Here is a 42,871-nt window from a genome sequence, read left to right as displayed (position 1 = left end):
CTGGAGCGCTTTCAATACAGAATCTAAATCAAATTTTTGTGTAGTCATGGGTCATTTCTCTTTTTGTATCTTAACTTATCGAAATGACACAGAAAATTGAACACTACCAGATTGCGATGTGATAAAACTGAACTAAATCACGGTAAATCCCCCCAGTTATTAGTAATGCAATTCCTGAAGCGCCCCTACACACTAAAATGGCACCCACTCAAGATTCCCGCGCTCTGGGCGGGCTGTTTCAAACCAAAAACGCAGAAAAATCAATAACTACTCCAAATCAGTATTGTCCAATTTTTACGTAAATCCCTTAACTCGTGCATCAATTGCAAAGACAAAAATCATGCCTCTCACATAACAGTATGAAAAATAAAAATATCAAAGTGAGTTATATGTACAGCCACCTAACAGGAATTACATAGCCAACATTGTGTTGTGAATTTACACTTGGGTGTCTTTGAAAATGTCCTATCTTTGAAAATGTACTATAGAAGTGAGCGCCATCGTGGATGGTATAGAGAAAATTTATAGGTTTAAACAGTAAGTAAGTGGTGAGTATGAACTATGAATACGGAACAAGCATATAACACAATAGCGAACGTGTTATTCGCACACTTTGAGCCAAATGAACAGTTTGACAGGCTTGAGTTGAAGATGGAAATAGGTGATGGCGCAACTTCAAGGGAAGTTTGGAAATATTTCAATGGGGTGAGCTCTCAACCGATTGGAAAAAGCTTGCCATTGCAAGCTGGGGCTGATTTACGGCGAGCTGTCTTCTTTCTTCGCGATAATTTGCTAGAAACAGCCAATGAGCAGATCTGGGGATTGACTTTTATCCTCTACCCGGACAGCAGCTTTAATATAGAGTACACCTACGAAAAGTCTGACTGGCTAAAAGGCGGTGAGTAAGGCAATGCCCACTCAGTTAACGTTTAGGATAAAAGCGCCCGACTTTACGGGCGTTTTTTGTTCTTTGCCAATGGAAACGCTATTGTCAGCTTGCTTGTCGTTGCTGCCAGAATAAGGCGTCCTGCCAGCGCTGCTCTTGCTGATAAAAATACTCCCGCTGAGTGAGGTAATTAATAAACTCGTTGCCTATGTATTGTCGGTACTCCCCGAGCGTGTTTGGCTTGTTGTCCAGCCAGTCTGCGATGGCTTGCGCTGCTTTGAGCCCCGTTGCCAGCGCTTTGTAAACGCCCTGAGAGCTGATTGGGTCGTAGCACGAGGCCGCGTCGCCAACTGCCAGCCACCCATTGCCCGCTGGTGGGTTTAACAAACTGGAAGGCGTTTTCCAGTAGTGTAAGTGAGCAGGGGGCGCGAGTGTGTTTACGCGACCTGCAAGATGGGCGGTTTGATTTAACAGCGCGAACCAATTTTTGGGGTCTTTCAGAGCATATTCTTTGGCAATAGTTGCGTCGGTTGTCAGGCTTACCACCAGTTGGTTGTTGGGGATCGATGCGCAGTACCACCACCCGAGGTTGATGGCTTCGAGCAAGGTAAGCTTTAGCGCATTTAGGTCGGTATCTTTGCAATCAAAGTAAGCGGCAATGCTTAACATCGCATCCTGCATCTTGATTTGTGCCCCGAACTTGCGCGCGACAATGGCAGGCTGACCTGTGGCATCCACCACAAAGCGACATCGCACTGGGGGCTGGTTATCAAAAGACAGCTGAAATGGGTAGGTGGCGTTGTGAGCAACCGATACAGACGCAAAGCGTGTCTCACCGGCAAGAAGGCCACCACCTTGTGTAAATTGATCTGCCATAAATTTATCAAAACGGCGTCTGTCGAGGTGCCACCCTGCGCCTAAAGGGTTGAATAAATTGTCATTAAAGCCCAATTGCTCGCTGCCCCAGCAGGAGAAACTGCCCAGGCATGGCTCATGCCCTTGCAGTTCAAAGGCGTCAGCAATGTTCAGGCGCTGAAACAGTTTACGGGTATCGGGCGGAATACTCTCACCAATTTTAGGCTTACTGTAGGTACCAGCTTCGGCAACAAACACCTTGCCGACGCCGATATTCTGTAGCGCGATCCCGGTCGCTGCCCCTGCCGGGCCACCACCCACTATGACTACGTCAAATTCCCTGTTGTTATCAATCGCGCTCATATTGTTTCCTTATTTCTTCTTCGTTGCCGTGCCGTTGCCACCGATCATCGGCCAGGGAGTCGGATCGGCTAACTCAGGTTCATAGTTCGACAATCTGCTTTCGACCTCAAGGTATACTTCGTCAGGATACGGTTTGCCATCATCAATGACCGTGCCTTGTACTACCACGCCGATATCATCCCATTTGGTCAGCATTTCCCTGTACTCCCAGAAGCGCCCGGCATTTGCCAAGTCATGCTTATCCTGAGGGCTGTTTTCCTGTGGATATGTGCCGGGGCCCCGGACTGAGTATCGCGGCGCCGGCAGTTCATCGCTACTGATATCATAGTCTTCTGCCACATACACCGTGACCGGACGCTGCGCTGGCCACGACCAGTAGAGGGTTTCAGAGTTGAGCTCATTGGGAGAAGTCTGGTGGATGGCGCAGGAATTGTAATCCGCATGCCAGGGCAGGGCCATAAACTTGGTGGCGTCGCCAGGCTCTAAACCTAAATGCTCAACGTCTTCGTGCTGAGGGATCCAGCCCAGCCCCAAAAATGGCTTATCGGTATGCACATTAGTGTAGTTAAGCGGTTTATGCTTGATCCGGAAAGGTCCGGCACCGGTCAGCCAATCCTGATACATCGCAGGTTCCCGAATGATCCAGGTCATATCAATGCCCGGACTAAAGCGTCCTCCCAGGCAGTTTTGCAGGGTAGCCCGATCCAGGTACTCACCCTCACTGAGTTTTTGTGTGCTGCCATGCACATAATTATGATTCGACCAGCTATGCAGGAACTGATACTGCGTAATGGTGGGGGTCAAAAAGGGCTTGCCACCCGCTGCGCTTGAATCACCCAACGCCAGTGGCATGAGCGGGGCACCTTCGTCAATCGACTGCGAGCGCCAAGTGGCCTCAGTTCCCGGGTTTGGCTGACGAATATAGGCTAAACCAGCCAGGATGGTGCTGTCAGGGTCATCTTCGGCGGTGATAGCATCTACCGATTTGTGCGCTTGTATGGCAATTTCGGGTAAGTAGGCATTCCACAGCTGCTGCCCGGTGGCTTTAAATATGGGCCTTATGTGGTCGTCAAATGCTGGTTTGTAGTCCGGGTTAAACTTACCATCGTGGTATAATTCAGGCTGTAGGTTCAGCTTTCTGACAAAGGTATCGTAGGCTTCATCGAACAAAGACACCACATTCAGCGTCTGTGGTGCATAACTGGGGTCAGTTACAACCGCCCAGCCGCCAAATACTTCTTCAATACTGCCGTCGTCAAATTCAACCACTGCGGTAACCGGACCATCCGACGTATCATCAAACCACTGGTCATTGTTGACTGGCCCTTCAATTGGCACTGGCTTGTCTTTGCTGTCGAGTCTCCAGCCTACGGCTTTACCGTAGCCGCCCGCCACGATCAGGCGTCCTTTGTCGTCAGTATGCAGCTCTCCCAGGCTGGTGATACCGCAAGCAGTGCGAGGTTTGTGCATATCACTGCGCTCAACAACATCCTCGATTTTAAACTGTGCACTGTGCACTTGTTCATTTTTCTTTGGGATATCCAGATAGTCGAAATGCATATAAGGAAAGGATTTAGGGTAATCTGCCACTTCAACTTTGTTGCCATCTTTGAGGTAAGCCGCCACTTCACTATTATCAAACTCAGCTTGAGTATTTTCACGGTCTACCACCCGCGGGCCGGCATCGATCACTAAACGAGACAAACGGGTTTCGTTGTACGGGTCCAGGCCTTCGGACAGGTTACGTAAAACCGGAACATTACCATTTTCGTAGGCAACCACGCCATGGTCGTCGTCGTTTACAAACCAGGCCGATTTCTTATTCGCCAGATGTACACACCACTTGATGTTGATGACAGTTTTGCCCTCAAAGCAGGCACCGACAGTCAGCTCCTGACATTCACCTTGCTCCGGGTAACTCGGCTGCTCAACTCCGGTGTAAGCGAAAACACGAAAACGCGCCGCCTGACGTTTAAATGCGCCATGCTTATCTCGCAACTGAGAGCTGGTGATTACTTTGTCTGTTGCGGGGTCCAGCGGCAGGCCGCCGGTGGTTTTTTGCGGTTTGCCGGGCTGAGGTAGCGCCGCAATGCTCTCCGGCGCAAGGTAATATTCTTCACTGTTACCAACGCGTGCAATGCCAATAGCAGGGTGAATTTTAAATAGTGTTTTAGACATGATAACTTTCCTTATTCGTCATTTGGCATTGAAAACAAAGGCAACACGCCATTTTGCCAGCACGCCGAGATTGCAGCGCCATTTTTGTACATCACGACTGCAAAGTCGTCCGGCGTTTTACCTGTTTGGAAAGTGGTGTTCATGATCTCCAGAAAGTCGCTAAAGTGCTGTAACTGAATTTGTTGCAGGCTTTCTTGTCGCTCACTGTCCGATGAGGTGACAGGATAGGTGTCGGGCAATGGTTGTCTCAGTAAATAGGTGAATTTCTCATAGTGATCCCATGTTGGCTGAATATCATCGGCATTATTTTGATATTCCGGCGGGATATACTGCGCATCTTTTTGATAGCCTTCACCCTGATCTGTGATTAAATCAATCAGGTTAACAACCTGAGGCAGGCCGTCATTTTTGTCTTTTGTCACAGTTAGCTGGGTATCCGGGTAAAATCCGGCAAAGTGATTTACCTGATTAACATTGCCAGTCAGGTAATCAGTGCACTCCTCACACCCTTGCTTGATTGCGTTGTATAGCTCACCAATTGAACCATACTGATCTTTAGGTCGGGTATTATTATATCCCTTATCGCCAGGCCAGACCGGGTACTCGATGATACACATGGTATTCAGTCGTTCTATGTCAAAGGGGCCAATCTCTGTTGAGTAGGGCTGATAAATATCTTTAGGGTTAGGATCATCCAGGTCAAAATCCAGATGTGGGATTTCCCCGCCATACGGAGGCGCTGTGATCTCAACCTTTGTGCCAAACGCATTAGCGATATTTGCAGCAGATTGCAGGTGAAGCATCTCCTGGTTTACCACGGACTTTACAAGCCTGCCCGCTTCGGTGGACTGATCCTTGATGGAATACATGGCTGCCATATAAAACGGGATGGTATACATTTCAACATCCACAGCCCATTGCAAATGTGCGCGCAGTTCCTCTATGGTCCAGTGACCGGGTTGCACTTTGCATGGCGGTGTTAGCTTTTTAGCCACCAGACGCGGCGACGGGTTTTCGAGTTTAATCATGCTAGTTCCTTTATGGGTTAAGCTGCTTACGCATGAGTGCTTATTGCTTTAAGGAACTTACGTGCGACCCACACGAACTACCTATTCCCGAATGCTTTTAACCATGTATTGCAAGCAGACTTCGACGGTACATAGAGAAGAGACAAGGTTTGAAATTTCGAGGCGTGATAACGAACGGCATTATCACGCCCGGAAAATCCGGGCGATGCATTTGTCTAATCAAAAGCTAGTTCAAGTAAACGACAAATCAACCAAACCCGACATTACATTGGCATTACAGCCGTTGGTGTGCCCTCAATTAACTGGAAATGCGACACATTTTTTTAGGCAACACCGATTCAAAATCGGCTTTTTGTGGGCAGAGCGATTTCAAACCGGATATGCAGCAAAATCAATAACCGATGCAAACCAGAATTATCCAGTTTTTACGTAATTACCCTAACTTTCGCATTAATTGAATAGGCAAAAATCATGCTTCTCTGTCAGAAGCTTGGTAAGTAAAAATATTCAAAAAAATCAGGTTTATAAGCGTATTGCTTGACACTCCATCGCACTGCATATGTTTTTTCCTTTACTTCTAAAAGCAAGTTTTTGTTCATTTTTTGCTCTAAGAGGCTTGACCTCTTACCACCTTGAGCTAGCCTTTTGTTGCTAAATTGTAATTTTTGGAGCAAATAAATGAAAAAAATAACACTCACTGTTTTACTCAGTATTATGTCACTCTTTGCACAACTGGCGCACAGTAGTGATGAACTGGAATATCCTGTTGTGCTGGTTCATGGCCTGTTTGGCTTCGACAATCTGCTGGGCGTGGATTATTTCTATCGCGTGCCCTCGGTTATCCGTCAGGAGGGCGGCAACGTCTATGTGGCTGAGGTATCTTCTGCACATAACTCTGAGCTGCGTGGCGAGCAGCTGCTTGAGCAGGTTGCACTGATCCGAGCCCTCACTGGCAAAGACAAAGTGAATCTGATTGGTCATAGTCAGGGCGCGCAAACCATTCGTTATGTGGCGTCTGTTAAACCTCAATGGGTCGCCTCAGTGACCAGCATTGGGGGCGTTAACTGGGGTAGCCGTTTTGCTGATGTGGTGCGTGGTGGTGTCGATCAGGGGTCGTTCTCAGAGCAGTTTTTGGCGTCACTGGCCAACGGTTTAGCCGGGTTGATTGACCTGTTATCGGGCAAGCCCACAGCACCTAAAGATGCACTTGAAGCGCTGAGTGCACTGACCACAGAAGGCACTCTGGCGTTTAATCAAAAATACCCTGAAGGTGTACCACAACAGTATTGCGCTCAAGGTGATATGTTGGCCGACAACGGCGTTTACTACTTCTCGTGGAGCGGCAGCCGGGCGTGGACCAACCTGTTAGACCCAACAGATAATGCACTCTTGTTGTTCTCAGGTGTGTTTGACGAAGCCAATGATGGCCTGGTATCGGCTTGCTCCAGTAACCTGGGGTATGTGATTGGTAACGACTTCAAGATGAATCACCTGGACCAAGTTAACCAAACTATCGGGGTTCACCATTTGTTCGAGACCGATCCGCTCACAATTTACCGTCAGCATATTCGTCGTCTGAAAGGTCTGAATCTATGAGGCACTGGCGTCTGCTTTCACTCAGCTGTATCGGGTTGTGTGCCTGGCTTTGGTATTTGGCTGGACAGCCAGCCAGTACAGGCACGGCTCACGCCGTAGCATCCAGTGAGCGCCCGGTGACAGAGGCGCCAAACACGATTGCCCAACAATCTCATGTCGCGATGCCAGCACAGGCTGCGCATTGCGGCGCAATCGTCAAAGCCCATAAGCATCAGCTTGATGACTGGATCTTAGCTTTGCAAAGCGAGCAGCTGGAGCAAAACTGGGCTCACTATACGCACCGTTTACCACTGTGCCTGCAAGCGTTGGCCCATGACTACATGAACTATAAACAGGCGCTGACAGAAGTAGAAAACACGCTTACGGTTCACGAGCGTTTTGAGGCACTGCAAACGCTTCAGGGTCAGCACTTTTCAGATGAGGTGATCGCTGCCTGGTTTGCGGATGAGAACCGCTGGAATGCGCAGACACTGGAGCGCTGGCAAATTCTGTCTGATCAATCGCTCAGCGAACAGGCACGGCGCGAACTTATTGATGCACACATCAGTCAGCTCCCACAAGAAGAGCGAGAAACCATAGTGGCGACCCAAACCCTGATCACACTAAAACAAGGCTGGCAGACTATGGATTACAATCAACTCAGCGCCGAGTATGGCGATGAAGCGGCTGCACGCCTGATGCAAACCCGTAAAGAGCAGCAGCAATGGCGAGAGCGAGTCGCTCAATTTAAGCAGCGACGTGCAGAGATACAGGCTGGCCAGAGCGGGGGAGCGCAGCAATCGGCACTGGCTGCGCTGAGGGCGTCTATGTTCACAGACACAGAACAAAAAAGGCTGGCAGTGGTCTTAGCTAATTCACAGTGACTTGCCGGGCAAACTCCTAACTGGTTATTTGCATAACAAATTATAACGAACCTTTACAAAAAGCGCTGTGTGGTTTCAGGTACTGACTCAACCGCTCTGGTATAATGCGATGCGCAGTGACATTGAGGTAACGTGCTTGATTGTGCGTGCCAGAGATATGTTTTTTTGAAGTAAGGCATGGCGTTGAACGCGCGTTTTCTCTCCATGGCTAAGAAAGAGGTAAATAAATCGGAATGAGAAATTCTGTATTGGCTTTGTTGTTTATGGGGGTGCCAGGCCTGGCGATGTCATCAACCAACTACATCGTGACTGTAAGCGTAAAAGACGCGGTGTCAGACAGGCAGTTTCCGTCATTTGTGCTCCAGTCTCTCGATCAGGTTAACACTGTGCGCTCAGGTGACTGTAAATACACCGGTTTGCTGTCCAGGCAGAGTGAACAGGTGCTTGTGTTACATGGAAAAATGTCTTGCATCTATGAACAGGGATCCTCTCATATGGATATGCCCGAATTCTCTATCAGCGATGAGGGCGGCAGTGGCAGTATAGAGATGGGAGAGGAGGGTACTGACATGTGGAAATACAGTGTAGATGTTAAAGTACAGGACCTGTAAAACACATCAGACTCAAGCACAGTCAGCCTTAGGCAATAATAAACAGTATGACGCCCGAACTAACTGACTGCTCACGCCCAGGCTCCGGATTACTTTCGGCACACGCCGCTATCGCAACGAGACTTGCCAGTCAGCCAGTAAGAAATGCGATAGCGGTTTTTGGCAAACAGTAAATAAAACTTATCAGCGATGGGCTTAATGACAGGCCATCTGAGTGGCGCGTACAGCCAACCCATTCCCACTAATCGCCACGCCAGATGCGTAACATCCAGACCCAGCAACAGATTACCTTTGGCATCCAGCGCGTGCAAAACTGTGTTTGCCTTTTCCGGGTCAATGCCAGGGTAGCGGGCAAATTCGTCGCTTAAAATATCGACCGTTTTAATGCGTTGTGCTTTATCTCGTTTGGTCAGTGCAGTCATTTCCTTAACGCACAAAGGGCAGCTGCCGTCATAAAATATGGTGAGTTCGCTCATTAGCTTATCCGGTTGTTTTTAACGCAATACGCACTGGTAAAATAATAAGATCATTGCCGGCGTATGTCTGCATATTATTTCAGAGTGTTATCTTCTTCATAAGACCGTGCAACCGTCGAATTGTATGTCGGTAAAAAACGAACTCAGCAGACGCAAGAGCTAAGCTATTTACCTCTTAAAAGGGCTAATTGTAACTATGTCCAACCTTTGTGATCTAAGTGTGTAAAAGATGATCTTTTGGTTTTTTCTTTCTCTATATTTAGTGATGTTTCATCATCTAATCAATAACATAAAGCCAAGCCATTAATAATTATGGTGTTCAATCAGCGGCGGTCTTTAATTATAATATTTCGATTACTTAATGAGTCGTTGTGTAAAAAACATACCCGGGCTAATCCGTATTCAGGCGTTAGGCTCCGGCTTTATTGTGTACAAACATGCTGCATGGTTATGCCATTTTTACACATAAAATCGCTGGTATTTTGCACTCTTTTTTCAGGTTAAAAACAGCCGCCAGAGATATTTGGTTTTAGTATCTCTGGCGGTTTTTTATTCGTCTGAATTATTGTTAAATTAGGGAGCTTTACAAAGAGCATGGCAATAAAAGATTTATCCATTACCAAACAAATAAGTTTGAGCTTTTTTTCGGTATTTTTTGTTTTCTTTGCAGTGAGTCTGCTGACCTATAACGGACTGAGAGGGATCAGCGATGATCTTGATTCAATTGTACAAACCAGTATTCCTTCGGTAGAAATCGTTAAGGACTTAAAGATAGAGCTCACTACCATTCGTAAAGATGAGTTTGGTGCCACCATGAACCCGGACCACCCCGAAATGAGCGAGTGGCTGAGCATTCTGAGAGACTTACGCGCCGGGGTAAATCGTAAAATTGCGCTGTACAGCCAGCTTAATGTAAGCGTAAAGGAGCGCCGCCAGTTCGAGGCGTTTGAGTCTGCCTGGCGAAAATATGCGGCGGCTACGTCGGACTTTAACGCGCTGGTGCGCAGTGGTGAAGTGAACCGCGCTAATGAGACGGTGTTGAACAGCTATCCCGTCTTCGCCAAGGCCATGGACGAGCTAAGTGAGCTGGAGAAAATCAACAGTGACAATGTGGGACATGCTGAGTCATCAGCCATCGGTGCTGTCAAAACCGTGATCACGGCCATTATCATTTGTACTTTGGTGTGCGCTGTGATGATTGCGCTGATCTGTGTTGTGCTCAGCGGGGCCATTAGACGTCCTTTGGAAGAAGCCATGAACCTGGCCGGCAGCATTGCAAATGGCGATTTAAGTACCCGCATTGATATTGACTCGGCAGGCAGCAACGAACTGGGCTCTTTGCTGGTGTCACTGGAAAAAATGCGTCAGCAGTTAAATGGCCTTGTTGTGAAAATTAATGACAGCGCTATCTTGCTCTCTTCCGCGGTTGAAGAAGTGAATATGATTTCGGCACAAAACGCCCAAGGCATGGAAAACCAGCAAAACGAATTGCAGTCTGTGGCCTCTGCCATGACCCAGATGCAGGCCGCCGTATCTGAGGTGGCGCAAAGCACCGAAATGGGGGCGGAGTCTGCTAACCAGGCCCACATGAAATCGCGCGAGGGCAGTACGGCACTGACAAGCAGCATGTCGCATATTTCCGCGGTGGCAGAAACCGTAACGCATGCGGGCGAGCTGGCGGTTAACCTTGAAAAGAACGCGCAGAATATCAACGTGGTAGTCGACGTGATCCGTGAAATTGCTGAGCAAACGAATCTGCTGGCGCTGAATGCTGCCATTGAAGCCGCCCGTGCCGGTGCGCAGGGCCGTGGTTTTGCAGTCGTTGCCGACGAAGTACGCTCACTGGCACGCCGTACTCAGGAATCAACCACACAAATCGTTGAAATTGTCAGTGACTTGCAACAAAAGTCCAAAGAGACGGGGGAAGCCACACGCACCTGTCAGACCGGGATTGATGTGTGCGTGGAGCAAACCGAGACGGTTAGCCAAACCATCAGCCAGATTGAACAGGAGATCGACAGCATTGCAGCAATGAGCACGCAGATAGCGGCGGCTTGTAATGAGCAGTCTGTGGTTTCTGAGGAGCTCAACCGCAATATTGAGAACATTAATGTAGCCGGTGTTGAGATGACCGAGGGAGCCAATCAAATCTCCCATGCCTGTCATGATATCAGTGAGCTGGCCCACAGCCTCAAGTCCAGTGTCGAGCAGTTTAAATTGTAATAGCACCTCTTTGATGTCGGGGAGTTAAAAGCGTAAATTCCCCGGCAGTAAATTATACCCGCGAAGAAATCGCCGAATGCCTTGCGTTGGTGGCGCTTTCTTACCCCAAAAACAGGCTGGGCTCATCGCCTATCTGGGCAGCGCTGTCTTCATCATTTACCTTTTTAAGTCCTGCAAACCAGCCAGAGACAACTTGGCTATTCGGTTGGTGTAATACTGTGTCATTGATAATAAAGTAAAACGCCCTTCATAATGAAAGCGAACTAGGCTAAAAGCTGTAAAGGAATCGACAATGACAGATAATCATGAAAACGATAGAACATACATCTATGTTGGTACAATCGGCGCTAAAGGGCATGGTAAGACGACCTTAACCGCCGCGATAACGCATGTGTTAGCAAAAGAACACTTATCAGCACCGCAGAGCTTTGCCTCAATCGACGATGCGCCTGAGTACACCACAAATGCAGGTGTAACTTACCGTAGCTCAATGGTCGATTATGTCTCAAAATCATACGTTTACTTTCATTCAGACTGCCCCGATTATATGGACTATGTTAAAGGGCTGATCACAGGTCATTTGAGGATGGGCACCGCCATCCTTGTGGTTAGCATTGATGTCGGCTTTAATCGCGAAACGGATGAATATCTCAGGCTGCTGCGCTCGATGGGTATTGGTAATGTCATTGTTTATATTAATAAAGCCGACAAGATACACGACGAAGCGTTTATCAGTGAGATGGCGTCTCTCATCACAGAGCAGCTAGAGGAGGCGGGGTATGACAGAGCTTTGAGCCCGGTGATCGTGGGCTCGGCTAAAAAAGCGCTTGAAGGAGACCCCAAATGGGAAAAAAGCATCAAAGCGTTAGTCCAGGCAATGGAAGACTATGTTGTTCCGCCTGTGCCTCTGAAGGATCAGCCCTTTGTGATGCCTGTTGAAGATATCTTTATGGTAAGTTGGCGCGATACACTTGCGCGTAGCAGAATAACAAGTGGCACGCTTTATAAAAACGACGAGCTGGAACTTGTGGGTATTCGGGATACTCAGCACACACGGTGTTCCAGTATTGAGGTCGAGCGAAGGCTTAAAGACAGCGCACAAGCCACTGAATTGGCTGCTGTAGGCTTAAAAGGGATCGATAGAGAAGATATCGAAGAAGGTATGGTACTCGGTAAAAACGGGTCAATTAAGCCATATACACGTTTCGAAGCGCTGCTTTATTGTTTGACCGGCGATGAGGGCGGACGTAAAACGCCTCTGCACAATGGATTTGAAGGTGACTTTAGACTGCATTATCTGGACGTGGCAGGCACAGCAAGCTGGCCTCGGGACATTGAAATGATGGTGCCGGGCGATGAGCTTAACGTGACCGTCAGGCTAAGCAAATCCATGGCGATGAAAGCGGGTGTAAAATTCGAAGTCCGCCAGCATGATCAGGTTGTCGCTGTAGGGCGTGTAACTTGCCCTATTGACTGAGTTTTCTAGAAAAAGCGTCAGCGCCTGCTGTTGCAGGCGCTGACATTTTGGGTAGGATTACAACTGATGACGCAAATCAAAACGGTCCAGCTGCATCACTTTGTGCCAGGCCTTAACAAAGTCCTCTGCAAATTTTTGCTGGGCGTTGTCATAGGCATAGACTTCGGCCACGGCGCGCAGCTCTGAGTTTGAGCCAAAGATCAAATCCACACTGGTGGCCGTGAAGCGCTTTTTGCCCGTGCTGCGGTCTATGCTCTCGTACAAACCTGCCTGGCTGGTTTTTTGCCACTGATGAGACATGCTCAGCAGATTGACGAAAAAGTCGTTGCTGAGCGTGCCCACTTTATCGGTAAATACGCCGTGCTGAGAGTCCATGGCATTGACACCCAGTACACGTAAACCACCCAGCAGCACCGTCATTTCTGGCACAGTTAAATTGAGCTGATCGGCTTTATCAACCAACATTTCGGTTGGTGAGCGGTAGCTGGCATTCACGTCAAAGTAGTTTCTGAACGCATCCGCTTTTGGCTCAAGCAGCGCGAATGATTCCACATCGGTTTGTGCCTGAGTTGCGTCGGTGCGCCCTGGGGTAAAGGGCACAGACACCGTAATACCGGCGTTTTTGGCTGCCTGTTCAACTGCGGCTGCACCTGCCAGCACAATCACATCGGCCATAGAGACTTGCTTAGTGCCACCGGCTGCGCGGTTAAAGCGCGCCTGTACAGCTTGCAACTGATTTAAAACTGACGATAGCTCATCCGGGTTGTTAACTGGCCAGTCTTTTTGTGGTGCCAGCATAATGCGGGCACCGTTGGCACCACCGCGCATATCCGAGGCACGGAAGCTGGCAGCAGACGCCCAGGCAGTGCGAATAAGCGCCGGTACGCTGATCCCGGTTTGCAGAATATCCAGCTTAATGGCTTTGGCATCGGCTTCGTTTATCAATGCATGATCTACAGCCGGAACCGGATCTTGCCAGATCAACGCTTCATCAGGGGCGGTATTGCCCAGGTAGCGGGCACGCGGACCCATATCGCGGTGCGTAAGCTTGTACCAGGCTTTGGCAAAGGCCAGACGGTATTCTTCAGGGTTGGCCAAAAAGCGCTCGGCAATTTTGCGATACTCCGGGTCGTACTTGAGTGCCAGATCTGCGGTCGTCATCACTGGTGAATTAAACTTCCCTTTGACATGTGCATCGGGTACCGAGGTGTGCAGTGCCTCATCGGTTGGGATCCACTGAATGGCACCGCCCGGGCTGCGTGTTTGCTGCCATTCAAAGTTCAGCAGGTTTTGCAGGTAAAGCGTAGTCCAGCGGGTAGGTGCCTGAGTCCACGCGCCTTCCAGGCCACTGGTGACGGTATCTTCAGAGTGGCCTTTACCACATTTGTTTTTCCAGCCAAGGCCTTGCTCTTCAATGGCGGCTCCACCGGGTTCTTTACCCACACATTTACTGGCCTTATGCGCGCCGTGCATTTTACCAAAGGTGTGACCACCGGCGATAAGCGCCACGGTTTCCTCGTCATTCATGGCCATACGACCAAACGCCACGCGGATGTTTTTGGCCGAGCCTACCGGATCGGGCTTACCTTTAGGGCCTTCCGGATTGACGTAGATTAAGCCCATGTGTGTAGCACCCAGCGGGCGTTGTAATTTACCGTCTTTTTCTTCGCGATCACTGGCCAGCATTTCAACCTCAGGGCCCCAATAGACTAAGTCTGGTTCCCAATCGTCGGTGCGCCCACCGGCGAAGCCATAAGTTTTAAAGCCCATGTTTTCAAGGCCAACGGTACCGGCCAGGATCATCAAATCGCCCCAGGAAATTTGCGCACCGTACTTTTGCTTAAGCGGCCACAACAGGCGCTTGGCTTTGTCCAGGTTGCCATTGTCTGGCCAGCTGTTGAGCGGATCAAAGCGCATCTGACCGCCATCACCACCACCACGGCCATCTAACGTACGATAGGTACCTGAGCTGTGCCAGGCCAGGCGAATAAACAACGGTCCGTAGTTACCCCAGTCGGCTGGCCACCAGTCTTGTGATGTAGTGAGTAACTCGTTCATATCACGCTTTAGCGCCGCCATATCCAGCTTGTTGAATGCCATAGCATAGTCGAAGTCTTCGCCCAGTGGATTGGAGCGGCCGTCGTGGTCGCGCAAAGGAGATAAATCTAGCTGATCCGGCCACCAGAACTGATTGGATTTGGCCACGCCCATAGGCACATTGCCAGACCCGACAGCGCCTTTAGGCTTGCTGATCTCGCCATGTGACTGGCTGCCTTGTTGCAGGTCGTTGTTGCTGGCGCAGGCGCTGAGGCCTGTTACCGCTATACTTACCAGGGCGGCTAAGGCTGATTTTCTGAATACTTTTGTGGTCATAGTGGTTACCTTATTTTTGTGAAATGCCTGCCGACCAGCCAAATCCTACCCAGCCGCCAGTACATTTGCTTAATTCTCAGCGAGTATAGTTACAGGTTTGCAAAATTGTTAATAGAATTTATAGATGCCTGCATTCGTAAAAATCAATCATGGTCACTATTTCAGCAGTCTCGTCGTAAAGTGCTGGTTTTATCTGATGATGGCTCAGTTTTTATTTGCGTGTAATAACGTGTAATGGTTTTGCGTTGGGATTTGTCTGTACCATTTACAGCTTTGAATGAGAATTCAAGCGCAAACAAAATAGCCTTTCTTTGTTTCTTTAATGTGTATATATGTTGATTTTAGGTTTAAATATTAAACTCTTAATATATGATAAATAAGACAAAAAATGTTCTAATAGCTGTTTTTTGTGTATATAATCTAAATAATTAAATTTAGTTACAAAGTAAGATGTAAGACACCGGAAGCATTCAGTCTGTCTTCTGTCAGGCGAAAAAACCGCAGTTTTTCAGGTTGTAGGGTTAGGTAAAAAGTAGGTCATCCAATCGGATGGCTTTATGTTACCTGCGTATGGTGCAGGTGAGCGTTTAAAGTATTATTACCAGGCTCAGAAATAGGTTTGCATGTCTGTCGTGCTCAGACTGTATTGTTCAGTCCTTATTATTCAGAGCTATCAGCCATTTTGGCTACCCCTTCTTTGTTTTCGTGGGTTCCTGTGAACTGACTCACGATCTTTTACGTACCGTTTTGCTTGCGAATTGAGCCCAAAGGGGCTGGCAATTCAAGTGCGCTCGCGCAGTGCTTGCGCAATGTAACGTTCCATATTCAGGCTGTGTGGTGTTTACCCGTAGCCACGCAGCTTTCAGGCCAAAAAGGGATTTGGCCGGGCAACATATTTTAAAATTAAGTGTTAATAGGTAGTTTGATGTCTCTTAGTGATAAAAACATAAGTAAAAAAAGTAAATTAGCCCGGCATATCCAGGCCGCGCTATTGGGCGGGGTGGCGCTGAATGCAGGCGTAGCGAGTATGGAGGCACATGGCTTTGTTGACTGTGCGTTTGACCAAAGTAATCCAATGTGCGCTACACCCGTATCTATATCGATCCAGCCCGGTGATCGTAATATCGCTTATGCACTGGGGGATGACGGTGTTCAGATTGCACCTAATGTCTCAGTCAGTAACGCAAATGCAACCATTGAGGTAAGGCTCAGCGGAGCATTGGATGGTGATCAGGAAGGTCTATACATTCCTGGTAACTTCACTAACAGCACCCGCAGTCATAGATTGGAAGAGTATAGCTCTGTATCGCCCTCCCAGGCGATGGACTTCATCAAATCAATTAGATATGAAAATAAAGCCAGCGTGCCTACCAAGGGCCCTCGTAAAATCTCAATTACCCTGAATGATGCGAATACGAATGTTATTTCTGCATCTGTCACAATCAACGCCTTTGAGCCAAAATCGCTCTCTGGTTTATTGAATATTGCGACTGCCCCTGTGGTTGAGGGCAACAAAGTCGCCATTACCTCAGCGCTTTTCCAGCAAGCAACAGATGCACCAGATGTGATGAACGATTTAACGTTTTCCATTGGTACAAATGCGGCGCAATCTGGTGTGCTCTATCGCGATCTGAATGACGACAACATACTCACTGAAAACGAAAAGCTGGGTGCTGATGCACAACCGGTAGTTAAGTCGCTTGCTGAGTTTGATAGTGCCAATTACTACTTTGTGCATGATGGCTCAGAGTCACCGCTTGACTTGGCGATCACCCTAGATTTGACACTGCCCAAGTTAGTGTCTTACGAGCATGAATATGGCATGACAGGCACAGCAACCATTCCGGTCTCGGTCACCCCGGTTGATGATGCCCCCGAGTTAATATCTGTTAACGCCGACGGTTTTGCAGTGGAAACCACTCAGGTGCCGCTGACACCGGCAATGCAAAATGGCGACAAACTGGTTGTTAAGCAAGGTCCTGATGGCACAGTATATGCCGCGTATTACAACATAATGGGTGCCAAGTTTTACTTATTAAAGTTGACAGATGGAGTCTGGAGTGAAGTTTACAGTGGATGGGTGAGTGATGCGGCCAATGCACCGGCACAATTCCTGTTTGATGCAGATGGTACGGCACATGTGGCCTATCTTACGATGATTTCTCAATATGATAGCGGCGTTAAGATTGTCTCGCACAATCCGAACACTGGAGATAACCAGGAATTCAGAGTCAGCTATATGTCAACGGAGCATAATGGGGCCGGGTATCTGGTAGAAGGTGCGGTATTTGCCTTTGCTCGTGGCAAAAGCGGCACGCCTTACGTGATGCTGCAAAGTAGCGAAGCATCAAGAACATTTCAGCTATACAAACCAGCATCCGACGGCAAAACATGGGAATTGCTCCATCAATTTAATGACGAGCTACTAACGTACCTGGATCAGTATATCTATCCGAGCAAGAGAAAACCCGTTGCAGTTAAGGCTTTATCCCTGACTGTTGATGAGGAAAATGACACTTTTTACTATGTGGCGAGCAACCCGGAGCCGCCAGCAGAAGGCGTGAATGTTGGCAAACTGACTCTGACACCAACACCTGTAGAGGAGGTGAGGATACCTGACCTTGCCGGGAACGTGGTGAATGACTCAATTCCTAGAATGAAATTGAGCTATAACAACTGGCTTGCGTTGCACCCGGGAAGTGATGGTAACTCAGGTGGTGTTCATTCTGTTTTAGAAACGGAATCAACCAGCAGCTCTGCTGGTGACTATTTATACAATCAAAAATCCTACACTTATCGATATCTGAGTGCGGATGGCTCAGAGAAGTTTACGTCTCCCTCTCTTAAGTTAAATCGACATACAAGTAGCGTGGTTGTTGGATCAAATACCGCGTTTGCCGTTGAAGCGCAGACATTGCCTAGTGGTGGTTCAAAGCTTGTGATTCACAGCCTGGTCGATAAACAATGGCAGGTGTACCATGAGTTTGAAGTCCCGTTTTCAGTAACCACTGAACCTGAACTCAGCGTAGTGGGCAATGATGAGCTCATTGTCACCTTAGACGAACCAGGCGGTGAAAACAGACTTGCGACGAAAATCAAAAAGCAGAGTCAAACAGACTGGAGTACCACGCCCATTGACGCGTTAAATCCGGCTAAGTTATTTGCAGGTAAAACGCTGGTCGACCCGGACTCGGAGCAGGTATCTTTCACCATCAATACCGATGATACAGACACACCGGGCACCTTTAGTCTGCCAGATGATGCCGTGCTGGATGGCGTTAGTGCGCAACCGACCGAAGATGGCAAAGGGTTTGTGCTAAGCGGCCCGATTGAGGCCGTAAACCGTCTGCTTGCTCAACTGACCTTTACCCCGGATGCGGGTTATCAGGGCACCCCGAGCTATAACTATACCGTTCAGGGTCTGCCTGATGGTACCACAAGCAATGGTTCACTGAGTCTGAATATTACACCTGTCAGAGCGCTGTCAGATCTCTTTACCCTTGCCCCGCTGAGTGTAGATGAAGGCGGCAAAGTGAAGCTTACCGCAGCTCACTTCCAGATGAGCGACGCGGACAAGGCGATTGTCGAAACACTCAGGTTCTCAGTCGCCCCGGCTTCTGTCAGCTCGGGCGCGCTGTATTTTGATTTTAATGGCGATAATCAGCTGACTGAAAACGAAAAGTTCAGTGATGAGCGTTTAACTGTACCTGCATCATTCGCTGAAATGACCAGCGGCCGCTACTACTTTGTCCATGATGGCAGTGAATCTCCGTTAGATTTGGCACTGACGTTAAACATGGCCTTGCCGGAAGGCTCTGAGCACAGCAATGACTTTCTTGCTGAAGGCACTGCCACCGTTGATCTAACGGTTAACCCGGTTGATGATAGCCCAACTGTTACTTTTAGCCCTACCTTTGACGTGCCTTTGACCGCTGAAATGCGAGCGGCGGATGAATTGCTTGTAAAGACGGACCCAACAGGGCTGGCACATGCTGTTTTTTATGACAGGCAAACAAACCTCTTTGTTTGGAGCATTTATAAAGATGGCCAGTGGCAAGCGTTGTTCAGTCAGGATTCTGATAAGGGGCGTGGTGAGCTTAAAAAAGCGCAATTAAAGTTTGATAGCAATGGTATCGGGTATGTTGCTTTTGTGAGTGCCGATGCGCATTCAGAAAAGGTGCTCAACATGCTGCGCTATTCACCGGCAACGACTGAGGTGAAGCAGTACGTAGTGGAGAGTGATGCCGCCAACCTCGACCAGGGCTACCCAATTGCCACCAGTACGTTTGGCTTTACGCTCGATCAGCAGGGTAATCCCTATGTCATGGTTCATTCAGACTTGTTCGACAAGCACACTGTTTATAAGTTCTCTTCGCAAGAGGGGCAAGCAGCGAGCTGGCAGGAATTCTACAGGTTCAGTGACCCATTGCTTAGCGCGGGTATTACGAATGTTAGTGGCCTGGACTTAGCATTTGACCACACAACAGAAGTACTTTATTACGCGATACACAGCGATGAAACACGCTATGCCTATCGGACCGGCCAAGTTGCAATGGCAACAAGAGTTCATAGTACCCTGGATAGCCTGGGCGGATTGGTTTCTGAAGGCTCCGTCACCGATGCCAATCCAAACGTGCAATTGGGGTTAAATATCGGAGCCGATGGTACTATTTTTGCCGCGCACTCATTAGTACAGCATATTTCAGCAAGCCTGGAAGATGGTGCAAAGCGCACAGTACGCTATCACTATAATGTTATTCATGGTGCCAGTGACTTCGTTAGCGAGCCGATTGAACTGGTACGTGACAGAAGCAACGTGATCTTATCTAAGGCAGGTGCTCTGGCGGTTGAAGCACAGGAACTGGAAAATGGCACATCGAAAGTCGTTGTAAAATACCTGACTGATAATGAGAAAAAATGGCTGCTACTTGGTGACTATGCGGTACCGTTTAAAGTCACCTCAAAGCCTCAGTTAAACATTTCCGCGGATGGGCGTCTCTCAATCCGTGTTCGCGGTGACAACCCTGAACAGGATCTGTTAACTGTGATGGGTACGCAGTTTAAGCTTATTCATAACCTCATTACTCCAGTAGCCAATAAAGCCCTGCCATTTGATGGGATTAATATTGATGATCCTGACAGCAGCGAAGTGCAGCTTTATATTCAGCCAATGACATCAATCACGGACTCGGGTACTTTCGGTTTGCCTGAAGGTACTGACATCAGTGATGTTGATGTTCAATATAATGTTGATGACTACTTGGTACAAATTTCTGGTAGCCCCTTAGCTGTCAGTAAAGTAGCAGCACTACTTACTTATACTGCTAATGCCGAATTTACCGGTCAGCAGGCTTATGCTTGGACTGTAAAAGGCATGCCTGATGGTGAAGCTTACAGTGGGTATTTTGGTTTTGATATCAGACCAGTAAATAAGGCACCAGCGCTTGCCACCAATAAACCGGTTCAATATAACGCGCAAAGCGCTCAGCAGGGTGTGGCCATCACTGAGGCGCACCTGAATGCGACTGACTTGAACGATACCGCCGAGGGTATTTTGTACAAGGTAGTCACACTGCCTGACTCGCAAAACGGCACTTTGTACCTGAACGACAGCAATGACACCACCTTTGTACAGGACACGTCTAACGCGCTTTCCGTGGGCGATACCTTCACTCAGCAAGATGTGAATGACGGTAAAGTACAATTTATTCAGTGGGATAATTCCAACCTGCATGCCATCACATTGCAGCTGCTGGACGGCCTGGAAGATGGCGTACAGCCTTCCGAGCCATTCGTACTCAGAATTGCCGACACCCTGCCATCAACTACTCTGACTGTCACGGATGTTAACCTGTCGGCCACTTTGTATGGTAATACCTTTACCACCATCGAGGCTCAGGGGATGAACCCGGATACACTGACTATCTCACTGTTTAAAGTGGTAGATGGCCAGTGTACCACTGAGGCCTACGAAGGTATTACGGTTGAAGGTACTTTCCTGAAAGCAACCAGTGAGCTTGCCGAGGGCAGTTACTCACTGTGTGTTGTGGCCAATGATGGCTTCTGGAGTACAGAGCAAATTGTTGACTTTAACGTTATCAATAATTTGCCTTTACCTGCACCGTCAACGCCAGATCTGTTGGCAAGTTCAGATACGGGTATTAACTCAGAAGACAACATCACTAAACTCACCGACCTTGAGTTTACCGGCACCGCAGCGGCTGGCAGCACGGTCACTTTGTACAGTGACGTTAGCGGTGAGCTAGGCACAGTTACTGCCCAGCCAGATGGAAGCTGGCAGCGCCAGGTTACGCTCAATGCAGGCAGTCATAAAGTCACCGCGATTGCGACGAGCGGTCAAAGAGTAAGCCCTGTTTCGGCGCCTCTGACTGTGGTTATTGACGATACAACGCCGACAAGGCCAGCTGATTTCACGGCTAAGCTGTCACAGGACAGCAGTGGTGGTAACGCAGCGGTGAAGAGTCAGCCAACCTATGAAGGCACCGCGCCAGGGCTTGAGTACATTACTATTACCGTAACGCAGGGTGATTATGAATATAAGGCTGTTGTGAATGTCGCACAGGATGGGTCGTGGACTCATAACCTGTCTGAGGCTTTAGCAGATGGCCGTTACTCAATCTCCATTAAAGGCACTGATGCCGCTGGCAATGAAATTAGCCTGACGTCTGATTCACTGCTGGTGGATACAACGCCGATAGCGGTCCCTGTCATTGAGAGCTGGAGGGGTGAAGACGGAACTATCAGCAGTGCGGATCTGTTCAGGTATGAGATCAAAGGAACTGTTTCAGGTGATGTGAGTTATCAGGATCGGGTGAAAGTGGTTGTTGAAACAAACACCAAACGGTTTGAACAAGCAATCTCAATCAATCCGCAAACTGGTCAATGGGCCGCGTCATCTCTGGGTATTTATTCTAGTGAACTCGCGGGAGAGACTGAATTTAAGCTCACAGTGGTAGGTGTTGATGCCTATGGCAATACGTCAGACTCTGTGGTGAAAACGGCGGCACTGGACTTAACCAATCCGCGTGCGACCATAATCGCTCAGGATAGCTTGGTGGGCATAGGGCAGTCAGTTGTACTACAAGTTGTGTTCGATGAGCCTGTTGTCGATTTGACATTAGACACGTTCGAGGTGCAGGAAAACAAAGGTGAGCTCAGCAATCTGCAGAAGCAAACAGACACCAGTTATACTATGACCTTTACACCCTTTGATGACCAAACGGGTTTCGAGTATATCAATCTGCCAAACAATAGTTATCAGGACATTGCTGGAAATCCGGGGCAATCAACTCGGGCTTACTTTACCGTTGATACTCAAATAAACTCTGATCTTTTTGTAGAATTTGAGTACGATAAATATCTGGTTGAAAACGTAAGTTCGCCCAAGTTTTTTATCAGAAACTTGGAAGAGGGTTCAACGTTCACTTACAGTGTAAGCAGCAGTAATGGTGGTGTGGTAACTGGGAGTGGAGACAACAGAAACGCAGGCGATAAACTCGTCGGCTTCAATGACTCACAAAATCTGCAAGACGGGCAACTCACCGTATCTGTTTTTGTCAAAGACAAAGCGGGTAATGCTTATCCGGAAGTTACCGCAACGACAATCCTAGACAGAACTGCACCAAGCGTAGCGGGTTTTAGTGCCACCGATGACAGATTGTCAGTAGGTGAAACTGCGCTGATTAACATCACATTGAGTGAGGCAAGCAACGATTTCACGGTTGATGACTTGCAAGTAACGGGTGGTACTTTGGTGCAATTTGAAGCGCTTAGCGCAACCCAGTACCGGGTCAAGTTTGTGCCGACAGCAAACTCAAATACCCAAGGTTCTGTGCGCGTTAAAACCGGCAGCTTCAGCGATACGATGGGTAATATCAGTGGAATGTCATCTGTCGAGCAGCAGTTCACCATTGATACTCAGCTGCCAGATGCATTTGAGATCAGCTTGGATAACGCCGCATTCAATAGTGCCAATGTGCAGTCTGCTTCTGTGACTCTCAATAACGCCGAGCTAAATACTCAGTATATTTGGAGCGTGAGCGGCGATGGCGGGTCAGTGCAAGGTGAGGGCACAGTGACGAGCAGCAGCCAGCGCGTTGACTTGTCTGCGCTTAGTAACTTAAGTGAGGGTGAATATACGCTAACCTTGAAGGTAGTGGATGCGCTGGGCAACGCCTCTGAGTCGATTGAACGCACCATCATCATCGATAACCAAAAGCCGACCATTACAATGAGCTCATCAACAGAGCTGGTGAAAGCAGGCGAAACGGCAACGCTGACCTTTACCTTCAGCGAGCCAGTTATGGGCTTTACGCTGGATGATATCTTGCCTGTCAGCCTGGCTGATAACTTGTCGGCTTTCACTCAAATCTCTGAGACAGAGTATAGCGTGGTCTTTACACCTGATGAGTACAGTTCGAAGTCAGTCAAGCTAGTGGTTAATAAAGACACAGTTACAGATGAAGCGGGCAATGAGCTGAGCGAAGTGCTGTTTGAGCAGCAGGCTGTCAATACAACATACCCGAGTTATTTTGACATCAAAGAACAAGGTTCCAACAGGCTTGAAACATTTAATGCGAACCAACTGCAAGCCCTGAGCTTTACTCTGGAAGGGGCTGACGTCAAAGCAAATAACAGTTATCACTACACGCTGACGGATAGTCAGGGTAATACCATAAAAGGACGCGGCACGTTTGGCAGTTCAGTTGCAGGCAGTGCAGTCATCTCTGGGCTTGATGTGAGCTCCCTTGTTGATGGCCTTATCAGAGTCAATGTGACGTTAAGCAACGAAGTTGGCAATGTCAGTACTGAGACGAAAACCTGGCGGTTTGAAGCCGATCGTGTTGTACCCTGGGCTCAGTCAATTGATATCACAGATGGTTTTCAAAGCAGCCCGCTATCCAAGACCGTTACAGTTAACGTGAGCGAACCTATCGAGTCACCTGATCTTTCTTTTATTCATGTTACTAACGGCAGTGTGCACAATGTGAAGATGCTGAACGACTCACTCTTTACCTTTGAACTGCGTCCAAACGAAAATGTTCAGGGATCCTCAAGAGTGACGATTGAGGCTGGTGCGCTAACTGATAAAGCGGGCAACAAAAGCTCTCGGGTACAAACTGATAGTACGTACTTTGATACTCAGGCGCCTTCAGGGCATACGGTTGCGCTTAATCACACTGTGTATAACGTTCAAAACACTGAAACAATGAGCTTTGTACTCAATGGTGGTAGTGCTTTCAGCGATACTTATACCTACGTACTGAGCAGCAGTAATGGCGGTGCGATTGAGGGAAGTGGCCAGGTCATCAGTTCAAATATGACAGTGGCTGTGCCAAGCGCAGATCTTAGTAAGTTGAAAGACGGTGCGCTCACTCTGTCACTGGTATTGAGTGACCGTTTTGGCAATAAAGCAGAGCCTGTGATTAAAACGGCAACACTGGACCGCACAACGCCTTCAGTCAGTGCGATGACGGTATCAGACCAGCAGCTCAGCGCTGGTGAGTCAGGTGTTATCACCATCACCCTGAGTGAGGCAAGCAGCGACTTCAGCATGGCGTCGTTGGCGGTATCGGGTGGAGAGCTGTCTGGCTTTGCAGCCCTTAACGGCAGCACTAACCAGTACCAGGTTACCTTCACGCCAACAGCAGGCACTGAGGCGACGGGCAGCGTGACGGTTAAGGCCAACGCCTTCAACGACACAGCGGGTAACATCAATACGGATGCGAAATCGGTTGAGCTTAACATCGATACCCAGGCTCCGACCGGTTATGCGGTGACGCTGGATAAAGACGTGTATAACAGCTCTGCGAACACCATTCGCTTTGATTTGAGCGGCGGCGAAGCAGGTGCAACCTATGCGTATACGCTGAGCAGCGACGGCCACAGCGTAACTGGTACAGGCACCCTTGACAACGCGCAGCAGCAAGTGGTTATTACGGATATCGAAAACCTTAACGACGGACCGCTGAGCCTGTCGGTAACGCTGACCGATAAGGCTGGCAATGCCGGTGTGGCAGCAACCGACACGGCGATACTGGATACCACTGCACTGAGCGGCCACAGTGTTGCACTCAGCCAATCGGTGTATAACAGTGCCACGCAATCAGCGCTGGGCTTTAGCTTTAATGGCGTAGAGCAAGGTGCCACTTACACTTATACTCTGACGAGCAGTGGTGGTGGTTCAGTACAAGGCTCCGGCACCATTAATGATGTGAATGCATCTGTGTCTGTTTCAGATCTCACTGGACTGAAAGATGGCACGCTGAGCCTGACTGTAGTTGTCACCGATACTGCGGGTAACGTGGCATCTGCTGTTGTGGACAGCGCTAAACTGGACACCACTGCGCCACTTGTAACAGCCATTACAGCATCAAGCACTGCGTTAAAAGCCGACGAAACCAGTGTGATTACTATTACCCTGAGTGAAGCAAGCCGTGACTTCGGCTTGGCATCGCTGGCGGTATTGGGCGGCGAGCTGTCTGCCTTTGCCTCTATCAATGATAACGGCACTGATTACCAGGTGACCTTTACACCAACCGCTGGCACTGAGGCGACAGGCAGCGTGACGGTGAAGGCCAATACCTTTAACGATGAGGCGGGTAACGCCAACACGGATGCGAAATCGGTTGAGCTTAACATCGATACCCAGGCACCAACCGGTTATGCGGTGACGCTGGATAAAGACGTTTATAATAGCGCTGCGAGCACCATTCGCTTTGATTTGAGCGGCGGCGAAGCCGGTGCAACTTATGCTTATACACTGAGCAGCGACGGCCACAGCGTAACTGGTACAGGCAGCCTTGACAGCGCGCAGCAGCAAGTGGTTATTACGGATATCGAAAACCTTAACGACGGACCGCTTAGCCTGTCAGTGACGCTGACCGATAAGGCTGGCAATGCGGGTGTGGCGGCAACCGACACGGCCACGCTGGATACCGCAGCGCCGCGTGGTCACGATGTAACGCTGGATCAGCAAACCTACAATTTAGCCAATCGCGATGCGGCGAGCTTTAGCTTTAACGGCGCCGAAGTGGGCGCGACATATGCTTACACGCTGACCAGCACAGGTGGCGGTGAACTGACCGGCACCGAGACCATCACAGCGGCGAACCAGCAAGTTAATATTGCGAACCTAAGCCAGCTGAAAGACGGCACGCTGAGTTTGTCTGTGGTACTTACCGACAGCGCGGGCAATGCGGCCCAGGCGTTGGTTAAACAAGCCAAGCTGGATGCAACTGCACCGACCATTACCACTTTGAGTGCGTCACAGACCGCCCTTAAAGCGGGCGAGACCAGCGTGATCACCATTGGTCTGAGTGAAGCCGTTAGCGACTTTAATAAGGCATTACTGAACGTGGCGGGCGGCACTGTGTCTGAGCTGGAGCAGATCAGCGACACCAGTTATCGTACCGTGTTTACGCCGAGCGAGAATTCGCAAGTTGCCGGTACCATTGCGATTGCCGGTGGCAAGTTTAGCGATGCGGCGGGCAACCCGAATCTGGCATCCGACACCCTGACCCTGAGCATAGATACCCAGGCACCGGGCAATCATAGTGTGGCGTTTGGCGCACCTTATTACCATGGCACCAATGCCAATGCGGCCAGCATCACGCTGGGCGATGCCGAAGTGGGTAGCCGTTATCACTATGTGATCAGCAGCACGCAAGGCGGCCTGCCGGTGTCGGCACAAGGCGACGTCACTGAGTCGAGCCAGACTATCAGTGGTATCGACCTGAGCAATCTGAACGACGGTCAGCTGAATGTCACAGTGACCTTGACCGATCCTGCGGGGAATGTCTCGGAAGTGGCCTCAGCAACGACAATGCTCGATACCGCCGCACCACAAGTGGTGAGCCTGACATCTAACGACCCGGCACTGAAAGTCGGTGAGCAGGCGCTGATCACCATCGCACTGAGCGAGCCAAGTGAAGACTTTACACTGGAGGATATCAGTGCGAGCAGCGGCAGCCTGAGCGAGTTAAAAGCATTGAATGCGACCACTTATCAGGCGACCTTTACGCCAGATGAGAATGCACAAGGTGAAGTGACCATCAGCATTGCAGCGGGTGTCTTCAATGACCTTGCAGGCAATGCCAATACGGAAGCGCAGCCGCTGGTGCTGAGCCTGGATACGACAGCCCCAAGTGGCCAGTCGGTCAGTATCGACCAGACCTTGATCAACCGTGATAACGAAACTGCCATGAGCTTCACCCTAAATGGGCTTGAAGGCAAAGGCATGCTGACTTATCAGGTCAGTGATGGCACCACTTCAGTGGGCAGTCAGTCGCCTGTCAGCATCACCGCCGCCACGCAAAGTGTTACTGGGATTGATGTCTCTGCATTGGCAGAAGGACGTTTGATCCTGACCGTTGTGGTATACGATGATGCGAACAATGCGGGTGAGCCTGTAACGGCCTCGGTGACCAAGAAGTACAATGTGGCCCCTGTGCTGTCGGGCACACCACAAACCGCAGTGAACGAAGATGCCGAGTATGTGTTTGAGCCTGAGCTGACAGATCCGGACAGCGATGACACCCATACGTTTGTGATCAGCAACAAACCAGACTGGGCAAGCTTTGATGAGCAAACCGGCAAGCTGAGCGGTACGCCAGGCGATGAGCACGTTGGCAACTACGAGCAAATTGTTATCACCGTCAATGATGGTAAAGCAGAGCATGCACTGAGCGCATTCAACATTGAAGTGGTTAACACCAATGATTCGCCTGTGGCACAGGACTTCAGTTTTACACTGAGCGAAGCCGAGCAGCTGGTGATTGCACTGGAGCAGGGTCTGCTAAGTACTGCAACGGATGATGACTTAGACAGCGAAGATAGCCTGAGCGCCGTGGTGGTGGGTGAACCGCAGTTTGGTACTTTGCTACTAAACGCAGACGGCAGCTTCACTTATACCCATGATGGCAGCGAAAATCACAGCGACAGCTTCACCTATCAGGTAGAAGATGCTGCAGGTGAATTGTCTCAGACGCGTACCGTTGCGCTGACCATTAACCCGCAGGCAGATGCACCAGTGACACTGGATGACACCCTGGTTGTGACAGAAGACACGCCGAACACCATAGATCTGCTGGAGAACGACTTTGACGCAGAAAACGATATGGTGGCAGCCTCTGCAGCGGTAGTGACTGAGCCTCAGCTGGGTAGCTACACCATCACCAATGGTAAGCTGACCTATACGCCAAACGAGAACGCCACGGGTCAGGACACGTTGACCTACACGGTGAAAGATGCAGCAGGTAACACCTCTAAAGTTGCCACACTGACCATCAGTATTGTGGCGGTGAACGATCAGCCTGTTGCCAAAGGCGCGACGTTAACGGTAGAGGAAGACATGCCGAGCGACGAGCTGGATGTACGCAGCTTATCGAGCGATATCGAAGACACCCACCCACAAGGTGAGGTTGTACTGAGCGCATTGCCGAGCAAAGGCGTTGTTACTGTGAACCAGGAGTCAGGCAAGCTGGTGTACACGCCAAACGCCAATGCCACGGGCAGTGATGCATTCAGCTACACCATTGCGGACAGCGAAGGTCTGGTGTCTGAGCCGGTTGAAGTGATCGTCAACATTGGCGCGGTTAACGACCGTCCGGTGGCGGATGGCGACAGCGTTACGCTCAACGAAGACGAAGCCGGCACACTGAATATCCTGGACAATGACACCGATGTGGAAGATCAAGGCTTCAATGGTGCCAACGTGATGCTCGAAGACAAGGGCAATGGCGCAGGTGCCTATACGCTTGCCGACGTGACAGTGCTGGCAGATGGTCAGCTTGAGATCACACCAAAGGCGGATGTGAACGGCAGCTTCAGCTTTACTTATACCCTAATGGACAGCGAAGGGCTGAGCTCTGAGCCTGCGACCGTTAACGTTGACATCACGCCAGTGAATGATGCGCCGGTGGCAGTCGATAACACCGCCCAGCTCGAAGAAGAAGGCTCGTATGAAGTCAACGTCCTGGGTGATGACTACGATGTGGATGCTAACGACCAGTTAGACCCAGGCAGCGTGACTGTGGTCGCTCAGCCACAAAGTGGTCAAGTGACAGTGACCGAAAGCGGTGCGATTGTCTATGTGCCAAACGCCAACTTTAATGGCCTGGATACGTTCACCTACACGGTGAAAGACGCGGCAGGTGCTGTATCGAACGAAGCGCTTGTTACTATGACGGTCACGCCTGTGAACGATGCCCCAGTGGCAGACGCCCAGGTGCTGAGCGTGGACGAAGATGGCACTGTGTTGATCACATTAACGGCCAGCGATATCGATGCAGACGCGCTGAGCTATCAAATTGTACAAGGTGTTAACTCAGGCACGCTGACACAGCAAAGTGAAAACAGCTGGTTGTATACGCCAGACACTGACTTCAACGGTGAAGACAGTCTGCAATTTGTGGCCTTTGATGGTCAGGCAGAATCTGAGCCGGTGCAAGTCACGCTGAATGTGGTCGCCGTGAATGATGCACCAGTAATCACAGGTACACCGGCAACCAGTGTGGATCAGGATACGGCTTATCGCTTTACGCCAGATACCAGTGACTTAGATGGTGACTCACTCACTTTCAGTATTGAGAACCTGCCTGTCTGGGCGAGCTTCGATACGCAAAGTGGTACTTTGTCTGGTACTCCGGGTCGCGATGATGTGGGCAACTACGCAAACATAGTAATTAGCGTTGCGGATGGCGAATTATCGGCCTCACTGGCTGCATTTGCTATCGAAGTTGGCTATGTCAATGCCAAGCCTGTTGCGCAGACGATGCAGGTGTTTGTCGATGAAGATGCCTCGACCAGCTTCAGTGCGCCAGTTTCGGATGCAGATCAGGACAGCCTGAGCATCACGGTAACCCAGCAGCCTGCCAGCGGTACGCTAAGCGTGCAGGGTACCTTGTTCAGCTATATTCCGGGTGCCAACTTCAATGGCTCAGATAGCTTTAGCTATGTGGTTAATGACGGCGAAATGAACTCGGATGAGGCGCAAGTCAGCATTACGGTGAATGCCGTAAACGATACGCCGGTGGCACAAAACGACGCCTTTAGCTTCGGCGAAGTGGCAAGCAGCTACAGCCTGGATGTACTGGCGAACGACAGCGATGTGGATGCGAGTGATACCCTGACCCTGGTCGGTGCAAGCGCTTCCATCGGTAGCGTTGCCATCAGCGATGGTCAACTGATTTATCAACCGCAGGCAAGTGCGCAAGACACCGCTGTGATCACTTACATGCTAGTGGACAGTGCCGGTGCGCGTGCGCAGGCGACTGCCACGGTAGAGATCACAGCATCCGCTGCGGCCGACGCGCCAACGCTGAGCGTACCGGATAATATGAGTGTGGATGCAACCGGTCTGTTTACTAAAGTAGATTTAGGTACGGCTTCTGCCTTTGACAGCAATGGCAACCCGCTCGCGGTCTCCCTGGTGGATGGAGTGACAATTTTTGCACCGGGCCTGCATCAGGTGTACTGGAAAGCGACCGATGGTAATAACCAGTCGACAGTGAAAAAGCAGACCGTTGCCGTGAACCCGTTGGTGTCTTTGAGCAAAGACAGCCAGATTGCGGAAGAGCAAAGCCACACGGTGAAGGTCTTCCTAAATGGTCCGGCACCAAGTTATCCGATCACTGTACCTTACACGGTCAGTGGCTCAGCCGATGGTAACGATCATGACTTGCTGGACGGCGAAGTGGTGATTGAATCAGGCACTGAGGCCAGCATTACCTTTAACGTCTTTGCCGACGGCACAGTCGAAGGTAATGAAAGCATAGTGATCACCCTGGCAGAGACGCTAAACCGCGGTGCCAAGTCCAGCTCCACAGTAACCATAGTGGAAGACAACGTTGCGCCAGCGCTGGAGGTTGATACCACCCAAAGCGGCGAGTCGCGTACACTGGTACTGCAAAATGGTGAACCTGTCGTGGTGAGCGCGGTGGCAACCGATGCCAACCCACAAGACAGCATCACGCTGAGCTGGGAAGCGGCAGACGCACAAATGACGGATCTGAGCTTTGAGGCAGGTCGCTTTGAATTTGACCCAAGCGTACTGGCTGCGGGTATCTACAAACTCAGCGTAACAGCAACGGATGATGGCACACCTGCCTTGTCTTCCACTCAGGATATCTATCTGGAAGTTGTTGACAGCTTGCCACAGCTAAGCGGCGTGGACAGCGATGGCGACCTTATCCCGGATGATCAGGAAGGTTTTGCGGATTCCGATAACGATGGTATTCCGGATTACCTGGATGCCAGCAGCGACTGTAACGTGATCCCAGGCCAGGTGAAGGATGCGAACCAGTATCTGGTAGAAGGTGAGCCAGGCGTATGTCTGCGTAAAGGGGCAACCGTGGCGCAAAACACCACGGGCGGTGCACAATTGCTTGAAACTGAGCTGCCTGCGGATAGCGAAGCCACCAACATTGGTGGGGTGTTCGACTTTATCGCAACCGGACTGCCTAAGGCGGGCGACGTTTACGGCATCGTGATCCCGCAGCGTAAACCTATCCCGGTTAACGCGATTTATCGTAAGTTCCGTGACGGTGAATGGGTGAACTTTGTCACCACCGATGGCAATGCCATTCTGTCGGCGACCGGTGAGCCGGGTTACTGTCCACCTCCGGGTAGCAACGAGTGGCGCGATGGTTTGAACGAAGGCGACTGGTGTGTGCAACTGCAAATTGTGGATGGCGGTCCGAACGACGACGACGGCATTGCAAACCGCAGCGTCGTCGATCCGGGCGGTATTGCCGTTCTGATGAGCGACAACACACAACCCGTAGCACAGGCCGATACCCTGGCTGTGGGTGCGGGTCTGCCAGTCTTTATTAATGTACTGGAAAACGACAGCGATGCTGACGGAGATACGCTGACCATCACAGGCGCAAGCGCCGACTTTGGTGAGGTTGAAATCCTTGATAATCAGCTGCGTTATACACCGCCGGTGGATTATGTTGGTACGGCAACCATCACTTACAGCATTGCCGATGGCCAGGGTGGTACGTCCAGCGCCACAGTGACGGTTGAGCTGGTGGTCAATGCCGCGCCAGTCACTCAGCTTGATACTGCCAGCACCAATGATCAGGCCAGCGTTATCCTGGATGTTCTGGCCAACGACATGGATCCGGATGGCGACGCCTTAACGCTTATCAACGCAACGGCGACGCATGGCAAGGCAGTCGTTAACCTTGACGGAACTCTAAGCTATGAGCCAAAACTGGGCTTTAATGGAGAAGACACTGTGACTTACCAGGTCAAAGACGCAAAAGGTGCGACCAGCACCGGGATTGCGAAAATCAACGTAACAACCCATCAGGTTGCCACGGTAGAAAACAAGTCATCCGGTAGCCTGGGTGGTCTGTTATTGGTCATGGTATCGGCGCTGGTACTGCGTCGTCGCAAGTCGGCGCTCCCTGCTTACGCAGTTGTGACGGCCAGCTGCCTGGTCAGTGCACCTGCACTGGCAGATGCGTTGCGTGTTCAGGCAACGTTAGGTCAGGCTGAAGCCAACAGCCACTTCAGCGCCTTGCCTGCGGGGACTCAGGTCTCGAACGTCGACGACAGCAGCCAGTCATGGTCAGCCGGTGCTTTCTATCAGCTGATGCCTAAGTGGTATGCAGGTCTGCGCTATATCGACCTGGGCCAGGGGCGGGTGACGCTGAGCGGCAGTACGCTGACACCAGACAGCTGGCACGAAAGCATGGCGCGTGTCGCCCCGGTTCTGCCTGAAGGCTTTGCACTGCAAACGGGTCTGGAAGTGGCACGCTTTGATAAAGTGCATGGCGAGCTGTTTCTGGGCGCCTACAACTGGGACTATCAGATTGACAGTACCCTGAACGGTCGTCATTTTGTTCAGTACGAACAAAAAGGCACCAGCGCGTACTTTGGTGGCGCAGTAGGCTACCAGCTGAGCGACAGCACGGCGCTGACGCTCAGCTACAGCCACTACCGCCTAAGCGCCAACCGTATCGGTGAAGTCGCCGCCGGTATTGAAGTGCGTTTCTAACGAGCAATGACAAGCCCGGCCAGGGACGGCAGGGCTTTTTCTGTTCTCAAACAGCCTGGTTTGTGATGCGAGCTAGTCTGTTTGGTTTTAACGCTACTAGCCATGTACGTCTCCAGCTTGTCCTTATATTATAAGAACCATTTAAATCAGAGACTTACTGTGTGCACCGAGGATGATAAAATTGCCGGGGTGGATATCTATAAACCAAAAATGCACTATGTCGGTTACCTGATGCTGTACAGGCGTTAAACTGTCTGGCGAATTTTGACTAAAACTTTTGTCGACAAATAAAATATATTGCGGGAGCTATGTTTGCATGACAAATCAGCAGAGAAAGCACTTTATTATTAGTGCAATTGAACGCGCGGAATGCTCAGACGTGCATGATGCGTTACGTGTTGCCGGAGAAGAAATAGAGTGCCTTGAAGCGATCCCTTTTGGCTCCAGAAACGAAATTATCCGGAGCTGTGAAGACATCGCAGATGGTGTGATAGATGGTAGTGAGTCGATTAAAAGGCTACTGGAGTTTGTAAACTCAGTACCAGATTAGTCGCCTCTCTAACTAATTCCAGTATTTCCAGCCATCGAGATAATAGTAGAGCACATGGGGCTGATCCAGGCTGCTGACTTTACTGTGGGTATTATGCATATCAGCCGGAAACGTCATTAATAAAGGTTCAATATCTGGACTGTAAAAACGCGTGTCGGGCAGGGCATGGTGCTGTAATTGACACGCTGCTTTACAGGCCATGACAAACCCCCAGTTGCCAAATGAGGGCACATCCACATGATACGGGGTGACTGAGTGAAAGCCCACCGACGCCGCCGTATTATGGATTGACCAAAACGCCTGTTTTGCAAAGTAAGGGCTGGTTGCCTGAGTCACCATAATGCCTTGTGTATTCAGGCGATGTTTTACCAGAGTATAAAACTGCTTACTGTACAACCTGGCCAGGCTAATGGTTTTAGGGTCGGGTAAATCCACCACGATTAAGTCGTATCTATTGGGCGTGTCTGTCAGATAGACAAACGCATCCTGATTGAGCACCTTCACTTTGGGGTTGTGCAGCGCGTTGTGATTGAGCTGTTTGAGGTGAAAATTGCTGCGGGCAAGCTCTGCCACGGCCGGGTCCAGGTCAACCAAAGTAATATATTCAATATCGGGGTATTTGAGCAGTTCCCTGGCGGCCAGGCCGTCGCCACCACCCAGGATCAGGACGTTGCGAGTCGCTGTTTGACGCTGGATTGGCAAATGGATCAGTGATTCATGGTAGCGGTATTCATCAATGGCAGAAAACTGCAAGCCACCATTTAAATACAAACGCACATCCTCTTTGTGTTTGGTCATGATCAGCTGTTGGTACCGTGACTGTTCACTGTGCACAATACGGTCTTCAAACACGGTTTCGTTCCAGTGATGATTCAGCGCTTTGCTGAAGAACATCAACCCTGCGAGCGTGAGTAACACAAGTACCAGGAGCCACCTTAACAGGCGTGCCTGTCTGAGAGGAAACTGAGCGTAAAAATACCACAATAAGGTTAAGGCGATGGACAAGTTGATAAGCCCAAACAGCAGTGAGGTTTTAAATACGCCAAGCCAGGGCAGTAGTGCCAGCGGAAAAACCAGGGTGGCGATTAACGCACCCAGATAATCAATAGACAACACATTGGCCAGGTTCACCTTTAAGGTATAGTGCTTTTCCATCAGCCGTGACAGCAGCGGAATTTCAAGGCCCACAAAAATCCCAATCAGAGCGGTGAGCGCAACCGACATACTCTGAAAATGCCAGCCCTGAGCATAACAAAAATACAGTAAAGGCACTGAGCTGCCACCAATCAGCGCCAGCATCAGCTCGTACACAATAAACTGCGTTAGCAGTGTGTTGTCAGTGACCCACTTAGACAGGTACGAGCCCACGCCCATAAACGCCATATAGACGCCAATGGTGATGGAAAACTGCATCACACTGTCGCCCAGAAAATAAGCGCCCGTGGTTGCTATCAGCAGCTCATAAACAATCGAGCATAATCCGGCAATAAAGATGCTAAACAGCAGGATATGGCTTTCTCTGAGCACTTATTTACCACCCCGGCCACTGCCACCGCGATGATTGGCACCAGACAAACTTTGCTGACGAATGCTGCGATCAACCGTCATTTGCGACTTACCATAGGCATAACTGACGTAATTAATGTCGTCGTCATTTTTATACGCCCAGCTGAACAGCAAGGCAAATAGCCCGAGGGAGAAACACCAGGCGTACAGCGGGGCACGTGAGGGGCGTGCTTGATCGCCAAACGGGTTATGACCATAGGGCTTTTTGTTATAGGTTGTTTTGCCTGACAAGGGCTCATCATTTTCATAGCGATTGGCTAATAGTGCCAGGCAGCCAACAGCGATGATCCCTGCAATAAATTGTAGAGGAAACAAGGTATCTGCATCTCCCCGAATGGGGACCACACGAAAGGTGTATCGGGTGTTGTTCAATTTTTGGCTATAGCTGCTAGCGTCTGTCAGGTACAGATGGTGGGTGCCTTTGTTCGCAAAGCGGATCTCAAATGAAGCAGCGGTTTTTCTTTCGGTCCAGTGGCCCTCCGAGTCTCTGCCCGATTCAGACCACAGCTCATCCTGATAGCTAAACAGGTAAGTGCCATCGGCTTGATAGACTTCCATATCCATGGCTTTCCAGGTGTTCATTTTCATCATGCCCCTGATTTCAAAGCGCATCATCTGGCCATCTTCAGGCACATCGAACTGATAGGCCTTATCCTGATTGGTATACTCTGCGCTCTTGGCAAAAGGCACCTGAGCGACAGGTTCTTCTAGCATCGTCCGACTAATGAAGCATAAAATAAAAATCACCAGGGCCAGGAAAAAGGTTTTTATCACACTCATAAAATGTCCTTTTTAAAGTGTGTAGAAAATTGCCACGGCAACCGATACGGCCACGCTTGCTTCAATTAATGAAACAGCGGTATTGCCCTGGGCGATGGCCTTGTTGACTCTCACCCCTGGCATCAGTACTAAATCAGTCAGTAAGCGCACCACGGGCAGCAGCACCAGCGCAATGGCTGCGTCGATAAAAAATAGTGTAATGCTGTCTGACCAGCTCTCGAAAGCGCCGCGCAGTGCGTGAAATAAGATAATACCTGTGGCAATTTTGGTTGCCGCAAAACTGACGGCCGCCGCCATATTGTTGTTTTGCAGCTCCTGGTGCAGGTCAAACTGTGTCAGTGCATCATACAGTCGGCTTGCGACCAGCAGGACCAGCTGAGCGAGCAAATAAAATACAATCGCTGAGGCAAAACTCCCTTCTCCTTTCAAAGCCCCTGCGATAATTAATCCGGCGCTGATGTAACTGGCAAATTGCGCGATTCCAACCGGCAGATTCTGATGAGTGATAAGTTGTGTGGTGTTGCAAAACTTAGGTAACAGCAACTTATCGTTAATCACTCGGGTTATCACCAATAAGCCCAGCCCCACCAGTGAGTAAAGACTTACATTGATAAGGTCGGTTAACAGACCTTTACTCGGCCCCTGAAGAACTGCCACGTACATCATAGTAACCGCAATTAAGAAACCACTGATTGATGTTGCCAAAGCCAGGTTTTTGTTCTGTTCAATTTCCGTGAAGGTGTTGTACGAAGTGGTCGCGTTATAGAGCCATTTTGCGACAAATAGCACCACAAGAAAGAGCCCGAAGTAGCTCAGTTCAGCCAAAGGGAAGTCCATGTTTGTTTCCGTATTTTACCCAAGAATGTACAAGCGGGCGATTTTAGCACAGAAAAAAAACGAGTAAATTCTTTTAATATTGCGCTACTTCATGGTGGCTGTTGCCAATGCACGTGATAAAAAGCCACCCGCCATGCGGGTGGCTGCAAAGGCTTAGTCAGCTTTGTTGTCGGCTCGGTACTTGTCAAACCAGGCCAGGATATTACCCACTTTACGTGCCAGGTTGGAGGGTTTGGCGGCAATGCCATGGTAGGCGCCCTGAATGCGTACAAAGGCACTGTCCACACCTTGTAGTTGCAGTGCGCCATAGTATTGCTCACTTTCACTCATTGGGGTGCGCACGTCGAGTTCACCGGTGAGTACCATAGTGGGCGTTTTCACATTGCCAACCAGAGACAGCGGCGAGCGGTTCCAGTATTGCTGGTAGTCGTTCCACGGCAGGTCGCTAAACCAGTAACGCGTCATAAAGGTATAGATGTCGGAAGCACCAATCATGCTGGTCCAGTTGATAACGGGTTTTGCAACCACCGAAGCCTTAAAGCGGTCTGTTTTACCGATGATCCAGGCGGTTAACGTGCCGCCGCCAGAGCCGCCGGTGACAAACAAGTTGTCCTGATCTACGTAGCCTTTGGCAATCACACCGTCAACCATGTCCATCAGGTCGTTGTAATCCTCTGACGGGTAGTTTTTATCAATCTCGTTGGCAAAGTCAGCGCCCATGGACGTTGAACCTCTTGGGTTACCGTAAACCACGACGTAACCGGCGGCTGCGAACAGCTGGACTTCGGTCGAAAATTCCGGGCCATACGCGGTATGGGGACCACCGTGGATCTCCAGGATCAGCGGATACTTTTTATTTGGGTCAAAGTTAGGCGGGGTCACAATCCAGGCTTGCAGGCGTCTGCCGTCAACACTGCTTTTTACTTCCATCAGCTCAGGCTGGTTCAGTGTTTTATGGTCGAACACATCACTGTTCAAGTCGGTCAGTTGAGAGACTTTTCCACGCTTACTGACCACGGCCAAGTCGGCAGGACGTACGCCAGTAGACTGAGTGTAAACAATCTGACCATTGTCGGTTACATCAAAATGACCCGAGGTATAAGGACGGCCTAAGCTCATGCCACCCAGCGCATCGGTGTGGGTTTTTATCTTGCCAGATAAAGAAACGTAGGCGACGTGTTTCTTCCCTTCGTTGTCATAACTGAAATATAAGCCCTTACTGTTGTCGGTCCATTTTATGTCGCCAACGCTGCGATCCAGCTTAGGTGTCAGTCGTTTAATATCAGAGCCATCCGGGTTCATCACATAAAGTTCTGTGATTTGGTTTGATTTACCATTGTCTTCAAAGCCAAGGAATGCCAGCTTTTTTCCGTTGGGGCTAAGCTTAGGGCTATACTCAGGGCCAGACATTGAGGTAAGTTCGGTGACTTTGGCAGTGCGTACATCGATAGCCAGTAAATCGCTGTTGAACACATCAAACTGGGCATCATCATGTGTATTGGCGGCGACAATGAGCTGCTTGCCATCGCCTGACCAGGCTAGTGAACCTGCGTAGTCATGTTTGCCTGAGGTAATTTGTCGCGGCGAGCCACCAATGGCGGGCACAACATAAACGTGCATATTGCCCGGGCGTTTCATGCCAGCACCATCACGCTGGAACAGGGCTTGATCTATGTACTGAGCATTGTCGGCCCATTTTGCGTCTTTGGGTTTAAAGTCGAGGCTGAATAGGGGCTTTGCCTTACCCGGCGTAAACATGGAGAAAGCCAGCTGGCTGCCATCCGGCGAGAAGCTCAGGCTACTGGGAGTCATCGCAACATCTGTTACCCGCGCGGTCAGGCCCGATGCTAAATCGCGGACATAGATTTGAACCTGGCCTTCTTTGCTGGAGAGGTAGGCCATTTTTGTGCCGTCCGGTGAAAACACCGGGCTGAAATGGTTGTGTGTGTCTGACAACAGCGGCAGGTGTGTTTTGCCATCCAGTGATACGGTCCACAGGTTTCTTTTCATGCTGTCTGTCATGATATCCATACTGCGGCGCTCATAGACAACTTGCTTGCCGTTTGGCACGACCACCGGGTTTGCGGCGTATTCAATGTTAAATACATCCTGATAGGTAAGTGTATTGTTGGTGTGCGAAGACTCAGCAGCCAGTGCAGAACCAGACAACGCCAGTGCAATACAAGACGTTAAAATAGAAAGTTTTTTCATTGTTTTAGTACTCTATTCATTTTAGTGGTTGACCGCTTATACACCAGCACTGGGAATACAAACCGTCGCTCAGTACAAAGCCTATTTATGATATGTTGTAACACCTTTTGAAATAGATTCGCGGTAAGTGGGCAGTTTTATCAGATGCTTGACGTAAGCGATGAACAATAAGGCATTAAAAAGTTTGATATTTGCAAGTGTGGCAATGTATCTTTCGCCCTGATAGTTAGACGGGTGTCTTCCGGGCCGTTAGATAAGTGCACTGTAACTTCAGCTTTGGAGCTTTAAAAATCAAAATTATGGATAAGTCATATCAATATACCCTGGCCGGCGTGGCTGCGATTTTTTTGTGGAGCGCCGTTATGGGCCTGGTTCGTGCAGTGACTGAAATGCTGGGCCCGGTAGGCGGCGCCGCTTCTATCTACACGGTGGCATCTGTGTTTTTGGTTCTGGTTATGGGGATACCCAGGATACGCGATTATTCGCCACGTTACATCTTGATTGGGGGCAGCCTGTTTGTTGCTTATGAGATTTGCCTGGCGCTCGCACTGGCAATGGCAAACAGCCGCCAGCAGGCGCTGGAGATGTTGGTAATCAATTATTTATGGCCTGCGCTGACAGTGCTAATGGCGGTGGTCATCAGCGGCAAAAAGAGCAGTATCTGGGTATATCCTGGGATCTTGTTGGCCTTTTTAGGTGTTGCCTGGAGTATCGCGGGCGATGAAGGCATAACACCTGAGCAGTTGCTGGCAAATATCGCATCAAATCCAACAACCTATGCAATGGCATTGAGCGGCGCATTTCTTTGGGCTGTGTATTGCGTTTTAACCAAACGCATTGCCAATGGACAAAATGCGATTACTTTGTTCTTTTTGCTAACGGCAATGAGCTTGTGGGTAAAATTTGCCGCCAGCGATGAAACCGCTATCGTGTTGACCCTTGAGTCTGCGGGTCTACTCCTTATATCCGGGGTCGCGCTGGGCAGTGGATACGCGTTATGGAATTATGCCATTATTGGTGGCAACATGGTGCTGCTGGCGACCTTGTCTTATTTTACGCCTGTGCTATCAACTGCTTTGTCTTCGCTGATCCTGGGGCTGGTACTGACGCAGAGTTTCTTACAAGGGGTGTGCATGGTGACTGCTGGTTCTTTGCTTTGCTGGTGGGTGACCAGAGGAAAGTTTAATGATTAAGTAACCGGGGCTGCAACACAAGTGTGGCGATACCTGCACCTTCAACTGGGGAGAACTCGATTGCATCAAATCAACGTACATTTGGTGAATGCCTTTACTGAACGAGGCAAGGGGGGAAACCCTGCCGGTGTGGTGCTGAACGCCGATGGGCTGACAGATGAGCAAAAGCAGGCTATTGCCCGGGAGGTTGGCTTTTCTGAAACTGCCTTTGTATCCTCGGCCAGCGACGCTGATTTTGCCGTGTCCTTTTTTACACCAACCGCTGAAGTCGATTTTTGTGGGCATGCTATCTGACTCAATACGTTTACCCGTACCAGTCCAATCATTTTACCTTTGAGCAAGGCAAAGCGATGGGACGTACCTCACGTATTACGGCATTGGTTGAGTCTGACGAGTTGGGCATAACCGGCTTGCATGTCGGCGGGTATGCACAGATTCTAGGTCAAAAATTGCTTGTAGCTTAAACTGAACGACCGTTACTACTGGTTGCCATAACCACTCATCGCTATCTCTTTTAAGTTTCTGCTGATTTAGGTAGTCTAGCCGGGATTCAATTTTCGGAGGTATTTCGCGATGTTGCGAATTCTTGCATATGCTGGCCTGGGGCTGGCAGTAACAACCGGCGTTGCCGCTAAAGAGGTGATGACCCCGGAAAAGCTCTGGCAAGTAAAGCGCGTAAGCGCGCTGGGGCTGAATAAAGACAAAACCCATGTCATCTACAAAGTGACCACGCCGAGTGTTGAGCAGAACAATTTTGCCAGTAAAGTATACCAGGTGCCGCTTAAAGGTGGCACACCGCAGTTGCTGGATGCATACCAGGGGCTGCTGGCAAACGATAAAATCTCTGTGGACGGCAGCAAAAAGCTATTCCATGAGAAAGTTGCAGTAGAAGCGGTTCTGGCAACGGACAGACACAAGACGCTGACTCAGGCAAAAGCCTATGTATTTGATGACCTGAACTACCGCCACTGGGATACCTGGAAAGATGGCAGCTACAAGCATGTATTTTATCAGGATCTGAAAACAGAAGAAAAAGTCGACATCATGCAGGGGCAGCCCTTTGATAGTCCTACCTCGCCGTTTGGCGGTGGCAGTGATTATATCTGGGGACCAAAGGGCGAAAACATCTATTATGTGAGCAAAAAGCTGACCGGTGCTGAGTATGTATCTAGCACCAATACGGATATCTATCGCTACAACCTGGCAACAAAAGAGACCGTCAATCTGACCCAAAGCAATCCGGGTTACGATAAGTATCCGGCTTTCTCGCCAAAAGGACACCTTGCCTGGTTACAAATGACCACACCTGGTTATGAAGCTGATAAGAATGACATCATAATCAGAGCGAACGATTATAACGTCAACCTGACAGCGCACTGGGATGGCACAGTAAACAGTTTTAAGTGGAGCCATGATGGTAAGCACATTTACTTTGTGGCGCCAATCGATGGGACTATCCAGTTATTCCAGGTTTCAGTAACCACCAATCCAAAAGCCAGACCGCTCATTAAACAGCTTACCAAAGGTCAGTTTGATGTGAATGGTATTGTGGCTGCACTGGATAAACATCTGGTAGTAACGCGTAATAGCATGAACAAAGCGAATGAAATCTACCGCTTTGATCTGAAAAGCCAAAAGCTGAGCGCGCTGACCAAGGTCAACGATGCGCTCTACGCAAATCTGGACCTGCCAACTGTTAAAAAGCAGATGGTAAAGACCAAAGATGGTCAGGATATGCTGAGCTGGGTGATCTACCCGCCAAACTTTGACGAAACTAAGAAGTACCCAACTTTGTTGTATTTGCAAGGTGGGCCACAGTCGGCGTTGTCGCAGTTTTATTCGTTCCGCTGGAATTTCCAGGTCATGGCATCACAGGGTTATATTGTGGTGGCACCAAACCGCCGTGGTATGCCGGGACATGGCGTTAAGTGGAATGAAGATATTACCCAGGACTGGGGCGGCAAGGTGATGCAGGATTACCTGGATGCCATTGATGAGGTTGCTAAAGCTCCGTACGTTGACAAGTCGCGTATTGCTGCTGTTGGTGCAAGCTTTGGCGGCTATTCAGCCTTTTATTTAGCGGGCAATCATGATGGTCGCTTCAAGTCTTTTATCGCCCACTGCGGCATCTTCGACTTGCGCAGCATGTATGGCAGCACAGAAGAAATCTTCTTTGTGGATCACGAGTTTGGCGGGGCGTACTGGGAGAAAAACGCCGCAACCGACAAAACTTATTCGGCCTTTAACCCAATCAGCTATGTTGATAAATGGGATGCGCCTATGTTTGTTATCCACGGTGGTAAAGACTATCGGGTACCGTTGGAGCAGGGGATCCAGGCATTCCAGGCAGCAAAATTGCGTGGCCTGAAAAGCCGCTTCCTGTATTTCCCTGAAGAGAATCACTGGGTGCTTTCGCCACAAAATGGCATTGTCTGGCAGCGAGAGTTCTTCAAGTGGCTGGACGATACACTCTAAATAAGTGAACACAGTTCCGTTACCGCCCCGCTAACGGATCTGCAAAACCAATAGACTATCTGGGTAGAAACCTCTGCTCAGATAGCTTCTCTTTTATCCTGTCCCGCAGCACCAAATGCGCCATCTTAAATGATAACCCTTCTTTATCATCGTACGCATTCGCACAGCTTGTGCATTATCTAGCCATTAATTGTTTTATTTTTATAAATATTGCCGTTTGGTGTATATTTTGTTTTATATTTAGGAACTTTTTGTGATAGTTTGTCTAAATCTTAGTTTTAAATGAATAAGTCTTTTTAAAT

General features: G+C 49.6%; 20 protein-coding genes. 11 read left to right on the top strand and 9 right to left on the bottom strand.

The features are described from left to right. Window positions 1-561: 561 nt before the first annotated feature. Window positions 562-906, top strand: a complete 345-nt coding sequence (locus tag TW77_RS19095) for a hypothetical protein (RefSeq protein ID WP_046006566.1) — start codon at window positions 562-564, stop codon at window positions 904-906. A gap of 85 nt (window positions 907-991) precedes the next feature. Here TW77_RS19095 and TW77_RS19090 read toward each other — a convergent pair whose 3' ends face one another. The 3 genes from TW77_RS19090 to TW77_RS19080 are packed head-to-tail and all read right to left on the bottom strand — an operon-like array spanning window position 992 to window position 5,310. Next, window positions 992-2,104, bottom strand: a complete 1,113-nt coding sequence (locus TW77_RS19090; RefSeq protein WP_046006565.1) for a tryptophan 7-halogenase — start codon at window positions 2,102-2,104, stop codon at window positions 992-994. A 9-nt stretch (window positions 2,105-2,113) separates the two neighbouring features. Beyond that, on the bottom strand, window positions 2,114-4,282 hold the full coding sequence (locus tag TW77_RS19085) for a LodA/GoxA family CTQ-dependent oxidase (RefSeq protein WP_046006564.1): 2,169 nt from the start codon (window positions 4,280-4,282) through the stop codon (window positions 2,114-2,116). A gap of 11 nt (window positions 4,283-4,293) precedes the next feature. Further along, window positions 4,294-5,310: a ferritin-like domain-containing protein gene (locus TW77_RS19080; protein ID WP_052713278.1), complete on the bottom strand. Its 1,017-nt coding sequence runs from the start codon at window positions 5,308-5,310 to the stop codon at window positions 4,294-4,296. Between the two features lie 678 nt (window positions 5,311-5,988). Here TW77_RS19080 and TW77_RS19075 point away from each other — a divergent pair. From TW77_RS19075 to TW77_RS19065, 3 genes are all read left to right on the top strand, one after another. Further along, entirely contained in the window at window positions 5,989-6,906 is a 918-nt protein-coding gene (locus tag TW77_RS19075) for a lipase family alpha/beta hydrolase (protein WP_046006563.1), read from the top strand. Then, window positions 6,903-7,769: a lipase secretion chaperone gene (locus tag TW77_RS19070; protein WP_052713277.1), complete on the top strand. Its 867-nt coding sequence runs from the start codon at window positions 6,903-6,905 to the stop codon at window positions 7,767-7,769. The genes TW77_RS19075 and TW77_RS19070 overlap by 4 nt, the downstream gene beginning before the upstream one ends. A 233-nt stretch (window positions 7,770-8,002) precedes the next feature. Beyond that, window positions 8,003-8,380, top strand: a complete 378-nt coding sequence (locus tag TW77_RS19065) for a hypothetical protein (protein ID WP_046006562.1) — start codon at window positions 8,003-8,005, stop codon at window positions 8,378-8,380. A gap of 89 nt (window positions 8,381-8,469) precedes the next feature. Here TW77_RS19065 and TW77_RS19060 read toward each other — a convergent pair whose 3' ends face one another. After that, the gene (locus tag TW77_RS19060) at window positions 8,470-8,856 is read right to left on the bottom strand and encodes a thiol-disulfide oxidoreductase DCC family protein (RefSeq protein WP_046006561.1); all 387 of its coding nucleotides are present in this window, start codon (window positions 8,854-8,856) and stop codon (window positions 8,470-8,472) included. A 594-nt stretch (window positions 8,857-9,450) separates the two neighbouring features. Here TW77_RS19060 and TW77_RS19055 point away from each other — a divergent pair. Together TW77_RS19055 and TW77_RS19050 are read left to right on the top strand one after the other, a co-directional pair. After that, window positions 9,451-11,079 carry a methyl-accepting chemotaxis protein gene (locus TW77_RS19055; protein WP_046006560.1) on the top strand — a complete coding sequence of 543 codons (1,629 nt, stop codon included), beginning with the start codon at window positions 9,451-9,453 and terminating at the stop codon, window positions 11,077-11,079. 292 nt (window positions 11,080-11,371) lie between these two features. Beyond that, window positions 11,372-12,556, top strand: a complete 1,185-nt coding sequence (locus tag TW77_RS19050) for a GTP-binding protein (protein ID WP_046006559.1) — start codon at window positions 11,372-11,374, stop codon at window positions 12,554-12,556. A 57-nt stretch (window positions 12,557-12,613) separates the two neighbouring features. Here the strand turns inward: TW77_RS19050 and katG are convergent, their stop codons facing one another. Then, entirely contained in the window at window positions 12,614-14,929 is a 2,316-nt protein-coding gene (katG, locus tag TW77_RS19045) for a catalase/peroxidase HPI (protein WP_046006558.1), read from the bottom strand. A 925-nt stretch (window positions 14,930-15,854) separates the two neighbouring features. Between katG and TW77_RS19040 the strand changes: the two genes are divergently transcribed. Next, window positions 15,855-32,957, top strand: a complete 17,103-nt coding sequence (locus TW77_RS19040) for a tandem-95 repeat protein (protein WP_046006557.1) — start codon at window positions 15,855-15,857, stop codon at window positions 32,955-32,957. 316 nt (window positions 32,958-33,273) lie between these two features. Then, on the top strand, window positions 33,274-33,507 hold the full coding sequence (locus tag TW77_RS19035) for a hypothetical protein (RefSeq protein WP_046006556.1): 234 nt from the start codon (window positions 33,274-33,276) through the stop codon (window positions 33,505-33,507). Window positions 33,508-33,519: 12 nt separating this feature from the next. On the opposite strand, the gene TW77_RS19030 is transcribed toward TW77_RS19035, so the two are convergent. The 4 genes from TW77_RS19030 to TW77_RS19015 form a co-directional block, all read right to left on the bottom strand. Further along, window positions 33,520-35,034 (bottom strand): polyamine aminopropyltransferase, encoded by a 1,515-nt coding sequence (locus TW77_RS19030; protein WP_046006555.1) that lies wholly within the window; start codon window positions 35,032-35,034, stop codon window positions 33,520-33,522. After that, window positions 35,035-35,853, bottom strand: a complete 819-nt coding sequence (locus TW77_RS19025) for a hypothetical protein (RefSeq protein WP_046006554.1) — start codon at window positions 35,851-35,853, stop codon at window positions 35,035-35,037. A 12-nt stretch (window positions 35,854-35,865) separates the two neighbouring features. Then, complete coding sequence (locus tag TW77_RS19020) at window positions 35,866-36,690, bottom strand: DUF350 domain-containing protein (RefSeq protein ID WP_046006553.1); 825 nt, start codon at window positions 36,688-36,690, stop codon at window positions 35,866-35,868. Between the two features lie 153 nt (window positions 36,691-36,843). After that, a complete protein-coding gene (locus tag TW77_RS19015; RefSeq protein WP_046006552.1) occupies window positions 36,844-38,901 on the bottom strand; it encodes a S9 family peptidase in 2,058 nt (685 codons plus the stop codon). 299 nt (window positions 38,902-39,200) lie between these two features. Here TW77_RS19015 and yddG point away from each other — a divergent pair, with 299 nt between their 5' ends. The 3 genes from yddG to TW77_RS19000 all read left to right on the top strand — a co-directional run bounded on the left by yddG (window position 39,201) and on the right by TW77_RS19000 (window position 42,569). Continuing rightward, window positions 39,201-40,094 (top strand): aromatic amino acid DMT transporter YddG, encoded by an 894-nt coding sequence (gene yddG / locus TW77_RS19010; RefSeq protein ID WP_082078979.1) that lies wholly within the window; start codon window positions 39,201-39,203, stop codon window positions 40,092-40,094. A gap of 60 nt (window positions 40,095-40,154) precedes the next feature. Then, window positions 40,155-40,388 (top strand): PhzF family phenazine biosynthesis protein, encoded by a 234-nt coding sequence (locus TW77_RS19005; RefSeq protein ID WP_046006551.1) that lies wholly within the window; start codon window positions 40,155-40,157, stop codon window positions 40,386-40,388. Window positions 40,389-40,667: 279 nt separating this feature from the next. Then, a complete protein-coding gene (locus TW77_RS19000) occupies window positions 40,668-42,569 on the top strand; it encodes a S9 family peptidase (RefSeq protein WP_046006550.1) in 1,902 nt (633 codons plus the stop codon). Window positions 42,570-42,871 lie beyond the last annotated feature (302 nt).

It is taken from the genome of Pseudoalteromonas rubra (assembly GCF_000967655.1).
GTDB lineage: Bacteria > Pseudomonadota > Gammaproteobacteria > Enterobacterales > Alteromonadaceae > Pseudoalteromonas > Pseudoalteromonas rubra_A.
The sequence above is the reverse complement of the archived record's forward strand: the minus strand, read 5'-3'. Positions and strand labels throughout refer to the sequence as shown.

Coding starts and splice junctions, on each gene's coding strand:
- TW77_RS19015 (WP_046006552.1), bottom strand. CDS start 38,901: ATGAAAAAACTTTCTATTTTAACGTCTTGTATTGCACTGGCGTTGTCT.
- TW77_RS19055 (WP_046006560.1), top strand. CDS start 9,451: ATGGCAATAAAAGATTTATCCATTACCAAACAAATAAGTTTGAGCTTT.
- yddG (WP_082078979.1), top strand. CDS start 39,201: ATGGATAAGTCATATCAATATACCCTGGCCGGCGTGGCTGCGATTTTT.
- TW77_RS19065 (WP_046006562.1), top strand. CDS start 8,003: ATGAGAAATTCTGTATTGGCTTTGTTGTTTATGGGGGTGCCAGGCCTG.
- TW77_RS19020 (WP_046006553.1), bottom strand. CDS start 36,690: ATGGACTTCCCTTTGGCTGAACTGAGCTACTTCGGGCTCTTTCTTGTG.
- TW77_RS19000 (WP_046006550.1), top strand. CDS start 40,668: ATGTTGCGAATTCTTGCATATGCTGGCCTGGGGCTGGCAGTAACAACC.
- katG (WP_046006558.1), bottom strand. CDS start 14,929: ATGACCACAAAAGTATTCAGAAAATCAGCCTTAGCCGCCCTGGTAAGT.
- TW77_RS19080 (WP_052713278.1), bottom strand. CDS start 5,310: ATGATTAAACTCGAAAACCCGTCGCCGCGTCTGGTGGCTAAAAAGCTA.
- TW77_RS19090 (WP_046006565.1), bottom strand. CDS start 2,104: ATGAGCGCGATTGATAACAACAGGGAATTTGACGTAGTCATAGTGGGT.
- TW77_RS19050 (WP_046006559.1), top strand. CDS start 11,372: ATGACAGATAATCATGAAAACGATAGAACATACATCTATGTTGGTACA.
- TW77_RS19025 (WP_046006554.1), bottom strand. CDS start 35,853: ATGAGTGTGATAAAAACCTTTTTCCTGGCCCTGGTGATTTTTATTTTA.
- TW77_RS19060 (WP_046006561.1), bottom strand. CDS start 8,856: ATGAGCGAACTCACCATATTTTATGACGGCAGCTGCCCTTTGTGCGTT.
- TW77_RS19035 (WP_046006556.1), top strand. CDS start 33,274: ATGACAAATCAGCAGAGAAAGCACTTTATTATTAGTGCAATTGAACGC.
- TW77_RS19070 (WP_052713277.1), top strand. CDS start 6,903: ATGAGGCACTGGCGTCTGCTTTCACTCAGCTGTATCGGGTTGTGTGCC.
- TW77_RS19075 (WP_046006563.1), top strand. CDS start 5,989: ATGAAAAAAATAACACTCACTGTTTTACTCAGTATTATGTCACTCTTT.
- TW77_RS19085 (WP_046006564.1), bottom strand. CDS start 4,282: ATGTCTAAAACACTATTTAAAATTCACCCTGCTATTGGCATTGCACGC.
- TW77_RS19040 (WP_046006557.1), top strand. CDS start 15,855: ATGTCTCTTAGTGATAAAAACATAAGTAAAAAAAGTAAATTAGCCCGG.
- TW77_RS19095 (WP_046006566.1), top strand. CDS start 562: ATGAATACGGAACAAGCATATAACACAATAGCGAACGTGTTATTCGCA.